The sequence below is a fragment of the Pseudoroseomonas sp. WGS1072 genome (assembly GCF_049340465.1).
Classification (GTDB): domain Bacteria; phylum Pseudomonadota; class Alphaproteobacteria; order Acetobacterales; family Acetobacteraceae; genus Pseudoroseomonas.
This window is the reverse complement of record NZ_JBMPSU010000001.1, coordinates 107,568-163,214: the sequence shown is the minus strand read 5'-3', so window position 1 is coordinate 163,214 and position 55,647 is coordinate 107,568. Positions and strand designations below refer to the sequence as shown.

Annotated in this window: 49 protein-coding genes (2 of these 49 running past the window's edge); 29 read left to right on the top strand and 20 right to left on the bottom strand. The window is 71.5% G+C overall.

What is annotated here, in order from left to right:
* The 6 genes in view from ACF3NH_RS00810 to ACF3NH_RS00785 are tightly spaced (at most 4 nt apart) and all read left to right on the top strand, a layout consistent with a single transcriptional unit that may run on beyond the window.
* On the top strand, nt 1–327 hold the end of the coding sequence (locus ACF3NH_RS00810; RefSeq protein ID WP_422921516.1) for an ABC transporter substrate-binding protein. 1,038 nt of this gene lie to the left of the window's left edge; the window shows 327 of its 1,365 coding nt (coding positions 1,039–1,365); its start codon lies off the left edge, out of view; its stop codon occupies nt 325–327.
* A 4-nt stretch (nt 328–331) separates the two neighbouring features.
* Nucleotides 332–1,264 carry a branched-chain amino acid ABC transporter permease gene (locus ACF3NH_RS00805; RefSeq protein WP_422921515.1) on the top strand — a complete coding sequence of 311 codons (933 nt, stop codon included), beginning with the start codon at nt 332–334 and terminating at the stop codon, nt 1,262–1,264.
* Nucleotides 1,261–2,202, top strand: coding sequence for a branched-chain amino acid ABC transporter permease (locus tag ACF3NH_RS00800; protein WP_422921514.1), 942 nt, complete (start codon nt 1,261–1,263; stop codon nt 2,200–2,202). Before ACF3NH_RS00805 ends, ACF3NH_RS00800 begins: the two co-directional genes overlap by 4 nt.
* A complete protein-coding gene (locus tag ACF3NH_RS00795; RefSeq protein WP_198364400.1) occupies nt 2,199–2,969 on the top strand; it encodes an ABC transporter ATP-binding protein in 771 nt (256 codons plus the stop codon). Before ACF3NH_RS00800 ends, ACF3NH_RS00795 begins: the two co-directional genes overlap by 4 nt.
* Nucleotides 2,956–3,612: an ABC transporter ATP-binding protein gene (locus tag ACF3NH_RS00790; RefSeq protein ID WP_422921513.1), complete on the top strand. Its 657-nt coding sequence runs from the start codon at nt 2,956–2,958 to the stop codon at nt 3,610–3,612. Before ACF3NH_RS00795 ends, ACF3NH_RS00790 begins: the two co-directional genes overlap by 14 nt.
* A 3-nt stretch (nt 3,613–3,615) precedes the next feature.
* The gene (locus tag ACF3NH_RS00785; protein ID WP_422921512.1) at nt 3,616–4,263 is read left to right on the top strand and encodes a GntR family transcriptional regulator; all 648 of its coding nucleotides are present in this window, start codon (nt 3,616–3,618) and stop codon (nt 4,261–4,263) included.
* 34 nt (nt 4,264–4,297) lie between these two features.
* Here the strand turns inward: ACF3NH_RS00785 and ACF3NH_RS00780 are convergent, their stop codons facing one another.
* From ACF3NH_RS00780 to ACF3NH_RS00770, 3 genes are all read right to left on the bottom strand, one after another.
* Nucleotides 4,298–5,896: a M20/M25/M40 family metallo-hydrolase gene (locus tag ACF3NH_RS00780; protein WP_422921511.1), complete on the bottom strand. Its 1,599-nt coding sequence runs from the start codon at nt 5,894–5,896 to the stop codon at nt 4,298–4,300.
* Between the two features lie 29 nt (nt 5,897–5,925).
* Nucleotides 5,926–7,509 (bottom strand): ABC transporter substrate-binding protein, encoded by a 1,584-nt coding sequence (locus ACF3NH_RS00775; protein ID WP_422921510.1) that lies wholly within the window; start codon nt 7,507–7,509, stop codon nt 5,926–5,928.
* 136 nt (nt 7,510–7,645) lie between these two features.
* Nucleotides 7,646–9,034, bottom strand: a complete 1,389-nt coding sequence (locus ACF3NH_RS00770; RefSeq protein WP_422921509.1) for an amidohydrolase family protein — start codon at nt 9,032–9,034, stop codon at nt 7,646–7,648.
* 162 nt (nt 9,035–9,196) lie between these two features.
* Here ACF3NH_RS00770 and ACF3NH_RS00765 point away from each other — a divergent pair, with 162 nt between their 5' ends.
* Nucleotides 9,197–10,015: an IclR family transcriptional regulator gene (locus ACF3NH_RS00765; RefSeq protein ID WP_422921508.1), complete on the top strand. Its 819-nt coding sequence runs from the start codon at nt 9,197–9,199 to the stop codon at nt 10,013–10,015.
* Between the two features lie 14 nt (nt 10,016–10,029).
* Here the strand turns inward: ACF3NH_RS00765 and ACF3NH_RS00760 are convergent, their stop codons facing one another.
* Both ACF3NH_RS00760 and ACF3NH_RS00755 read right to left on the bottom strand, forming a co-directional pair.
* Nucleotides 10,030–11,016, bottom strand: coding sequence for a Bug family tripartite tricarboxylate transporter substrate binding protein (locus ACF3NH_RS00760; RefSeq protein WP_422921507.1), 987 nt, complete (start codon nt 11,014–11,016; stop codon nt 10,030–10,032).
* Nucleotides 11,017–11,111: 95 nt separating this feature from the next.
* Entirely contained in the window at nt 11,112–12,038 is a 927-nt protein-coding gene (locus ACF3NH_RS00755) for an NAD(P)-dependent oxidoreductase (RefSeq protein ID WP_422921506.1), read from the bottom strand.
* Nucleotides 12,039–12,169: 131 nt separating this feature from the next.
* On the opposite strand from ACF3NH_RS00755, the gene ACF3NH_RS00750 reads away from it, so the two are divergent.
* The 8 genes from ACF3NH_RS00750 (at nt 12,170) to ACF3NH_RS00715 (ending at nt 22,229) form a co-directional block, all read left to right on the top strand.
* A complete protein-coding gene (locus tag ACF3NH_RS00750; RefSeq protein WP_422921505.1) occupies nt 12,170–12,844 on the top strand; it encodes a GntR family transcriptional regulator in 675 nt (224 codons plus the stop codon).
* 124 nt (nt 12,845–12,968) lie between these two features.
* Nucleotides 12,969–14,525, top strand: coding sequence for a malonyl-CoA decarboxylase (locus ACF3NH_RS00745; RefSeq protein ID WP_422921504.1), 1,557 nt, complete (start codon nt 12,969–12,971; stop codon nt 14,523–14,525).
* 107 nt (nt 14,526–14,632) lie between these two features.
* On the top strand, nt 14,633–15,955 hold the full coding sequence (locus ACF3NH_RS00740) for an SLC13 family permease (RefSeq protein ID WP_422921503.1): 1,323 nt from the start codon (nt 14,633–14,635) through the stop codon (nt 15,953–15,955).
* 144 nt (nt 15,956–16,099) lie between these two features.
* The gene (locus ACF3NH_RS00735) at nt 16,100–17,302 is read left to right on the top strand and encodes a CaiB/BaiF CoA transferase family protein (RefSeq protein ID WP_422921502.1); all 1,203 of its coding nucleotides are present in this window, start codon (nt 16,100–16,102) and stop codon (nt 17,300–17,302) included.
* 119 nt (nt 17,303–17,421) lie between these two features.
* The gene (gene speB / locus ACF3NH_RS00730; RefSeq protein ID WP_422921501.1) at nt 17,422–18,324 is read left to right on the top strand and encodes an agmatinase; all 903 of its coding nucleotides are present in this window, start codon (nt 17,422–17,424) and stop codon (nt 18,322–18,324) included.
* Nucleotides 18,325–18,699: 375 nt separating this feature from the next.
* The gene (locus tag ACF3NH_RS00725) at nt 18,700–19,950 is read left to right on the top strand and encodes a type III PLP-dependent enzyme (RefSeq protein WP_422921500.1); all 1,251 of its coding nucleotides are present in this window, start codon (nt 18,700–18,702) and stop codon (nt 19,948–19,950) included.
* Between the two features lie 124 nt (nt 19,951–20,074).
* Nucleotides 20,075–21,148, top strand: a complete 1,074-nt coding sequence (locus tag ACF3NH_RS00720) for a tartrate dehydrogenase (protein WP_422924694.1) — start codon at nt 20,075–20,077, stop codon at nt 21,146–21,148.
* A 103-nt stretch (nt 21,149–21,251) separates the two neighbouring features.
* Entirely contained in the window at nt 21,252–22,229 is a 978-nt protein-coding gene (locus ACF3NH_RS00715) for a tripartite tricarboxylate transporter substrate-binding protein (protein WP_198364414.1), read from the top strand.
* Nucleotides 22,230–22,405: 176 nt separating this feature from the next.
* Here the strand turns inward: ACF3NH_RS00715 and ACF3NH_RS00710 are convergent, their stop codons facing one another.
* Nucleotides 22,406–23,206 (bottom strand): glucose 1-dehydrogenase, encoded by an 801-nt coding sequence (locus tag ACF3NH_RS00710; protein WP_422921499.1) that lies wholly within the window; start codon nt 23,204–23,206, stop codon nt 22,406–22,408.
* Between the two features lie 458 nt (nt 23,207–23,664).
* Here ACF3NH_RS00710 and ACF3NH_RS00705 point away from each other — a divergent pair, with 458 nt between their 5' ends.
* From ACF3NH_RS00705 to ACF3NH_RS00695, 3 genes are all read left to right on the top strand, one after another.
* Nucleotides 23,665–24,516: an ABC transporter permease gene (locus ACF3NH_RS00705; protein ID WP_422921498.1), complete on the top strand. Its 852-nt coding sequence runs from the start codon at nt 23,665–23,667 to the stop codon at nt 24,514–24,516.
* A gap of 4 nt (nt 24,517–24,520) precedes the next feature.
* Nucleotides 24,521–25,291, top strand: a complete 771-nt coding sequence (locus ACF3NH_RS00700) for an ABC transporter ATP-binding protein (RefSeq protein WP_422921497.1) — start codon at nt 24,521–24,523, stop codon at nt 25,289–25,291.
* Nucleotides 25,292–25,542: 251 nt separating this feature from the next.
* Nucleotides 25,543–26,502 carry an ABC transporter substrate-binding protein gene (locus ACF3NH_RS00695; protein WP_422921496.1) on the top strand — a complete coding sequence of 320 codons (960 nt, stop codon included), beginning with the start codon at nt 25,543–25,545 and terminating at the stop codon, nt 26,500–26,502.
* A 16-nt stretch (nt 26,503–26,518) separates the two neighbouring features.
* Here ACF3NH_RS00695 and ACF3NH_RS00690 read toward each other — a convergent pair whose 3' ends face one another.
* From ACF3NH_RS00690 to ACF3NH_RS00650, 9 genes are all read right to left on the bottom strand, one after another.
* Nucleotides 26,519–26,968 (bottom strand): MaoC/PaaZ C-terminal domain-containing protein, encoded by a 450-nt coding sequence (locus ACF3NH_RS00690; RefSeq protein ID WP_422921495.1) that lies wholly within the window; start codon nt 26,966–26,968, stop codon nt 26,519–26,521.
* A complete protein-coding gene (locus ACF3NH_RS00685) occupies nt 26,965–28,563 on the bottom strand; it encodes an AMP-binding protein (RefSeq protein WP_422921494.1) in 1,599 nt (532 codons plus the stop codon). Before ACF3NH_RS00685 ends, ACF3NH_RS00690 begins: the two co-directional genes overlap by 4 nt.
* Nucleotides 28,563–29,276, bottom strand: coding sequence for an ABC transporter ATP-binding protein (locus ACF3NH_RS00680; RefSeq protein WP_198364421.1), 714 nt, complete (start codon nt 29,274–29,276; stop codon nt 28,563–28,565). Before ACF3NH_RS00680 ends, ACF3NH_RS00685 begins: the two co-directional genes overlap by 1 nt.
* Nucleotides 29,273–30,034, bottom strand: a complete 762-nt coding sequence (locus ACF3NH_RS00675; protein WP_422921493.1) for an ABC transporter ATP-binding protein — start codon at nt 30,032–30,034, stop codon at nt 29,273–29,275. Before ACF3NH_RS00675 ends, ACF3NH_RS00680 begins: the two co-directional genes overlap by 4 nt.
* Entirely contained in the window at nt 30,034–30,909 is an 876-nt protein-coding gene (locus tag ACF3NH_RS00670) for a branched-chain amino acid ABC transporter permease (protein WP_198364423.1), read from the bottom strand. The genes ACF3NH_RS00675 and ACF3NH_RS00670 overlap by 1 nt, the downstream gene beginning before the upstream one ends.
* The gene (locus ACF3NH_RS00665; protein ID WP_198364424.1) at nt 30,906–31,775 is read right to left on the bottom strand and encodes a branched-chain amino acid ABC transporter permease; all 870 of its coding nucleotides are present in this window, start codon (nt 31,773–31,775) and stop codon (nt 30,906–30,908) included. Before ACF3NH_RS00665 ends, ACF3NH_RS00670 begins: the two co-directional genes overlap by 4 nt.
* Before the next feature lie 4 nt (nt 31,776–31,779).
* Nucleotides 31,780–32,916 carry an ABC transporter substrate-binding protein gene (locus ACF3NH_RS00660; protein ID WP_422921492.1) on the bottom strand — a complete coding sequence of 379 codons (1,137 nt, stop codon included), beginning with the start codon at nt 32,914–32,916 and terminating at the stop codon, nt 31,780–31,782.
* 78 nt (nt 32,917–32,994) lie between these two features.
* Nucleotides 32,995–33,930 (bottom strand): SMP-30/gluconolactonase/LRE family protein, encoded by a 936-nt coding sequence (locus tag ACF3NH_RS00655; protein WP_198364426.1) that lies wholly within the window; start codon nt 33,928–33,930, stop codon nt 32,995–32,997.
* Nucleotides 33,931–33,982: 52 nt separating this feature from the next.
* Nucleotides 33,983–35,107: a CaiB/BaiF CoA transferase family protein gene (locus ACF3NH_RS00650; protein WP_198364427.1), complete on the bottom strand. Its 1,125-nt coding sequence runs from the start codon at nt 35,105–35,107 to the stop codon at nt 33,983–33,985.
* A 69-nt stretch (nt 35,108–35,176) separates the two neighbouring features.
* On the opposite strand from ACF3NH_RS00650, the gene ACF3NH_RS00645 reads away from it, so the two are divergent.
* Nucleotides 35,177–36,157 (top strand): Bug family tripartite tricarboxylate transporter substrate binding protein, encoded by a 981-nt coding sequence (locus ACF3NH_RS00645; protein ID WP_422921491.1) that lies wholly within the window; start codon nt 35,177–35,179, stop codon nt 36,155–36,157.
* Entirely contained in the window at nt 36,154–37,161 is a 1,008-nt protein-coding gene (locus ACF3NH_RS00640; protein ID WP_422921490.1) for an NADPH:quinone oxidoreductase family protein, read from the top strand. The genes ACF3NH_RS00645 and ACF3NH_RS00640 overlap by 4 nt, the downstream gene beginning before the upstream one ends.
* A 110-nt stretch (nt 37,162–37,271) precedes the next feature.
* Here ACF3NH_RS00640 and ACF3NH_RS00635 read toward each other — a convergent pair whose 3' ends face one another.
* The gene (locus ACF3NH_RS00635) at nt 37,272–38,825 is read right to left on the bottom strand and encodes an SH3 domain-containing protein (protein WP_422921489.1); all 1,554 of its coding nucleotides are present in this window, start codon (nt 38,823–38,825) and stop codon (nt 37,272–37,274) included.
* 584 nt (nt 38,826–39,409) lie between these two features.
* Between ACF3NH_RS00635 and ACF3NH_RS00630 the strand changes: the two genes are divergently transcribed.
* The 3 genes from ACF3NH_RS00630 (at nt 39,410) to ACF3NH_RS00620 (ending at nt 44,371) form a co-directional block, all read left to right on the top strand.
* Nucleotides 39,410–40,462, top strand: coding sequence for a hypothetical protein (locus ACF3NH_RS00630; RefSeq protein ID WP_422921488.1), 1,053 nt, complete (start codon nt 39,410–39,412; stop codon nt 40,460–40,462).
* A 4-nt stretch (nt 40,463–40,466) separates the two neighbouring features.
* Nucleotides 40,467–41,993 (top strand): MBOAT family O-acyltransferase, encoded by a 1,527-nt coding sequence (locus ACF3NH_RS00625; RefSeq protein WP_198364432.1) that lies wholly within the window; start codon nt 40,467–40,469, stop codon nt 41,991–41,993.
* A 257-nt stretch (nt 41,994–42,250) separates the two neighbouring features.
* Nucleotides 42,251–44,371, top strand: coding sequence for an HWE histidine kinase domain-containing protein (locus ACF3NH_RS00620; RefSeq protein WP_422921487.1), 2,121 nt, complete (start codon nt 42,251–42,253; stop codon nt 44,369–44,371).
* 22 nt (nt 44,372–44,393) lie between these two features.
* Here the strand turns inward: ACF3NH_RS00620 and ACF3NH_RS00615 are convergent, their stop codons facing one another.
* The 3 genes from ACF3NH_RS00615 to ACF3NH_RS00605 are packed head-to-tail and all read right to left on the bottom strand — an operon-like array spanning nt 44,394 to nt 46,271.
* Nucleotides 44,394–45,089, bottom strand: a complete 696-nt coding sequence (locus ACF3NH_RS00615; protein ID WP_422921486.1) for an urease accessory protein UreF — start codon at nt 45,087–45,089, stop codon at nt 44,394–44,396.
* A gap of 3 nt (nt 45,090–45,092) precedes the next feature.
* Complete coding sequence (ureG, locus tag ACF3NH_RS00610) at nt 45,093–45,740, bottom strand: urease accessory protein UreG (RefSeq protein WP_422921485.1); 648 nt, start codon at nt 45,738–45,740, stop codon at nt 45,093–45,095.
* Between the two features lie 24 nt (nt 45,741–45,764).
* Nucleotides 45,765–46,271, bottom strand: coding sequence for an urease accessory protein UreE (locus tag ACF3NH_RS00605; RefSeq protein WP_422921484.1), 507 nt, complete (start codon nt 46,269–46,271; stop codon nt 45,765–45,767).
* 396 nt (nt 46,272–46,667) lie between these two features.
* Between ACF3NH_RS00605 and ACF3NH_RS00600 the strand changes: the two genes are divergently transcribed.
* The 6 genes from ACF3NH_RS00600 (at nt 46,668) to ACF3NH_RS00575 (ending at nt 52,696) form a co-directional block, all read left to right on the top strand.
* Entirely contained in the window at nt 46,668–47,468 is an 801-nt protein-coding gene (locus ACF3NH_RS00600) for an urease accessory protein UreD (RefSeq protein ID WP_198364437.1), read from the top strand.
* 30 nt (nt 47,469–47,498) lie between these two features.
* Nucleotides 47,499–47,801: an urease subunit gamma gene (gene ureA, locus ACF3NH_RS00595; protein WP_198364438.1), complete on the top strand. Its 303-nt coding sequence runs from the start codon at nt 47,499–47,501 to the stop codon at nt 47,799–47,801.
* 10 nt (nt 47,802–47,811) lie between these two features.
* Complete coding sequence (locus ACF3NH_RS00590) at nt 47,812–48,123, top strand: urease subunit beta (protein ID WP_422921483.1); 312 nt, start codon at nt 47,812–47,814, stop codon at nt 48,121–48,123.
* A gap of 1 nt (nt 48,124) precedes the next feature.
* On the top strand, nt 48,125–49,828 hold the full coding sequence (ureC, locus tag ACF3NH_RS00585) for an urease subunit alpha (protein ID WP_198364440.1): 1,704 nt from the start codon (nt 48,125–48,127) through the stop codon (nt 49,826–49,828).
* Nucleotides 49,829–49,905: 77 nt separating this feature from the next.
* Nucleotides 49,906–51,318 (top strand): MFS transporter, encoded by a 1,413-nt coding sequence (locus ACF3NH_RS00580; RefSeq protein ID WP_422921482.1) that lies wholly within the window; start codon nt 49,906–49,908, stop codon nt 51,316–51,318.
* A 178-nt stretch (nt 51,319–51,496) separates the two neighbouring features.
* Nucleotides 51,497–52,696: an acyltransferase family protein gene (locus tag ACF3NH_RS00575; RefSeq protein ID WP_198364441.1), complete on the top strand. Its 1,200-nt coding sequence runs from the start codon at nt 51,497–51,499 to the stop codon at nt 52,694–52,696.
* 9 nt (nt 52,697–52,705) lie between these two features.
* Here the strand turns inward: ACF3NH_RS00575 and ACF3NH_RS00570 are convergent, their stop codons facing one another.
* Nucleotides 52,706–55,647, bottom strand: the 3' portion of a protein-coding gene (locus ACF3NH_RS00570) for an efflux RND transporter permease subunit (RefSeq protein WP_198364442.1). It continues 148 nt past the right edge of the window; the window shows 2,942 of its 3,090 coding nt (coding positions 149–3,090); its start codon lies beyond the right edge, outside the window; its stop codon occupies nt 52,706–52,708.

Below are 55,647 nucleotides of genomic sequence, written 5' to 3'. Positions count from 1 at the left end.
ATGAAGGCGGGCTACGACAAGGCGATGGCCAGCAAGGGTGGCGCCTGGCCGAACGACGCCGAGCTGGCGGCGGCCTTCAAGGGGCTCGAGTTCCCGTCGCTCACCGGCACCATCCGCATCCGCGAGGACGGGCAGGGGCTGGAGGACCAGCTGATCGGCACCACCGTGCAGACCGAGCAGTATCCCTTCCCGGTGATGACCGACATGATGGTCATGCCGGGCGAAATGGTCACCACCCCGGTCGGCCAGAAGAGCACCGATTGGCTCAAGACGCTGACGCCCGACATCCTCGGCAAGCTGCCGCAGCCCGTCGCCCACAAGCTCTGAACCGATGGGAAACTGGCTGGCCGAGAACGGCCTGCTGCTGGGCCTCGCCGCGCTGGACGGATTGTCCTACGCGGCGGCGGTCTTCATGGTGGCGGTCGGGCTGAACCTCGTCTTCGGCGTGCTGCGCGTGCTCAACATCGCCCATGGCAGCCTCTATGCCATCGGCGGATACTCGGCCGCCGCGCTGGGGCTCTTCCTGATCGGCGCCGGCCTGCCGGAATGGATCTCCTACCCGGCGCTGCTGGTCGCGGCGCTGCTGGTCGGCGCCGTGCTCGGCCCGCCGATCGAGCGGCTGCTGCGGCGCATGCAGGACCACGAGCCGGTGTTGCAGCTGCTGATCACCTTCGCGCTGTTCATGATCCTCGAGGATCTGCAGAAGCTGCTCTTCGGCGTGCAGCCGGTGGTCTCGGACGCGCCGGTGCGGCTGCTCGGCACCGTGGACGTGCCCTTCGGCGCCGACGTCATCCCGTTCAACACCTACCAGCTCTTCGTGCTGCCGGGCATCGCGCTGTTCACCCTGGCGGGCCTCGCCTGGTTCCTGCGGCGGACGCTGTCGGGGCGGATGATCGTGGCCGTCACCACCGACCGCGAGGCGGCCCGCGCCATGGGCATCGACGCGGCGAAGGTGACGATGCTGACCTTCACCGCCGGCGCGGCGCTGGCGGCGCTGGGCGGCGCGCTGGCCTCGCCCACCGTCTCGCTGGTGCCGGGCGTCGGCGCGCAGACCATCGTGCTCTCCTTCGCCGTGGTGGCGACGGCGGGGCTCGGGCAGATCGAGGGGGCGGCCATCGCCGCGCTGCTGATCGGGCTCGGCCGCTCCTTCGCGGTCTATTTCGAGCCGGAGCTGGAGGTCGTCGTGCCCTATCTCATCATGGTCGCGGTGCTGCTGGTGCGGCCGCAGGGGCTGTTCGGCGTGACGGAGACCCGACGCATATGAGCCGGACCGCCGAACTCCTTCTCGCCCTGCTGGCGGCGGCGGCGGTGCTCGCCCTCGCCTGGGCGGTGCCCTGGCTGCGCTTCGTGCTGACCATCGCCATGGCCAAGGGCCTCGCCGTGCTCGGCATCCTGCTGCTGCTGCGCGCCGGACAGGTCAGCTTCGGCCATGCGCTGTTCCTCGCCTTCGCCGCCTATATCGTCGCCTTCCTGGCGCCGCTGCTGCCGGAGGCGACGCTGCTGCTGCCGGTGGCGGCGCTCGGCTCGGCGCTGCTCGGCCTCCTCGTCGGCCTCTTCGTGGTGCGCTACCGCGAGATCTTCTTCGGCATGCTGAACCTCGCGCTCAGCATGGTCTTCTACTCGCTGCTGGAGAAGCTCTACTCCATCACCCACGGGACGGACGGCATCCGCCTGCCGCCGGTGCGCTTCCTGGGCCAGGCGCTGGAGGGCCCGGCCTATGGCTGGGCGGTGCTGATCCTGGCGCTCGTGCTGGCGCTCGGCTTCGGCGCGCTGGTCCGGGTCTACCTGGCCTCGCCGATGGGGCAGGCGCTGGCCGGCATCAAGACGCGCGAGGCGCGGCTGGAGTTCATGGGCGTCTCGGCGCGGCGCGTGCTGCTCTCGGCCTATGTTCTCGCGGCGCTGATGGCCGGCTGCGGCGGCGCCATCCTCTCCATGGCCTCGCGCCACGTCACCCCGGCGCTCGCCTACTGGACCGCCTCGGGCGAGCTGGTCTTCATCGCCATCCTGGGCGGCGCGGGCAGCGTCTTCGGACCCTTCCTCGGCGCCATCGCCTATGAGCTGACGCGGGTCTACGCGGCGGCGACGGTCGCCGACGCCTGGCAGATGATCCTGGGCGCGGTGCTGCTGCTGGTCATCCTCTTCGCGCCCGGCGGGCTGTGGGGGATCGGCCGGTCGCTGCTGGCGAAGCGGGGTGCGGCATGAGCGTGCTGCTCTCGGCCCAGGGGCTGAAGCTCGCCTTCGGCGGGGTGAAGGCCGCCGACGGCATCGATCTCGACGTGATGGAGGGCGAGTTCCTCGCCATCATCGGCCCGAACGGCGCCGGCAAGACCACCTTCATCAACATGACCACCGGCTACCTGAAGCCGCAGGCGGGCCGCATCACCTATCGCGGGCAGAGCCTGCTCGGGCTGTCGCCGCGCCGGATCGTCGATCTCGGGGTGGCGCGCTCCTTCCAGCTTCCGCAGCTCTTCACCGAGCACACGGTGCTCGAGAACGTGGCGCTGGCGATCGCCGCGCGGGAGGGCGTCTGGTCGCCCTTCGCGCCGCTGCTGCGCCCGGCCTTCCGCCGCGAGGCGGAGGAGGTGCTGGCGCGGTTCGGCCTGGAGGCGCTGGCGGAGCGGCGGGGCGACGCGCTGAACGAGGGTGCCCGCAAGCTGGCCGACATCGCCATGGCGGTGGCGCTGCGCCCGCGCCTGCTGCTGATGGACGAGCCGACCAGCGGTGTCGCCGCCGCCGACAAGATGGGCGTGGTGGAGACGCTGGTGCGGGTGCTGCGCGAGGCGAAGGTGACCGCCGTCTTCGTCGAGCACGACATGGAGGTGGTGGCGCGCTTCGCCGACCGCGTGGCGGTCTGGGGGCAGGGGCGCATCATGGCGCTCGGTCCGCCGCAACAGGTGCTGAACGATCCGCAGGTGCTGCGCGACGTCATCGGCATCGCGCCGCAGGAGGCTGGTCATGCTCCGGCTTGAGGGCATTTCCGTGGACATCGCGCAGGCGACGGTGCTGCGCGGCGTCTCGCTGCATGTGCCGGCGGGCGGGCGCGTGGCGCTGATCGGCCGCAACGGTGCCGGCAAGACCACGACGCTGCGGACCCTGATGGGCCTGCTGGAGCCGCGTGGCGGCAGCATCACGCTGGACGGCAGGCCTTGCGACGGCGTGCCGGCGCATCATCGTGCCCGGCTCGGCATCGGCTACGCGCCCGAGGAGCGCAGGCTCTTCGGCAGCTTCACGGTGGAGGAGAACCTGCTGCTGCCCGCGCAGGTGCTCGGCCTGCCCGGGGCGGAGGTGCGGCGGCGGCTGGAGGCGGTCTATGAGCTGCTGCCGGAGCTGCGCGGCTTCGCGCCGCGCAAGGCCGCCGGGCTCTCGGGCGGGCAGGGCAAGATGGTGGCGCTGGGCCGCGCGCTGATGGTCGGCACCCGCGCCGTGCTGCTGGACGAGCCTTTCCAGGGCCTCGCTCCCGCCCTGGCGCTGCGCTACGCCGAGGCGCTGGCGCGGCTGCGCACGGCACTGCCCGACGTCGCCATCCTCATCACCGAGAGCAGCCCGGATCTTCTCCGCGCGCTGGTGGACAGCACCTTCGTGATCGAGCGGGGCGAGATTGCCGCCGCCTGACGCATGACCCAGCCGACCCTGACCGAGACCATCCGCCAGGTGCTGGCCGATGACATCACCGCGGGGCGGCTGGCGCCGGGCGGCGAGATCGACGAGAGCGCCGTGGCCGAGCGCTTCGGCGCCTCCCGCACGCCGGTGCGGGAGGCGCTGCGCGAGCTGGCTTCGGCCGGCCTGGTCGAGATCACGCCCAGGCGGGGGGTGCGCGTCACCGCCGTCAGCATCGAGCAGCTGGGCGAGTGGTTCGAGCTGATGGCCGAGACCGAGGCGATGTGCGCGCGGCTCGCGACCTTCCGCATGACGCCGGCCGAGCGCTTCGCCCTGCAGAGCCTGCACGCCGATTTCGATCCCGCGGCGGCGGGGCTGGATGTCTATGACGACTACAACCGCCGCTTCCACAGCCTGCTCTACCAGGGCACCCACAACGGCGTGCTGGCCACGCACGCGGCGGCGATGCGGCTGCGGCTCGCCCCCTATCGCCGCGCGCAGTTCCGGGAGGAGCAGCGCATCGGCCATTCCCACGAGGAGCATGCGGCGATCCTGGAGCGCCTGCTGCGCGGGGCGGGGGAGGAGGCGGCGCAGCTGATGCGCGGCCACATGCTCTCGGCCAGTGCGGCGCTCGCGCAGTATATGCGCCGCGCCAAGGAGGGCTGAGGGGCGCCGCTCCCCAACCCCGTCTCGCCGCCGCTCAGAGCGGCTCGCCGGCGCCCGTCCCATGATGCGGCGTCGGGATGCACCATTCCTCGCCGCGCGGCGTGGTCACGTATTCCGGCCAGCGCAGATCGACCGGCGGGTCGAAATCCGCGGGCAGCAGCGGCCCCACCCATTTCGAGCCGCCGACGCCGCCGCCGGTGCGCTCGCGGAACTCGGCCTGCGCCGCCTCCAGCGCGCCGGGCTTCGCGGCGAGGTCGAGCAGGGTCAGCGCCATGGTGCGGCCGGCGACGAACATCCCCGGATCCACCGCCTCCGGCAGGCCGCCCAGGGCGTTGTAGGTCCAGGCCGGATAGGCGTAGCCCGGCCCCGGCGGCCGCAGCCGCGGGCGCGCGGCCAGCAGGCGCACCGTGGGGCAGTGCCAGGAATACTCGACATAGTCGTCGGCCGAGAGGTGCATCTGCCAGGGCGGCAGCCCGCCGCGCAGCTTGGCCTCGTTCTCCTCCGGCGACATCAGGCGGGAGACATTGGCGATGAAGGGATCGGCCATCGGCTCCAGGCCGAGGTTCCTCTGGATGGCGCGGCCGAACTCCAGCGCCGCCTCCGGATAGCGTGGCGCGCCCACCTCCTGCAGGTTGGCCCAGGTGAGCTCCGTCATCGCCGTGTTCGGCAGGCCGACGCGGGTCTTCGTCACCCAGCGGACGAAGGCGCGGCAGCCGGTGCTGGCGGCGACATGGCGGGCGTTGTTGGCCAGCACCTTCCAGATCTGCTCCTGGATGGCGAGGGAGGAGGAGCGCCAGGAGTACTGGATCTGGCTGAAGCGTGGCGGCAGGTTGTCCGAGGTCGCACCGCCATCGCCGAGGATGTACTCGTTCAGCGTCCAGGAGCCGGTGTGCGGGAACATCGCCTCCTTGGTGTACTTCGTGGTCGTGTACATCAGGCAGAGCGCATCCACCGCGCCGGGGCAGCGGGCGATGGCGTGCGAGGCGTCGATCGGCATCAGCGAGGGATCGACCCAGGTCTCGGGCGCCTCGGCCTCGAAGCTGATGACGGCGCTCCAATAGGCGCCGAAATGCGTCTCGCCCGTGACGGTATTGGCCGGCCAGGGGTGCCAGACCACGGCGGCGTCAAGGTCGTCGAAATAGCCCTTGGCGGCGTGGATCGGCTTGGAGCCGCAGACCTTCTCGGCCGGCTCGCCGAACAGTTTCAGCCGCCCCTTCACCCCGTGCTGCTGCATCGCCGCCTTGGCGGCCAGGATCGCCGTCAGCGCCGCGGTGCCGAGCACGGAATGCGGATCGGTGTGCCCGGCCGCATAGGGATGCAGGCCCTCGCGCGGCGCCTTGTAGGGCACCACCTGCTGCGAATTGCCGGGCACCGCGTCGTACTCGGAGAAGCTCGCCAGCACCGGGCCGCCATCGCCCCAGCTGGCGGCGAAGGCGGTCGGCATCTGGCCGGAGCCTTCCTCGACCGCGAAGCCCTCGGCGCGCAGGATCTCGACATAGTCGCGCATCGAGCGGTATTCGCGCCAGGCCGGCTCGGCATGGCTCCAGATCCGCGCGTTGAAGGCGGAGAGCCGCGCCTCGTTTCCGCTGATCCAATCCATCGCGGATCGGCGCAGCGCCTGCAGTTGTTCCATCGGAGCAATCTTCCCGTTTGCGGTCCGGCTCAGGCCGGGCGGACGTTCCAGAAGGTGGCGAAGCCGTCGAGCACGCCGGTGATGCCGTTGCGGTAGGCGGTGGGCTGCATGTACTGGCCGAGCGGCACATAGGGCACGCTCCGCATCGCCTGCAGCTGGATGTCGCGGCAGATCGCGGCCTGCGCGGCCTCGTCCGGAGCGTCGAACCAGGCATCGTGCAGACCGTTGATCCGCTCGTCCACGGACCAGCCGGCGTAGCTGCCATCGGCGCGGAGCGCCATGTGCACGGCGGGGTTCAGCCAGTCGGTGCCGGACCAGGTGGTGACGAAGCCGCTCCAGCCGCCGTCCTCCGGCCGGTCGCGGCGGTTGCGCCGCTGCAGCATGGCGTTGAACTCGACGGCGTAGATCTCGACATTCATGCCGACCCGCGTCAGCACATCGACCGCCACCGAGCCGAGCGCCATGCCGGCCGCGGTGTTGTTGCCGGCCATGATGACGACCTTCTCGCCCTTGTAGCCGGCATCCCGGATCGCCTGCCGCGCCTTCTCGATCTCGCGCGGACCCTTCAGCACGTCGAGCCCGGCCTCCGAGCCCATCGGCGTGCCGGGGCAGAAGAAGCCGAGCGGCACGTGGAAGAGGGCGGGATCGTCCACGCCGACGATCGCCTGCATGCAGTCGGACTGGCTGAAGGCGCCCCACAGCGCGCGGCGGATCTCCGGGTTGTCGAAGGGCGGGTGCAGGTGGTTCAGCCGCAGCATGGTGACGAAGCCGGTCGGGTCGAGGACCCGCGTGGTCACGTTGCGCGTGCGCTTCAGCAGCGGCAGCTGGTCGTGATAGGCGTATTCCTGCCAGTCCTGCTCGCCGGAAAGCAGCGCCGCGGTGGCCGTGCCGCTGTCGGGGATCGAGCGCCATTCGACCCGGTCGTAATGCACGACCTTGGGGCCCGAGGTCCAGGACAGCGCGCCGTCCCTGCGCGGCACGTACTTCTCGAACTTCGTGTAGACGTTCAGCGAGCCGGCCACCCGCTCATCCGCCTTGAAGCGGAACGGCCCGCTGCCGATGATCTCCGGCACCGGCTTGAAGGGATCGGTCCTGGCCAGCCGCTCCGGCATCATGGCGCAGACCGGCACCGAGGCCTTGCCCAGCGCGATCGGCAGCAGGGGGAAGGGCTTCTTCAGGCGGAAGCGGATGGTCTTGTCGTCGGGAGCGGAGAGTTCGTCGACCACCGCCATCAATGAGGCGCCGAAGACATCGCGCTTGCCCCAGCGCTGCAGGCTGGCGACGCAGTCGCGCGCCAGGACGGGCTCGCCATCGTGCCAGAACAGGCCGTCGCGCAGCGTCAGGTCCCAGCGCCGGCCGTCCTCCTCGATGCGGTGGCCATCGACCATCTGCGGCGTGGCGCGGTAGTTGCCGTCCATGCCGTAGAGCGTGTCGAAGACCATGTAGGCGTGGTTGCGGGTGATGTAGCCCGTCGTCAGGATCGGATCGAGCGTGACCAGGTCCTGCTGCGGCGTGAAGCGCAGCGTCGTGGCCGAGGCCGCCCGCAGCCGGGCGGGCAGGGCAAGGGCCGTCGCGCCGGCCCCAACCCCCTGCAGCAGACTCCGTCGTTTCATTCCCGATATCCTTCCAGCTTGCTCTGGCGGGCGCATGCTCCGCCGGTTCGCCGTCCTCTGGCCCGCCCTGGCTCCCTGTCACCGGGAGCTTCTTCCGGGCGGCCTTCCTCGTCCCAGTCCTTCGTCGCGACGGCGCTCAGCCCGCCGCCGTTTCGGCCAGCAGCCGGTCGCCGGAGGCCAGCAGCCGCGCCTTCAGCGCCGCCAGGCCCGGATGCAGCAACCGCCCCTCCCGCTTCACCACCCGGCCGCCGATCAGCACGGTGCGGATATCCGCCGCCTGCGCGAAGTGGAGCAGCGCCTGCTCCGGCTCCCGCGCGCCGATCATGTTCAGGCTGTCCCGTCCGACGACAAGAAGATCGGCCTGCTTGCCGGGCGTCAGCGAGCCGATGCGGTGGTCGAGGCGCAGCGCCCTGGCGTTGTTGAGCGTCGCCCAGCGCAGCACGTCGGCATGCCGCGGCGTGACCTCGCGGATGGGCGAGCCGCTGGTCGCGCGCTCCATCGGCGCGCCGCGTCCCGCCGGCAGCGCGGCGACGGTGCGCTGGTTACTGAAAATCCGCTGCGCCTGCAGGGCGAAGCGCATGCAGTCCAGCATGCCGCCGCCATTCAGCACCTCGGTGTCCGGCGCGATGGAGGGCGCGCCGCCCAGCGCCGCGACCCGCCCGCTCAGCGGCTCCCGCGCATTGCCGCGCAGCTCGGCCGCGGCGGTGGCGGTGACCGAGACGCCGCTGTCGACGATGACGCGCAACTCGTCATCCCGGAGGTAGGTGCCATGGACCAGGTTGTGGTCGGGGCCGATCAGCCCTTCCGCCGCCAGCGCCTTGTATCCGTCGGGCTGCAGCCGGTTGTCGTTGCCCCAGACGTGGGCGGATGAGAGCAGGCCGTATTCCCGCGCCAGGGCGAAGTCGGCGCGGCAGACCTCGAGCGTGGAATAGTCCGGCCCCAGGATGCAGGCGGCGAGGGTGACGCGCGCCTCGTCGCTGGCCAGCGGGCCGGTCCGCAGGCGGCGGATCTCGGCGGCGGGATGCGGCACCTCGGAGAAATGCGGCTCGCCGGGGCGGGGCGCCGGCTTCACCGTGCCATGGCCGAAGACGGCGCGGATGCCGCTCTCCAGGAGCCCCTCCAGCGCGGCGTCGGTATGCTCCGGGGTGGCATTGCCATGGCACCAGTCGAACAGGGTGGTGGTGCCGGCATCGATCTGCGCCAGGGCGCCGACCAGCGTGCCGATGCGCAGGTCCTCCGGCGTGAAGCGGGGGCCGAGCTGCGCGTGCAGGATGCGGAAGTAGTCGGCGCTGCTCCAGTCCCCGCCGATGCCGCGCAGGGCCGTCTGCCAGCTGTGCAGGTGCGCGTTGACCAGGCCGGGCAGCACGATGCAGCCCGCGGCGTCGATCACCTCGGCGCCGTTGGCCTCGAGGGAGGGGCCGATGGCCAGGATCCGGTCGCGCTCCAGCAGCACGTCGCCCCGCGGCAATACGCCGATCCGATCGTCCATCGAGAGGATCGTGCCACTCCGGATCAGCTTGCGCACGGCGCATTCTCCTCGCGGTGCGCGGGACGGCGCTACGGCGGTTGAGCAGGCGGCCGATGTTCTCTATATGGAACATCGTTCTGTATGAATGATGGTGGCGCTCGTTTGACGGAGCTGTCAACCGGGCACGGCCACCCTGGGAGCAGGGAAAGCGCGCCGCGCATGGAAGCCAGCCTCGATCTCCCCGGAAGCCGTGCCGCTGCCGGCGCCGTGCCGGCCGTCGGCAAGTGCCTGTCCATCCTGCGCCTGCTGGACGCGGAGCCCGGCGCCGGCCTCGGCCTGGCCGCCATCGCCGCCCGCCTTGGCCTCACCAAGAGCCACTGCCTGATGATCCTGCGCACCCTGGTGGCCGAGGGCTGGGTGGCGCATGACGCCGAGCGGCAGCGCTACGCGGTCTCGCCGGGCCTGCTGCTGGATCTGGCGGCGACGATCCGCCGCCACGATCGCGGCGCGCTGATGCGCGACGTGGTGCAGCGCCTGGCGCGCGCCCTCGGCCTGCCCTGCCTGCTCTGCCGCATCAATCGCGACGGCAGCTTCACCTGCGTCGAGGGCGCGCGGGGGGATCCGGAGCTGATGATCGACGTCCCGATCGGCCACCGCTACCCGGCCGATGCGCCGGCCCAGCTGCGGGCCCGGCTGGCGGCGCTGCCGGCGGAGCGCGCCACGGCGGTGCTGGCCGGCATGTCGCCGCGCGCCCACACCGCCGCCACCCTCACCGACAGGGCGCTGATCGGGCGGGAGGTGGAGGCGGCGCGGCGGCAGGGCTTCGTCATCGGCCGCATGGAATATCTGGACGGCATCATGAGCATCGCCACGGCGGTCTGCGATGCCGGCGGGCAGCCGCGCATGGTGCTGCAATGCACGGGGCCGCAGCGGGCGATGACGCCGCGCGAGGCGGCGCTTGGCCAGGCGGTGCAGGAGGCGGCGGCGCGGCTCGCCCTGGCCTGGGCCATGCCCGTGGAGGCCAGGGCCGCCGGCTGAGCCGGCGCGCCGCCTCAGCCCTTCGCCAGCCCCGCCTCCCGCGCCAGCCGGCCCCAGCGCCCGGTCTCCTCGGCCACGAAGGCGGTGTAGTCCGGGCCCGACATCGGCCGGGTCGTGTAGCCCTGCTCGAACAGGATCCTCTGCATCTCCGGCTGGGCCAGGACATGGTTGAGGGTGCGGTTGAGGTAGGCGGCCCGCTCGGGAGGCAGGGATTTCGGCGCCGAGAGGCCGAACCAGACGGTCAGCGCGAAATCCGGAAGCACGCTGGCCAAGGGCGGCAGGCCGGGGGCGAGGGGGGTCTCCTGCGCCGTCGTCACCGCGAGCGCCCGCATGGCGCCCTGCCGCGCCTGCGCCAGGCCGTTGGTGATATCGGTGAAGGTGCAGTCCACCCGGCCGGCGACGATATCGGTCAGCGCCTCCGCGCCGCCGCGATACGGGATGCCGGTCAACCCGATCCCGATCTGCCGCGCCATGGTCTCGGCCGCGATCTGCGCGCTGGCATTGCCATAGGCATAGGTGAGCTGCCCCGCCTTCTCCCGCGCCAGCTTCACGAAGCCTGGCAGGTCCTTCGCCGGCGAGGCATTGGGCACGGCGAGGACATAGGGTGTCTCGGCGATCAGCCCGAGATGCACGAAGTCGCCCATCGGGTCATAGGGCAGCTTCGGCAGGGTGACCGGGTTGAGCGAGAGCGTGGTGACGCTGGAGGCCACCACCGTGTGCCCGTCCTTCGCCTCGGCCGCGGCCTGCATGGCCATGACGCCGAAGCCGCCGCCGCGGTTGTCGATCACCACGGTCTGCCGCAGCGCGTTGCCGAGCGGCTGCAGCAGGAAGCGCACCAGCGTGTCGGTGACGCTGCCGGCGGGGAAGGGGACGATGATCTTCAGCGGCTGGGTGAGCGCCCCGGCCTCGGCGGCAAGCAGCCGGCGCGCGGGGGTGCCGGCCAGCAGGCCGGAGGCGAGAAGGCCGGAGCCCAGGAGGGCGCGGCGTGGCAATCTCAGCATGATCGATGGATCTCCCTTGGACGTGGTGGGGGCGGCGGGGGGGCGCGCCCTTCTGGGCATCCTTCCTCCCCCCCCTTGCCGCCATCCGCCCGGCGCTACAGCAGCCGGTGCAGCTCGGTGTTGTCGGCGCCGGGGCCGAGCCGCTCCATCGCCTCGGCCCAGACGGCGCGGCAGAGCGCGAGGGAGCGGGCCTCGTAGCCCGTCTCGCCGGCGATGCTGCCGGCGGTCTCCAGGTCCTTGCGCATCAGGCCGAGCTGGAAGCCCCCGGCATAGCCGCCACTCAGCACGTGCTGGCGCAGCTTGGTCTCGGTGGCGACATTGCGGCCGGAGGAGGCGTTCATGACATCGGTCAGCACGCCGAGGTCGAGGCCGAGCCGCTCGCCGAGGCGAAGCGCCTCCAGCGAGGCCAGCAGCCCGGCGGCATAGACGTAGTTGTTCAGCGCCTTCATGGCATGAGCGGAGCCGACCGCGCCGGTCGGGATGATGGTCCGGCCCATGTGGCGGAGCAGCGGCGTGGCCCGCGCCAGGGGCCCGGCGCTGCCGCCGGCCATGATGGTCAGCGTGCCGTCGCTGGCCTTCAGCACGCTGCCGGAGACCGGCGCGTCCATCATCTCCGCGCCATGCGCCGCGACCCGTTCCGCCAGCCGGCGCGTCTCCCCGGGCAGGGAGGACCCCATGTCGATCACCAGCATGCCGGGCCGGAGCGCGTCCAGCAGCCCGCCGGGGCCCTCCAGGACGGCGGCGACGACGGGGCTGCTCGGCAGCATCAGCACGACGATGTCACTGCCGGCCGCCAGCGCGGCGGGGCTGTCGGCACGCTGCGGCGGCGCCGCGCCGGGGGCCGCCGCCAGCCGCTCGAGCGCGTCGGGGGCGGTGTCGTGCACGGTCAGCGCCAAGCCGGCGGCGCGCAGGCAGCACGCCATGGGCAGGCCCATCTGCCCCAGGCCGATGAAGCCGATGCGGTCCGACACCGCGTGGCGGACCGGCAGGCCCTGATCGGGCAAGGCCTTGTCTTCGGACATCGGGGTTCCTCCCAGGGGTTCTTCCGAGACTGGGCCGGGCAGGCGCGCCCGGCGATGGTTTTACCCTCGCATTTATACATGATAAATCCAATTCCGCCGCGCGCCCCGGCGCCGGCCGCAAGGAGCGGGGAATGACGCAGAGGGTGAAGCCACCGACGGCGCAGGAAGCGGTCCTGGCGGAGCTTCGGCGCCGGCTGGGCCTCGGCCTCCTGCGCCCGGGCCAGGCCATTCCGATGGAACAGCTGGCCGAGGAGTTCGGCGTCAGCCGCGTGCCGGTGCGCGAGGCGATGCGGATCCTGGAAGGCGAGGGGCGGGTGCTCTACACGCCGCACCGCGGCTATGCCGTGGCGTGGCTGGATGCCGACGACCTGCGCGAGATCTACCGGCTGCGGGATGTGCTGGAGGCGGAGGCGGTGCGGAGCGCCGCTCCGCTCCTGGCCGAGGCCGACCTCTCGCGGATGGAGGCGGCGACGCGGGAGATCGACGCGGCCTGCGCCGCGGCAGATGTGGCGGGGCTGATCCCGGCCAACCGGCGCTTCCACTTCGCGCTCTTCGAGGCCTGCGGGATGCCCCGCCTGCTGCGCATCCTGGAGCAGATCTGGGATGCCTCGGACCAGTACCGGGCGGTATACTTCAGTGATCCGAAGAACCGGGACCTGATGCGCCGCGAGCACGCCACGATCCTGCGGGCCGCCCGGGCGCGGGATGCCGCGGCGCTGCTCCGGGCGGTGGACGAGCACCGGGCGCATGCCGTGCCGGTGGTCACGCGGCTGCTGCAGGAGACGGTTGCGGCGCCTGCCTCCTGAGCGAATGTGCGTATACAATTTCACGGTCCATGACCGTTCTTGAATAATGGTAAGGGATTCTCCCCTGGTCTCGGGCGCCGCGAAGGGTTCTAATCGAGCCCAAGGCTTGGGGAGTAGAGAGTCCATGGCACCATCCATCACCCTTGGCGCGCGCAACTGGCTGGAACGTCTCTGGTCCGGCATCGCCGATCGCGGGCGCCCCTATGCCGCGGTGCCGGGCGCCGCCACGCCCCCCCTGGAACGGGCCCGCCTGCTGGCGGCCGCATTGCTCTCGGAACGCGGCGAGGCCTCTGGCGCCGCGGTGGCGCGCGAGCTGCTGCAGGTGCTGCGCGATCTCTCGCCCGAGGAGCGCGACGCCTTCCGTCACTTCCTGGCCAATGGCTTCCTGCCCGATCACGCCCAGCTGCGGGCCGCCGCCGAAGCCTATCTGGCCGAGCCCTCGCCGGAACGGGCCATGACCCTCTTCGAGCGCGCCGAGCCGCCGCGCCAGGAGCTGCTGCGCCGGATGAACATGGCGCCCGGCGGCACCGCGGCCCTGGTCGAGATGCGCCGGGAGATGCTGGGCCGGCTGAAGAAGGACAGCTCGCTGCGCCCGCTCGACGTGGACCTGCGGCATCTCTTCGGCTCCTGGTTCAACAAGGGCTTCCTGGAGCTGCGGCGGATCGATTGGGACACGCCCGCCGCCATCCTGGAGAAGATCATCGCCTATGAGGCGGTGCACGAGATCGATGGCTGGGGCGACCTGCGGCGCCGCCTGGCGCCGGACCGCCGCTGCTTCGCCTTCTTCCACCGCGCCCTGCCGGGCGAGCCGCTGATCTTCGTCGAGGTGGCGCTGACCGAGGGGCTGGCCGGCGCCATCCAGCCGCTGCTGACGCGTGACGGCGGCCCCGTCACGGCGCCGCCCCCGGACTTCGACACGGCGATCTTCTACTCGATCTCGAACTGCCAGGAGGGCCTGCGCGGCGTCTCCTTCGGCAACTTCCTGATCAAGCAGGTGGTCGAGGAGTTGAAGGACGAGCTGCCGCAGCTCCGCCGCTTCTCCACCCTCTCGCCGGTGCCGGGCTTCCGGCGCTGGCTGAAGCGCAAGCTGGAGCGCGACGATGCCGCGCTGCGGGCGGATGAGCGGGCGGCGCTGGCCGCGCTGATCGCCGCGCCCCAGCGGCGCGGGGCGCGGGGGGAGGAGGCCCGGGAAGAGGCCGGGCAGGAGACCAGGGAGGAGGCCAGGGAGGGGGAGGTCGCCCCCGGCCCCGGCGTGCTGCTCGAGATGCTGACCGAAGGGGAATGGTGGCGCGACCCGATCCGGGAGGCCGCGCTGCGCGGCCCGCTGCTGCGCCTGGCCGCCGAGTACCTGACCCGCCCAAACACCGGCATGGGCGCCATCGACCCCGTGGCGCGCTTCCACCTGGGCAACGGCGCCAAGCTGGAGCGCATCAACTGGCTGGGCAACACGGCGCCGCGGGGGATGGAGGAATCCTTCGGCGTCATGGTGAACTATCTCTATGACCCGGAGGTGATCGAGGCGAACCACGAGGCCTTCGCCCGCTCGGGCGCCGTGGCGCGCTCGGCCTCGGTGGACGCGCTGCTGTCGCTGCCGGCCATCGCCCTGCCGCGCGGCCGGACCCTGCTGCCCCGCCTGCTGTCCGGCGCGCGGGAGGATGCCGGCAAGGCTGGCGCCACCTGAGGCGATCGCGGGGAGGGGCGGGGAAACCGGCCCTCCCTCTTGCCTTCCGGCCGCGCAGCCCCTTCAAGAGCTGCCTGCCGAGCAAACGTCCGAGCAAAGGAACCCGAATGTCACCTGCCATGGCCTCGATCCTGGGGCTTGTCATCCTGTTCATCCTCGGCACCGCCCTGCCCATCAACATGGGCGCCATCGCCTTCGCGCTGGCCTTCCTGATCGGCACCTTCTCGGTGGGCATGTCGGCCAACGCCATCCTGGGCGGTTTCCCGGGCGACCTCTTCGTCACCCTGGTCGGCATCACCTACCTCTTCGCCATCGCGCAGAAGAACGGCACCATCGACCTGCTGGTGCACTGGGCGGTGCGCGGCGTGCGCGGCCATGTCGCCGCCATTCCCTGGGTCATGTTCGGCGTCGCCGCCGTGCTGACCGCGGTGGGCGCGGTCAGCCCGGCGGCGGTGGCGATCATCGCCCCCATCGCCCTGCGCTTCGCCCGCCACTACGACATCGACCGGCTGATGATGGGCCTGCTGGTGGTGCATGGCGCCCAGGGCGGCGGCTTCTCGCCGATCTCCATCTATGGTGGCATCACCAACCAGATCGTCGAGCGCGCTGGCCTGCCGGGCAACGACACGGCGCTGTTCCTGGCCAGCCTGCTCTTCAACCTCGCGGTGGCCATCGGTGTCTTCTTCGCCTTCGGCGGCGGCAGGCTGATCGGGCGGCGCGACACCGGCACGCACGAGGAGTTCGAGGACGGCGCCCGCGCCTCCCTGCCGGTGACCGGACATGGCGGCACGCCCGCCGCGCCCCGCGAGAGCGGGCATCCCCATCCCACCCAGGCGAGCCGCGACCAGCTCCTCACCCTGGCCGGGCTGGTCATCCTGGGCGTCGGCTCGCTGGCCTTCGGGCTGAACGTCGGCATGGTGGCCATGACCATCGCCGTCGTGCTGGCGCTGCTCTCGCCCAATGCCCAGAAGGGCGCCATCGACAAGGTGAGCTGGTCCACCGTCCTGCTGATCGCCGGCGTCATCACCTATGTCGGCGTGCTGCAGAAGGCGGGCGCCATCGATATGGTCAGCACCAACGTGGCGGCGCTGGGCTCGGCCCTGCTGGCGGCCATGCTGCTCTGCTACATCGGCGGTGTGGTCTCGGCCTTCGCCTCGTCGACCGGCGTGCTCGGCGCCATCATCCCGCTGGCCGTGCCCTTCCTGGCCGGCGGCGAGATCGGCGCGGTGGGCATGATCGCGGCCCTCGCCATCTCCGCCACCATCGTCGATGTCAGCCCCTTCTCGACCAACGGCGCCCTGGTGCTGGCCAATGCGCCGGAAGGCGAGCGCGACCAGCTGTTCCGGCGCTTCCTGATCTACAGCGGGCTGGTCGTGGTGCTCGGCCCGGCGCTGGCCTGGGCGGTGCTGATCCTGCCGGGCTGGCTGTAGGCCGACTCTCCCCGGGGCCAGGCGGCGATCCCCCTCCGGTCATCTTCCTCCGGCGATCCCCGTCCGGCCCCTTTCTCTTTTCGTCTTTCCGGGTGTTACCTGCCGGGGACACCCCCATGAACCAGCCATGAAGGAACGAGAGCCATGACCGAGCCGACGGGGCCGCTGAAGGGCCTTCGCGTGGTGGACCTGACCCGGGTCCTGGCCGGCCCCACCTGCACGCAGATGCTGGCCGATCTGGGCGCCGACGTGGTCAAGATCGAGCGCCCCGAGGCCGGCGACGATACCCGTGGCTTCGCGCCGCCCTACATGCCGAACACGCGGGAGAGCGCCTACTTCGTCGGCGTCAACCGCAACAAAAAGTCGGTGACGCTCGACATCGCCAAGCCCGAGGGCCAGGCGGTGGTGCACAAGCTGCTGGAGACGGCCGATATCCTGGTCGAGAACTTCAAGGTCGGCGCGCTGGCCAAGTACGGCCTGGCCTATGAGCAGCTCCGGGAGACCTATCCCGGCCTGATCTACTGCTCGATCACCGGCTTCGGTCAGACCGGCCCCTATGCGCCGCGCCCGGGCTATGACGCGCTGATCCAGGCCATGGGCGGCGTGATGTCGCTCACCGGCGAGCCCGAGGGCGAGCCGCAGAAGGTCGGCATCCCGGTGGCCGATCTCTTCGCCGGCCTCTACGGCACCATCGGCGTGCTGGCCGCGCTCCGCCACAAGCAGGCGACGGGGCAGGGGCAGCAGATCGACATCGGCATGCTCGACACCCATGTGGCCTGGCTGGCCAATCAGGGCATGAACTACCTCTCGACCGGCGAGAACCCGCCGCGCCTCGGCAACCAGCATCCGAACATCGTGCCCTACCAGGTCTTCCCGACCGCCGACGGCTACATGGTGCTCTCCATCGGCAACGACCCGACCTTCGAGCGCTTCTGCCGCAATTTCGGCCTGGAGCACCTGCTGGCCGACGAGCGCTACGCCACCAATGCCGCCCGTGTCGGCAACCGCGCCCTGGTGACGGAGACGCTGACGGCGGTGACCAAGACCAGGCCGACCCGGGACTGGATCGAGAAGCTGGAGGCGCTCAAGATCGGCTGCGGCCCGATCAACACGCTGAAGGACGTCTTCGCCGATCCGCATGTCGTGGCGCGGAACATGGTGGTGGAGATGGAGCATGCCTCGGGCCAGACGGTGAAGGTGATCGCCAATCCGGTGAAGCTCTCGGCGACCCCGCCGGACTACCGCTCCGCCGCGCCGCTGCTCGGCCAGCACACGGAGGAGGTGCTGCGGGGCCTCGGCTATTCGGAGGAGGACATCGCCCGGCTGAAGGCGGAGGGCATCGCCTGAGACCGGGGCGGGGGTAGGGTCGGGGAGCCGGGGGGGTTAAGCTCCCCCGGCCGAGGTGGCACCGCACGGCGATCCATGCTTGGAGACGGCCTTCCGCCATCCCTCAGGAGGTCTGCGGCATGTCCCTGGTCCCCACCTTCGCCACGCCGCCGGGCTTCCTCGGCGTCACCCGCCACGACACGGCGGCGGATTTCGTCGTCGCCGGCATTCCGCTCGACATCGGCACCACCAACCGCGCCGGCGCCCGCTCGGGCCCCGAGGCCATCCGCCGCGCCAGCCGCATGCTGGTCGATGGCGCGCATCCGGCGAGCTGGGTCGATCCGGCGGCGCTCTCCCTGTCCGATGCCGGGGACTTCGCCATCGCGCTCGGCGACATCCCGGCTAGCCTCGCCGCCATCGAGGCACAGGCCGCCGGCATCGGCCACCTGATCGCCCTCGGCGGCGAGCATGGCGTGACGCTGGCCCTGCTGCGGGCGCTGCGCCGGCGCTTCGGCGTGCCGCTCGGCCTGGCGCATTTCGACGCCCATGTGGACACCTGGCCCGACAATTTCGGCCAGGTCTGGGGCCATGGCTCGGTCTTCTGGCACGCCATCCGCGAGGGGCTGGTCGATCCCGCGCGGATGATCCAGGTCGGCATCCGCTCGCCGGTGCAGCGCGAGGTCTGGGACTGGACGCTGGGGCAGGGGGTCACGGTGCTGGATGCGCAGGCGGTGCACGAGATGGGGCCGGCCGCGGTGGCGGCGCGCATCCGGGCGGTATTGGGCGGCGGCCACGCCTATCTGAGCTTCGACATCGACACGCTCGACCCCGCCTTCGCCCCCGGCACCGGCACGCCCGAGATCGGCGGGCTGGCGAGCTGGCAGGCACAGGCGATCCTGCGCCGCCTGGGCGGGCTCGACTTCCGCGGAATGGACATCGTCGAGGTGGCGCCGGCCTTCGACGTGTCCGAGATCACCGCCCTGGCCGGTGCCACGCTCGCCTGGGAATATCTGGCGCTCATGGCCGGAGGGAAGCCGGAGTAAGGCCCGAAAGGGGCCGCTATTCGCCGGGAGCAGGGCTGAGGCACCGAAAACTTTTCCCTCATTCGGGCGAATTCCTTTAAAACCCTCCTGCCGCCACCCAAATGGTGCGGCCTCTGACGCCATCGCACGTGCCGCGAGCTCCCGGAGGGGGCACAGCAACGACGTAGAAGCGTCCTTTCTCGAAGTGGCCGGTCCTCGCGGGCCGGCGTCCTGAAGGGAGTGTGGATATGTTCGGTGAACGGACGCCTGCGATGCCCACCCATCGCAACATCGCCTGAGGCCATCGCCGGGAGCGCCACGCTTCCGGCCCGCCTCGCATCGCCGCCGGCCGCGCCGGCTCCTCCGCTGTCGCCTGTTGTTGTGGGGATTTCCGCCATGAGCCTCCTCCGCGCCCGCACCGCTGTCTCGCCTGTCCGTCCCGCGACGCGGGTGAGCCTCGCGGCCCTGCCCTCCGTCGATGCCCTGGTCGCCATCGAGCGCCCGGCCGAGCCGATGCTCTGCCTGCGTCCCGCCGCCCTGAGCCGGGGCGCGGCGGAGTTCGTCACCGGCTTTCCGGGCACGGTGCTCTATGCCGTGAAGTGCAACCCCGAGCCGCTGCTGCTCCAGGCGCTCTGGGATGGCGGCGTGCGGCACTTCGACTGCGCCTCGGCGGCCGAGGTGGCGCTGGTGCGCGGGATGTTCCCCGGGGCCGCGATCCACTTCATGCATCCGGTGAAGTCCCGCCCGGCCATCCGCGAGGCCTGGACCCGCCAGGGCGTGCGCGACTTCGTGCTGGACGATGCGAGCGAGCTGGCCAAGATCCTGGAGGAGACCGGCGCCGGCGCGGCGGAGGGCCTCGGCCTCGTGGTGCGCATCGCGCCGCCGCCGGGGGGCGGGGCGCTGTATGATCTGTCGGGCAAGTTCGGCGCGACGCTGGAGGCGGCCGTCGGGCTGCTGCGCGCGGCGCGGCCGCATGCGGCGCGGCTCGGCATCTCCTTCCATGTCGGCTCGCAGTGCATGGACCCGCTGGCCTATCGCCGCGCCCTGGCGCTGGCCGGACAGGCGATCCGCCTGGCTGGCGTCGCCATCGACGTGGTCGATGTCGGCGGCGGCTTTCCGGTGGCCTATCCGGAGATCGAGCCGCTGCCGCTCGGCGCCTATTTCGCCGAGATCGAGGCGGGTTTCGAGGCGCTGGGCCTGCCGGGCGCCGAGCTGTGGTGCGAGCCGGGGCGCGCGCTGGCGGCCGGCGGTGGCTCCGTCGTGGTGCAGGTGCAGATGCGCCGCGGCGACACGCTCTATGTCAACGACGGCGTCTACGGCACCCTCTCCGATGCCGGGGCGCCGGGCTTCCGCTTCCCCTCCCGGCTGATCCGCCCGGAGGGCGGGGCGGCCACGACGGAGCGCGGCTTCTCGCTCTTCGGCCCGACCTGCGACAGCGCCGATTTCATGCGCGGGCCCTTCCTCCTGCCCGAGGATGTCCGCGAGGGCGACTGGATCGAGATCGGCCAGCTCGGGGCCTATGGCGCCTGCCTGCGCACCGGCTTCAACGGCTTCGACCAGACCCGCCTGGCCGAGGTGCGCGACCGCCCGATGCTGGAGGTCGCGGCGGCCGAGCCGGCACCGCCGGAGCTTGCCCTGGCGGCCTGACCGCCGGGGAGGAGAGAGGGCCGGGGAGGGCATCGCCTTCCCCGGCCTTTTCTTTGGCACCCGATGGGCATGGCGGCGAAACGGTCTATCCTGCCGGGAAAACCATCCCGGAGTGACGCCCCCCATGCGCGAGTACCGCATCGCCGCCATCCCCGCCGACGGCATCGGCCCCGAGGTCATCGCCGCCGGCCTGCAGGCGCTGGAGACGCTCAGCCAGCGCACCGGCGAGTTCTGCCTGCATGTCGAGCAGTTCCCCTGGGGCTCCGACTACTACAGGAAGCACGGCGTCATGATGCCGGCGGACGGGCTGGAGCGGCTGAAGGCGTTCGACGCCATCTACTTCGGCGCCGTCGGCGCGCCGGATGTGCCGGACCATATCACCCTCTGGGGCCTGCGCCTGCCGATCTGCCAGGGCTTCGACCAGTACGCCAATGTGCGCCCGACCAAGATCCTGCCCGGCATCACCCCGCCGCTGCGCGACTGCGGGCCCGGCGACCTCGACTGGGTGATCGTGCGCGAGAACTCGGAGGGCGAGTATGCCGGGCATGGTGGCCGCGCGCACAGGGGCCTGCCGGAGGAGGTGGCGACCGAGGTCGCGATCTTCACCCGCGTCGGCGTGACGCGCATCATGCGCTACGCCTTCCGCCTGGCGCAGGCGCGGCCGAGGAAGCTGCTGACCGTCGTTACCAAGTCGAACGCGCAGCGGCACGGCATGGTGATGTGGGACGAGATCGCCGAGGAGGTGTCGCGCGAGTTCCCGGACGTCACCTGGGACAAGATGCTGGTCGATGCCATGACCATGCGCATGGTGCTGAAGCCGCAGAGCCTCGACACCATCGTCGCCACCAATCTGCACGCCGACATCCTCTCCGATCTCGCCGCCGCGCTGGCCGGCAGCCTGGGCGTGGCGCCCACCGGCAACATCGACCCCGAGCGGCGCTTCCCCTCGATGTTCGAACCGATCCATGGCTCGGCCTTCGACATCACCGGAAAGGGCATCGCCAATCCCGTCGCCACCTTCTGGACCGGGGCGCAGATGCTGGAGCATCTGGGCGAGCGCGAGGCGGCGGCGCGGCTGATGAAGGCGGTGGAGCGCGTCACCGCCAGCGGCCTCCTCACCCCCGACCTGGGCGGCAAGGCCACGACCCGGGAGGTGACCGAGGCGGTCTGCGACGCGATCCGCAGCGCCAATGTCTGAGGCGCGGCGGGGCTAGCGGCCTCCGTCTCCCGATTGCGTCTTTGCCGGCTCCGGCCAACGGGCCAGACTGGACGAAAACAGACGCGACGAAAGGGAGACATCCATGATCCACCGCCGAACCCTCCTGACCTCCGGCGCCGCCCTGCTGGCAACCCCCGCCCTGGCCCAGGGCCGCGGCGGCGTGCCGGACCGCGCCATCACCGTGACGGTGCCCTTCGCCGCCGGGGGGCCGACCGATGTCATCAGCCGGCTGGTGGCCGAGGGGATGGCCAAGGATCTCGGACAGTCGGTGGTGGTGGAGAATGTCACCGGCGCCGGCGGCACCATTGCCGCCGGCCGCGTGGCCCAGGCGCGGCCTGACGGCACGGTGCTGCTGATGCATCACATCGGCCATGCCAGCACCGCCACGCTCTACCGCAAGCTGCCCTATGACGTGCAGGAGAGCTTCGCGCCGCTCGGCCTCGTCTCCGACGCCGCGATGACGCTGGTGGCGCGGCCCGACTTTCCGGCCGATGACCTCGCCGGCTTCATGCGCGAGATCCGCGAGAAGGGCGAGGCGCTGACGCTCGCCCATGCCGGGCTCGGCGGCGCCAACCAGCTCTGCGGCGTCCTGCTGCAGAGCGCGGCGGGCCGGAAGCTCACCACCGTCGCCTTCCGCGGCAGCGCGCCGGCGATCACCGACATGATCGCCGGGCGCATCGATGTCTTCTGCGACCAGGCGACCAACACGGCGCCCTTCATCCGCGAGAAGCGCATCAAGGCCTATGCTGTCACCCTGCCGCAGCGGGTGCCGGGCCTCGACCTGCCCACCACGGCCGAGGCGGGCGAGCCGGACATCCTGATGAGCACCTGGCATGGCCTCTACGCCCCCGCCGGCACGCCGCCCGAGGTGCAGGAGCGGCTCTCGGCCGCCATCCGCGCCGCCTTGCGCGAGGAGCGGCTGCTGACCCGCTTCGGCGAACTGGTCACCCAGCCGGCCGGCGCCGAGCGCGCGACGCCGGCCTATCACCGCCGCTACCTGGCGGAGGAGGTGGCGCGCTGGCGGCCGATCATCCAGGCGGCGGGACAGTACGCCGACTAGAGCAGATCCCGATCGGTTGGAATCAACTGATCGGGTGAAGATGCTCGCAAAAACAAAAGGCTAGAGCGTGACCGCCTGAAGTGGAATCACCGAAAGGCGTGAATCACGCGATCGAACAAGGATGGAAAGCGTGTTCTGTGAACGAATGTGAACAGATCACGCGCCAAGGGCGCGCCTCACCCGTTGTCGCGGAAGGCGGGGTAGAGCGTCATGCCGCCATCGACGAAGAGCGTGGCGCCGACCACGTAGTCGGCCATGTCGGAGGCCAGGAAGAGCGCGGCGCGCGCCACGTCCTCCGGAGTGCCGATGCGGCCATAGGGGATCAGCGACAACAGCTTCTCCCCGGCCTCGCCCTCGGTGTTCTCCGCGTTGATCGGCGTGCGGATGGCGCCGGGGGCGATGGCGTTCACCCGGATGCCCTCCGCCGCCACCTCCTGCGCCAGGCTGCGCATCAGCAGCGCCACCCCGCCCTTGGAGGCGGCGTAGTTCACCCGCCCCGCCCAGGGGATGACCTCGTGCACCGAACTCATGCAGAGGATCTTACCGAGGCTGGGGGCGGCGCCGGGCCGCCTGCCCTGGGCGCGGAAGCGGCGGATCGCGGCGCGCGCGCAGAGGAACTGACCCGTCAGGTTGACGTCGATGACCCGCCGCCACTGCTCCAGGGTCATCTTCGCGACCGGCGCGTCCTGCTGCAGGCCGGAATTGGCGACCAGGATGTCGATGCCGCCGAAATGGCGGGCGGCGGCGTCGAACAAGGCCTCGACCGCCGCCTCCTCGGCCACGTCGGCCTGCACGGCGAGCGCCCGTCCGCCGGCCTGCCCGATCTGCCGCACCACCTCGGCCGCGCCCTCGGCATCGCGGTGATAGTTCACCACCACCGCGGCACCGGATTGGCCGTAGAGCAGGGCGACCGCGCGGCCGAGGCCGGAACTCGCGCCGGTCACCACCGCCACCTGCCCGTCGAGTCTGCATTCCATGCGCCTGTCTCCCCTCCGCTGCTGAGCAACACCCGGGAGGCGAGGCGGTTGGACCGGAGAGCGAGGTTGAATTTCGTAAAGTTGAGCGCTCCGGTGGAACGCCATGCTGCGGGCCGGGCGGCCCGGAGACGGACATTCTCCCGTACCGCCCGCCGGACCCCGTGGCTCCCGGCATTCTCAGGGGAATACTGTTTCCTTACAGAGCATTAAAGGAATTCCCGAAATGTGGAGGGGGAGGCGAGGGAGCCTGGAAGTGCGAGGGTGGAATTTCTTTACACGCATGGCTTTGCGTGGAATCTCCTGACCATGTCCGTTTTCCCTGTCCTGAACCGGCCCGGGCCCCGCCGGGGCCGCTGTCGCCCGATGCTCCGCCTCGCCCGCCGGCGCTGACGCGCCCGCGACCGCCCGCGATTCCGGCCGACCGCCGGGCCCTGCCGTCCGCACCGGGAGTGATCCTCATGCCAGCCTCCGCCACCACCGCCCTTGAGGGCAGGCCGCCCGTCCGGGCCGCCGCGCGCCCCTCTTTCCGCCGGGCCTTCCGCTGGCCGGGTCTCGGCCGGGCGCGCCGCTTCGTCGTGCCCGTGCTGCTGATCCTGCTCTGGCAGGCGGCGGCGGAGGCCGGCCTGATCTCCACCCGCATGCTGGCGCCGCCCAGCGCCATCGCGACCGCCGCCTGGGAGCTGATCGTCTCCGGCGAGCTGGGCCATCACCTGCTGGTCTCGCTGCAGCGCGTGGCCATCGGCCTGGCCATCGCCATCGGCGCCGGCGTCTCGCTGGGCCTGGTCGCCGGCCTGTCGAAGCTCGGCGAGGACGCCATCGACGCCACCCTGCAGATGCTGCGCGCGCTGCCCTTCCTGGCGCTGGTGCCGCTGCTGATCCTCTGGCTCGGCATCGGCGAGGCGACCAAGATCGCCCTGGTCGCGCTCGGCGCCACCTTCCCGATCTACCTGACGCTGTTCGGCGGCATCCGCAGCACCGACCCGAAGCTGCTGGAGGCGGGGCAGGTGCTGGGCCTGAGCCACGCGCAGAAGATCGTCCATATCGTCCTGCCGGCGGCACTGCCGCAGGCGCTGGTCGGGCTGCGCTACGCGCTCGGCACCGCCTGGCTCAGCCTGGTCGTCGGCGAGCAGATCAACGCCACCGCCGGCATCGGCTTCCTGGTGATGGATGCGCGCGAGTTCCTGCGCACCGACATCATCGTCGTCGGCCTGCTGGTCTATGCCCTGCTCGGCCTCTCCGCCGACCAGCTGGTGCGCGCCCTGGAGCGCCGCGCCCTGGCCTGGCGCCCGAGCCTGGTGCGGGAGGGCTGACGCCATGACCCGTCCCGTCGTCGAGGTGCACGGCCTGACCCGCCGCTTCCACGGCCCCGAGCGGCCGCCGGTGCTGGACCGCATCGACCTGACCATCCACCGTGGCGAGTTCGTCGCCCTGCTCGGCCGCAGCGGCTCGGGCAAGACGACGCTGCTGCGGACCCTCGCCGGGCTCGATCCCGTGACCGAGGGGCGCGCCACGGTGCCGGAGCGGCGTGCCGTGGTCTTCCAGGAGCCGCGCCTGCTGCCCTGGAAGAAGGTCTGGAAGAATGTCGCGCTCGGCCTGCCGGGCAGTGCCGCCGAGGCGCGGCGGAAGGCGGAGGCGGCGCTGGCCGAGGTCGAGCTGACGCATCGCGCCGAGGCCTGGCCACTCACCCTCTCGGGTGGCGAGGCGCAGCGCACCGGCCTGGCCCGTGCCCTGGTGCGCGAGCCCGAGCTGCTGCTGCTGGACGAGCCCTTCGCCGCGCTCGACGCGCTGACCCGCCTGCGGATGCAGTCCCTGGTGGGCGAGTTGGTCCAGGCGCACCGCCCCGCCGTGCTGCTGGTGACGCATGACGTGGAGGAGGCGCTGCTGCTGGCCGACCGCGCCCTGGTGCTGGCCGGCGGGCATCTGGTGGAGGACATCCCGATCGGCCTGCCGCGCCCGCGCCGCCGCGCCGATCCGGCCTTCGAGGCGCTGCGCCTGCGGCTGCTCGGCGCGCTGGGCGTGGACGAGGATGGCCACGACGCCGCGGCGCGGCCTGCCTTCGGCGCCGATTCGCGGCAGGCAGCCTGAGAGCCCGTTCGGGAATGGTCGCGGGTCGGTCTGCCGGGTCCTTTCCGCGCCGGGGGCGGCAGGCCCTTGCCCCGATGCCCCGCATCGGAGCGGCGGACCGTCCTGCCCGGCACGAAAAATCCCTCGCCAGCCCGCCGCCGCCTCATTCTCGAACGGGCTCCGAGGCGATGCGGCGCCCTCGGCGGGAACGATGTCGGGGCGGCTGAGCCGCCTTTCCCCTCCCTCAGCCTCTCCTTCAAGGACGCCAACCGATGACCCAGCTTCCCCTGGCGCCGCGCCGCCGCGCCCTGCTCGCCGCCCTGGCGGCCGCGCCCCTCGCCACTCCCGCCCTCCTGCGCGCGCAGGGCCTGCCGGTGCTGCGCGTCGGCAATCAGAAGGGCGGGCTGCGCTCGCTGCTCGACGTGTCGGGCCAGGCGCGCGACCTACCCTACCGCATCGAATGGAGCGAGTTCCCCGCCGCGGCGCCGCTGCTGGAGGCGCTGAACGCCCATGCGATCGACGCCGGCAGCCAGGGCGACCTCGCCTTCCTCAGCGTCTTCGCCAATGGCGCGCCGATCAAGGCGGTCGGCGCCACGCGGCACGACCCGAAGTCCCAGGCCATCCTGGTGCGGGGCGACAGCAAGGCCGGGAGCCTGGCGGATCTGCGCGGCAAGCGCATCGCTGGCAACCGGGGCGGCTGGGGGCAGTACCTGGTGCGGGGGGCGCTGAAGCGGGAGGGCATCGCGCCGGAGGAGATCACCCTGGTGCCGCTCGGCCCGGTGGATGCGGCGCTGGCCTTCCGCTCCGGCGCCGTGGATGCCTGGGCGATCTGGGAGCCCTATATCTCCATCGAGCTGGCCGGTTTCGGGGCCCGCGTGCTGGTCGATGGCACCGGCCTGACGCCCACGGTGAACTTCATCTCCGTGCATGACGCCGTGCTGCGCGACAAGCGGGCGCTGGTGCAGGACCTGCTGCTGCGGCAGCAGCGCGGCTTCGCCTGGGCGCTGGACCACATTCCCGAATTCGCCCGCAGCACCTCGGAGCTGACGCGAATCCCGGAGCCGATGCTGCGGCGCGCCTATGAGGTGCAGCGCACCCGTTCCGTGCCGATCGATGCCCCGCTGGTGGCGGAGCTGCAGGCGGCGAGCGACCTGGCGGTGGAGTTCGGCGTGTTCTCGCGGCCGGTCCGCGTCCAGGACGCGCTGGATACCAGCTTCGGCCTCACGGGGTAGGGCAGGGGCGGGGCGCTCAGCCCCGCTTCGCCACCAGCACCGCCGAGCGCATCTCCTGCACCGTCACGCCCTCGGAATCGACCAGGCGGAACAGCCGGTCGACCACGCCGCGCTGCCCGTCGCTGGTCTCGCGGACGGAGAGGATCTCGAGTTCCAGATGCACCGTCTGCCCGATCAGCAGCGGCTTCAGGAAGCGCAGCTCCTTCACGTCCAGCATGGCGATGGCGCTGCCGTCGAAGATGCCGAGCGTGTGCATCATGCCGGTCATCACCGCCGGGCCGAGCAGCCCGTGCAGGATGCGCTGGCCGTAGCGGCTCTCCTTCATGAAGGCGGCATCGACATGCACGGGGTTCCAGTCCCCCGAGAGCATGGCGAACATCGTCAGGTCGCTCTCGGTCAGCGTGCGGCCGCGGCTCTCGAAGCGCTGGCCGGGCTGGAGATCCTCCAGGTAGAGGGCGTGGCTCATGGGGTGGCTCCTTCGGTGTCGGCCATCAGCGCCTCGGCCATCTCGCGCAGGCGCACGCGCTGGATCTTCACGCCGTTCGGGCTTTCCGTGACCGGAAAGGCGTCGAGCGGCAGGATGCGGGCCGGCTGCTTGTAGCGGGCCAGGCGGGCGCGGCAGGCGGCGGCGAGATCGGCCTCGCGCAGCGTCGCGCCGGGGCGGGGGGTGACGAAGGCGACGGCCATGCTGGCCTCGCGCAGCCCCACCACCTGGGCATTGTCCACGCCGGGCAGCGCCTTGAGGAAAGCCTCGATCTCCTCGGGGCTGACCAGGAAGCCGCCGAGCCGCAGGGCGTCGCCCAGCCGGCTCTCGTAGTCGAAGCCGCCCTCGGCGCGCAGCCGGCAGAGATCGCCGGTGCGATAGAAGCCGTCCGGCGTCAGCGCCTTCGCCGTCGCGCCGGGATCGTCCAGATAGCCCGCGAACATCGAGGGCGCGCGGCATTCCAGCTCGCCGCGCTCGCCGCCCTCCCGGATGCGGCATTCGGCGCGCGGCGACAGGGGCAGGCCGCCGCCGAGGCCGCGCCGCTCCGCATCCGTCTCCTCCTGGATCGCGAAGAGGGCGAGCAGCTCGGAACTGCCGTAGAGACCGCGCGCATGCAGGTTGAGGGCATCGCTCAGGGCGAGCACGCGCGCGGCGCCGGGGCTGAAGCTGGCGAAGCCGGTGAAGCGCAGAGCGGGATAGGGCCGGCCGGCGGCGACCTCGGCCAGGCGGTAGATCATGTCGTCGGCGCCGATCGTGTGCGTCACGCGGCGCGCGCGCAGCAGCCGGTCGGTCACGGCGGGATCGAAGCGGTCCTGGCAGACGATCTCCGCGCCGCCGGCGACGGCGCCCAGCGCGGCCATCAGCCCGAAGGTGCCGCAGAGCGGGACCACGGCGAGCAGCGTCGCCCGCCCACCCCGGCGCGGCGCATCGAGGCCGAGGCGCCGCGCCACGTCGCCCGCGTGATGCGCGATGCTGCGCTGGCGGTGCAGCACCAGCTTCGGCCCGCTGGTGGTGCCGCTGGTGGTGAAGGTGAGGCAGTCGCTCTCCGGGGAGGCCCCTGAGGAAGCGCCATCTTCCGCCTGCCCGGATGTGGCGTCGAGCGCCGCCCAGGGCAGCACCGGCAGCGCGCCCAGCCGTGTCTCCGCCGTGTCCAGCCCGATCACGCAGCGCGGCGGCGCCGCGAGGTCCGGCAGGACCGCGCCGAGCAGGGCCGGGAAATCGCCCGCGGCGAAGCCCCATTGCGTGGCGATCGCCACGGGGCGGGCGCGGTCCAGCAGATAGGCCACCTCCTGCGCGCGGAAGCGGGTGTTGACATGGATCGCCGTGGCGCCGAGCCGCGCCAGTGCGAAGTGCAGGATCAGGTATTCCGGCCGGTTGGGCAGCCAGATCGCCACCCGGTCCCCGGCGCCGATGCCCTGCCGCGCCAGCCCGCCCGCCACGCGGCGCACCGCCGCGGCGAAACCGGCATAGGAGAGGGCCGGGCCATCGAGGAAGGCCAGTGCCGGCGCCTCGGGCACCGCCGCCGCCGTCTCCTCCAGCAGCGCCGTCAGCGTCTGGTGCATGCGCGTCTGGCGCATCAGAACAGCTCCATCAGCCGCGCGTGGTCCGAGAGGTCCGAGGGCTGCCCCTCGAAGATCATCCGCCCCGACTTCATCACCACCACCCGGTCGGAGATGGCGAAGGCCTCGTGGACATTCTGCTCGACCAGCAGGATCGCCATGCCGCGCGACTGCCGCAGCGCCGCGATCGGCGCCAGCAGGTCCTGGAACAGCTTCGGCGCCAGGCCGATCGAGGGCTCGTCGAGCAGCAGCACCTGAGGCCGCGTCAGCAGGGCGCGGGCGATGGAGACCATCTGCTGCTGCCCGCCCGACAGGGTGCCGGCACGGCGGGTGCGGAAGTCGCGGATGCGCGGCAGGATCTCCAGAACCTCCTCGATCCGCTCGGCATAGCCCGCGCGCGGCACGCCGGCGGACCAGAGGGCAAGGCCGAAGATCTCCTCCACCGTCAGGTCCATGAAGACGCCGCGCCCCTCGGGCACGAAGGCGATGCCGGCGGCGGCCAGGGCCGAGGGGAGATGGCGCGGCAGCGCCTCGCCCCGCACCCGGATGCGCCCGCCGGACGGGCGGTGCAGCCCGTAGAGGCAGCGCATCAGCGTGGACTTGCCGGCGCCGTTGTGGCCGATCAGGCACAGCGTCTCCCCCTGCCGCAGGCCGAGCGAGACATCCTCCAGCACCGCGTGCCCGCCATAGCCGGCGGTGAGGCCCTCGGCCTCCAGCACCATCGCGCTCATGGGGTGGCCTCCACGGCTTGCGGCCGGTCGCCGAAATAGATCGCGGCCAGCTCGGGATTGCGCAGGATGGCCTGCGGCTCGCCCTCGGCCAGGACACGGCCCTGGTCGAGGAAGGCGATGCGGTCGGCGAGTTCGACGACGACATCGAGGTTGTGCTCGATCAGGCAGATCGCCTTTCCCTGCTGCGCCGCCTCGCGCAGGATGCCCGAGAAATGCCGGCGCGATGCGAGGTCGAGGCCGGAGGTCGGCTCGTCGAGCAGCCAGACCTCGGCCTCGGCCGCCAGGATGCGCGCGACGGAGAGGAACTTGCGCTCGGCATAGGCGAGGTCGATGGCGCGCTCCTCCGCCAGCCTCGCCAGGCCCGTGCGCTCCAGTGCCTTCTCCACCCGCGCCTCGCGCGTCGCCCGCGCGGCGCGGCCGCCGGGCTGCCAGAACCAGGAGCCGGTCTCGGTCGCCGCCAGCACGTTCTCCCGCACCGTCATATGGGTGAAGAGGCGCAGGTCCTGGAAGGAGCGGGCCACGCCGCGCCGCGCGATCTGCCACGGGCGCAGGCCGAGGATCGGCGCGCCGTCGAGGCGGATGTCGCCGGAATCGGCGCGGAGGTTTCCGGTGATCAGGTTGAACAGCGTGGTCTTGCCGGCGCCGTTCGGCCCGACCAGCGCGGTGACGGCGCCGGCCGGCAGGGTGATCGACACGCCCGCCACGGCCTGGACGCCGCCGAAGGAGCGGGAGGCGTTCTCGACGATGATCGCGGCCATCAGTGCGCCACCTTGCCGCGGCCGAGGTCGCCCACCAGTCCGGCGGGGCGGAAGATCATCAGCAATGTCATGGCCAGACCGTAGAGGATCTGCTGCACCGCGCCGACCTCGGTCGGCGGGATGAAGGGGAGGAAGGAGAGGCCGGCCGGCAGGGCCAGCAGCAGCGCGGCGCCGAGCAGCGGCCCCCAGAGCGTTCCGGTGCCGCCGACGATGACCATCGCCATCACCAGCACCGACTGGTCGAGGGTGAAGCTCTCGACATTGACGAAGGCCATGTGGAAGGCGAAGAGCGCGCCGGCCATGCCCGCCCCGGCGCAGGCGAAGGCGACGGCGAGCGTCTTGGCGACCGCGACATGCTTGCCCAGCGCCTCGGCGGCGCTCTCGGCGTCGCGGATGGCGCGCAGCGTGCGGCCGAAGGAGCCCCGCGCCAGCAGGTGCGTGGCCAGCAGGATCAGCGCCAGGGTGGCCAGCGCCAGCGGCAGCGCGGTGATGGTGACGCCGAAAAGCTCGGGCCGCGGGATGCCGACCAGCCCGCCAATGCCGCCGGTCAGCGGCTTCAGCTCGCTGAACAGCGTCGTCGCCACCATCTGCAGGCCGAGGCTGGCGGCGACGAAATACTCGCCGCGCACGCGCAGCGCCGGCAGGGCGAGGCAGAGCGAGAGGCCGCCGGCGATCAACGCCGCGACCAGCAGGGCCAGCAGCGGGTCGGGCACCAGGAGCATCGCCGTCTGCGCCCCGGCATAGGCGCCGAGGCCGAAGAACACGGCATGCGCCACGCTGAAGATGCCGGCATGGCCGATGGCGACGTTCAGCGTCGAGGCCAGGATGCCGAAGATGGCGACGATGGTCGCGAGATTGGCGAGATAGGCGATCATCGGGCCACCGCCACGCCGAACAGGCCGGAGGGCCGGAAGAGGATGAAGCCGAAGAGCACGACGAAGCTGACCGCCTCGGCCCATTGCGGCTCGACGAAGGCCAGCGCCACGCTCTCGGCGATGCCGAGCAGCAGGCCGGCCAGCGCCGCGCCCTTGAGATTGCCGACGCCGCCGACGATGGTGGCCGCCATCGAGATCAGCATGACGTGGTGCCCCATGGCCTCGTTCAGCCCGACGGTCATGCCGGTCAGGATCGCCGCCGGGGCGGCCAGCGCCGAGCCGAGCGCGAAGGCCAGGATGGAGAGCCGGGTCGAGGACAGGCCGTAGGTGCGGATCAGGTCCGGGTTCTGCGCCAGGGCGCGCAACGCGACGCCGGCATGGCTGCGCGTCAGGAACAGCGACAGCGCCAGGAAGAGCAGCGCCGAGACGCCGATGGCGACATAGAAGACCGGTGCGATCCAGAGGTCCGGCAGCACCTCCGTGGCGCGGGACAGCGGCGTGTCGATCACCGCGAAGCCGCGCCCGGCGATCATGCCGACCAGGTTCTGCACCACGATCGACACGCCGAAGGCGGCGACGAAGACGGTGAAGAAGCCGCCCTCGTGCCGGCCGATCGGACGGTAGACCAGCTGCTCGATGGCGACGCCGAAGAGCACGGCGACGGCAATGGCAGCGAGAGCGCCCAGCGGCCAGGGCCAGCCGGCGTTCCAGGCCATCAGGAAGGCGTAGCCGGCCAGGGTGAAGGCGGCGCCATGGGCGAAGTGGAAGATGCGCGTGGCGCCGAAGATCAGCGCGAAGCCCGCAGCCGTCAGCGCGTAGAGGGCGCCCGTCTGGACGCCCCCCTGCAGAAGCTGGAGGAAGAGCATGGGCTCAGCCGGCGATGCGCGTCAGCGCGCCGCCGCGCAGCTCGTTGACCTGGATGGCGGCGGTCAGGTTGCCCTTGTCGTCGAAGCGGCCCTTGCCGCCCACCAGGTCGAACTCCCGCTTCTCCAGCAGCGCGGCGCGCAGCGTCTCGCCATCGACCGGCCTGCCCGCGGCCTCGTTCATCGCCGCGAGCTGGCCGAAGAGCCAGACGGCGTTGTAGTAGTTGACGTGGTAGGTGCCGGGGTCGCTGTTGAAGCGGGCCTTGAAGTCGGCGGCGAAGCGCTTCGTCATGGCGTCGCCGCCGGCGAAGTCGGTCTTCTGCGTGGTGAAGATCAGCCCCTCCGCCTCGGCCGTGTTCTTCACGCTGTCGAGGTTCATGGCCGAGTAGGACAGCAGCGGCTGCGAGATGCCGTTGTCGCGCAGCTGCTTGATGATCTGGCTCTGCTGGGCGCCGAAGCTCGCGATATAGACGGCATCGGGGCGCGTCTGCCGGATGCGCGCGGCGACGGGGGCGAATTGCTGCGCCGTGCGCGGCACGCTGAAGCTGCCGGCCAGGGTGCCGCCGGCCTTGGGCAGGCCGTCGCGCAGCGCGCCGAGGATGGCGTCGCCCAGCGGGTCGTCGACATAGACGAGGGCGATGCGCTTCAGCTTCCGTTCGCCGACGATGTAGGGCAGCAGCGCCTCGGTCTCGAGATGCGCCAGCGGGATGGTGTTCCAGAAATACGGCGAGAGGCCGGACAGGTCGGGCCCGACGGCGCCGCCATTGACCATGACGATCTTCGCCCGGTCGCCCACCGGCGCCACCGCCTTGGAGACCGCGGTGAAGCCGACCAGCACGAAGCTGGCCTTGTCCACATTGGCGAGCTTGGTCATGCCGACCACCGCCTGCTGCGGCAGCGCCTGGGTGTCCTCGGCCTGCAGGCGGATGGGGCGCTTCAGCACCTTGTCCGCCTCGATATGCTGCAGGGCGAGCTGCGCGCCGGCGGTGAAGACCGTGCCGTACTCGGCATTCGGGCCCGACATCGGGAAGAGCGTGCCGAGCACATAGGGCTCGCCACCTTGCGCCAGGGCGCCGCGGCCGAGGAAGGGGAGGGCGAGCGTGGCACCCAGCAGGGCGCGACGGCCCGGTTGCGGACGGTTCATGGACTTATGGCTCCCTGGCCGCGCCCTGCCGGCGCGGCCCGTTCTTGAGCGACAAAGTCCCGCCCGCTCTCGCGGATGTCAACCGTAGGCGAGCGCCAGTCCCGGCTCGTCCCAGGCCGCCTCGACCAGCTTTCCGGTGCTGGAGAGGGTGATGTAGGCGGTGCGCCGGTCCGCGCCGCCGAAGGCGATGTTCGTCACCATCGGGTCCGGGTACTTCACCCGGCCGAGGATGCGGCCGTCCGGCGCGATGGTGGTGATCTCGCCGGTGACCAGCGTGGCGACGCAGATGTTCCCCGCCTCGGTCACCGCCAGGCTGTCGAGCCGGGTGAAGCCGGGCAGGTCGCAGAGCATCCGGCCGCCATGCGGGCTCGGCCACGGATCCTTGCGCAACTCGCCCGGCCCGGTGATCTCCCAGGACCAGAGCCGGCCGCTCTCGGTCTCGGCCACATAGAGCGTGCGCCCGTCCGGCGAGAGGCCGATGCCGTTGGCGCCGCCCGCGATCGGCAGCGCCGCCTCGATGATCGCGCTGCCATCCGCCGCCGCCCAGTAGACCGCGCCGTGGTCGCGGTCGCGCGCGCGCACCTTGCCGAGATCGCTGAACCAGAAGCCGGGCACGGGAAAGCGGCCGGGATTGTCGAAGACGATGTCGTTCGGGCCGCGCAGCCGGTGCTCGCCGCAGCCCTCGTAGAGGCGGCGCACGGTGCCGTCGCGCGGGTCCACCGTCTCGATCCGGCCACCCTTGTAGTCGGACGCCTGACCGCTGGGGCGAAGGCAGCCCGGCGCGTCATGCCAGGTGAAGCCGCCGTTGTTGCAGAGGAAGAGCTGCCCGCCCGGGCCGCGCGCCAGGCCGTTCGGCCCGCCCCCCGGCTCGGCCAGGATGCTGCGGGCGCCGTCCGGGGCGATGCGGGAGATCACGCCCGCCTCGATCTCGACCAGCGCCACCGCGCCGTCCTCCATCACCACCGGGCCTTCCGGGAAGCGCAGCCCCTCGGCCATCACGCGATCATCCGTCATTCCGTTTCCTCCCTTGCCGTTCCTGGCTTTGCCGCTTCTTCGCGCCGCGACGTCAGGCTTCCGCCCGCAACGCCGCCAGGATCTCGTCGCTGTGCTGGCCGAGCGCGGGGGCCGGCCGGGTCCAGGCGCCGAAGCCGGGCAGGACGGGGAAGGGGATCTCCCCCAGCTCCGGCTGCGCCACGGGCGCGTGGCCGCCGATCGCCCGCACATGCGGATGCGACAGCCAGTCGAGCGGCGTGTTCACGCGATCCGCCATCAGCCGCGCGCCATGCAGCGCCGCGAGCCAGTGCGCCGCGTCCCGCGTGGCGAAGACGGCGCGGATCTCGGCCAGCATGGCGTCGCGGTTCTCGGCGCGGGCGCCGAAGCTGGCGAAGCGCGGGTCCGTCGTCCAGTCGGGCCGGCCGAGCACGCCGGCCAGCGCGACGAACTCCGCCTCGCGCACCAGGGCGATCATCACCCAGGCGCCGCAGGCGGTCTGGTAGGAGCCGGAGGGGATGTTCAGCGCGCCCGGCGCGCGGCCGAGCAGCCCGGCCTCGCCGATCGGGAAGCCGATCAGCGCCGCCGTGCCGGCGAGCAGCGAGATGTCCAGCACCCGGCGGCGCGGCGCCGTGTCCTGGGCCCGCTCGGCCAGCGCGGCCTGCACGGCGGCGAAGGCGTAGAGGCCGGTGACGACATCGGAGACATAGGTGCCGACCTTGTGCGGCGTGCCGTCCACGCCCTGGTTCAGCGCGACCAGGCCGGAGAAGGCCTGGGCGACGGAATCGGTGCAGGGCCGCTCGGCGTTCGGCCCCTTCTGGCCGAAGCCGGAGATGGAGAGGCAGACCGCGTCCTCCCGCGTCGCCTCGGGGCCGAGGCCGAGGCGGGCGGCGACGCCGGGCCGGAAGGCCTCGATCAGCACGTCGCACCGCGCGGCCAGGGCCTGGGCGGCGGCGCGGCCCGAGTCGCTCTTCAGGTCCAGCGCCAGGCTGCGCTTGCCGCGATTGAAGGCGGCATGCATGACCGACTGGCCCTCGGCGCGGGTGGACAGGCCGCGCGACCAGTCGCCCTCCGGCGGCTCGAGCTTGATGACATCGGCGCCGGCGGCGGCCAGCAGCATGCCGCAGTAAGGCGCGGCGATGCCCTGTCCGGCATCCAGAACGCGCAGCCCGCGATAGGGGCGAGGCGGTTCACCGTTCATTGCATTTCCTCCCCGGATGTGCCGCCATCTGACGACGAGATGACGAACAAGGGAAGGGAGGGAGAGCCGATGCCGCTGACAAGACGCGCGGTTCTGGCAGGTTTGGCGGCGGGCGTGCCGCTCGTCGGCGGGCCTGCGCGCGCGGCGACCGGCGGCTGGCCGGCCCGGCCGATCCGCTGCGTCGTGCCCTATCCGCCTGGTGGCCCGACCGACATCCTGGCGCGGGTGGTGATGCAGCGGGTCGGGCAGCGGCTCGGCCAGCCCATCGTGATCGAGAATCGCGCCGGCGCCTCGGGCGTCATCGGCAGCGCCGAGGTGGCGCGCGCGCCGGCCGATGGGCAGACCTTCCTGGCCAATGCCTCGATCCAGGTGATCATCCCGCATCTCAACCGCCAGATGCCCTTCGACACGCTGGCCGCCTTCGCGCCGGTGACGAACTTCGCCCGCGTGCCGCTGATGCTGGTGGTCACCCCCGACCTGCCGGTGCGGGACGTGGCCGGGCTCATCGCCCTGCTGCGCGAGGGCGCGCGGCCGATCTCCTACGGCTCCTCCGGCATCGGCGCCGCGCCGCATCTGGCGGGGGAGCTGTTCAAGCAGATGACCGGGACGGAGATGACCCACGTGCCCTATCGCGGCTCCGGCCCGGCGATCCAGGACCTGATGGCCGGGAACATCCAGCTCATGTTCGATTCCATGCCGAGCAGCGCGGCGGCGGTGCGCGAGGGCCAGATCCGCGCCCTGGCCGTCACCACCGCGGAGCGCATCCCGGCCTTCCCCGATCTGCCGACCATCGCCGAGGCCGGTGTGCCGGGCTACGAGATCGCCACCTGGTACGGCCTCTGGGCGCCGGCGGGCACGCCGGCCGCCATTCTCGGGCGCATGCAGCAAAGCGTGGCGGAGGCCATGGCCCTGCCGGCGCTGCAGGCGACGCTGGAGACGCTGGGCGCCGTGCCCGTCGCCGACGCGCCCGAGGATTTCGCCCGCTTCGCGCGCTCGGAATACGACCGCTGGGGCCGGCTGGTGCGGGATGCGGGGATCGAGGCGCAGTGAGCGGCGCGACGATGCGGGCGCTGGTCTGCGAGAGCTGGCGCGACTTCGACGATCTCGTGCTGAAGGAGGTACCGGTGCCACCGCTGCGGCCGCGCGGCGTGCGCATCCGCGTCGAGGCGGTGGGGGTGTCCTTCGCGGTGCAGCTCGTGGTGGCGGGGAAGTATCAGCGCCGGCCGCCGCTGCCCTTCTCGCCGGGCACCGAGATCGTCGGCACGGTGCTGGAGGCGGCGCCGGATGCCGAGGCGCCGCCTCCCGGCAGCCGTGTCTTCGCCGTGCTGGACTGGGGCGGCATGGCCGAGCAGGCGGTGGCGGACGACATCCATGTCGTGCCGATCCCCGACGGCCTGCCGGCCGCGCCCGCCGTGGCCTTCCCGATCAGCTACCCGACCGCCGCCTCGGCGCTGCTCTGGCGCGGCCGGCTGGAGGCGGGGCAGTGGGTTCTGGTGCAGGGCGCGGGCGGCGGCGTCGGCCTGGCCGGGCTGGAGGTGGCGAAGGCGGTGGGGGCGAGGGTGATCGCCCGTGCCGGCGCGGCCAAGCACGCCATGCTGCTGGCGCGCGGCGCCGATGCCGTGCTGGACAGCGCGCAGCCCTTCCGCGCCCCTGTGGCGGAGATCACCGGCGGAGATGGCGTCGCGGCCGTGCTGGACACGCTGGGCGGCGAGGCCTTCGACGAGGGGCTGCGCTGCCTGGGCGACGGCGGCACGCTGCTGACCCTGGGCTATGCCTCGGGCAGCATCCCGCAGCTCGGCGTCAACCTGCTGCTGCTGAAGAACATCGCGGTCGCCGGGCTGAACTGGGGCACCTATATCGGCTGGTCCCCGGGCGACCGGCGGCGCGACCACGCGCCGCGCGTCCGCGCCCTGTGGGCGCAGCTGATGGGCTGGTGGCAGGCCGGGCTGCTGCGGCCGGAGGTGCACGCGGAATATCCGCTGGAAGGCTTCCGCGAGGCCATGGCCGAGGTGCGGAGCCGCCGCGCGGTGGGCCGCGTGGTGCTGCGGCCCTAGAGCGTTTTCCCTTCGCATCGGCTCAGGACAAACACTCTAGGCGCTTGTTTTTGCGAGTCTCTTCGCCCGATCAGGTGATACCGCCTGATCGGGATCCGTTCCAGGCCAGGTCACTCCAGCAGGGCGCCGTAGATCCAGCCCAGCACCGTGCCGTCGGCCAGGGCGATCCGCATCCAGCCCTGATGGGTCTCGATGATGCGGACCGGCGTGCCGGTGGGCAGCGCCCGCACGATCGGCGAGCCGCCCAGCGGCTGGCTGCGCACATTGGCATCCTGCCGCACCCGTGCCTCCTGCCAGAGACCGCCGAGCTGGCCGCTGTCCGGCTCGACAGGCTGGATCGTCGCCTGCGGCTCCGGGCGCGGCGGCGCCGGTGGCGCCACGGGCGGCGGCGGCGGCAGGTCGGTGCCCTCGGCGGTGCCGTCGGGCAGGTCCACCGTGCCGGCCAGCGGCGGCAGGCCCGGCGCGGTCGTGGACGGCTGCGCCGCGAGGGGCGCGGGCGGCGCGGCGGTGGGCGGCGGGTCCGACAGCCGCGGCGCGCGGTCAGCCTCCCGCGGGGCGGGCGAGGGGGCCTCCGGCGCGCCGCCGCCGAGCATGGCGCCGAGGCCATAGGCGGCCAGGATCACGGGCAGCAGGGCCAGCCAGGCCCAGTGCCGGGATCTCCAGGATCGCGCGCCGTCCCGCCGGGCCCTCGCCGGCCGCGGCTGGCCCAGGCGCGCGGCCCCGGCGGCGGCCAGGGGCGCCGCCAGGCCGGCCGGCGGCATCGCGCGGGGCGCCGCCGGCAGGGCCGCCGCCTGCGGCGCCACCTCCGCCGGTGTCGCGCGCTGCAGGCCGGGCTCCGGCTGCAACGCCGGCGCGGCGAGCTGGCGGTAGGGGTGCAGGCTGCGGTAGGGGCAGCCCGCCAGCACCTCGACATAGTTGCGGTAGGCCGCGACAAAGGCGCCGCCGAGGGCCATGTTGCTGATGGCGATGGATTTCGAGAGGCCGTCCCCCTGGATGTCCACCCGCAGGTACTGGGCCAGCGGGCGGCCCTCCGAATGGCCGACGATCTCCGCATCGCCCGAGGCCGTGTTCTCGAAGAAGCGGTAGGTCCCGGTGTCCATGGCCAGCCGCGTGCCGTCGAGCACCCGCTCGCTGCCGTAGAAGCGGCCGGGCAGGAACTCCCAGAAACCCACCCCCATCAGCACCACGATGCGGAAGCCCGGCTCGATGGCCGGTTCCGGCACCACGGCGATCGACAGGGCGCGCGGCTCGCGCAGGGCCGGGGGCGGTTCGCCAGGCCGGCCGCGACGCTCCACCATCTCGAAGATCAGGCCCGCCTCCGCGACGTCACTCGCCGCCTTGACGAAAGCCTCGTAGGCGGCGCGCAGCGCCGGATCGGCCAGGGCGGCCCGGACGTCGCGCAGCATGGCGCGGCGCTTGTCGCTGGCCGAGGGCGGCGGCACCGGGCCGCCCGTCAGGGCGGGATCGACGAAGCCGGGCGCCACATCGGGCGGCACGGGCTGCACCGGCGGTGGCGCTGGCGGCCGCTCGCCGGCGGGCTGGCGGAGCAGCGGCGGCGGCGCGTCCGCGGGCCGCCCTTCCTCCAGGGCAGCGTTTCCGCGCGCGGTGTTTCCGCGCGCCGGGGCGGCCTCGGTGGGAAGGGACGGAAACGGAGGCGATGACATGGCCGGAACCTCGCACAGGAAGGCAGCGCGTCAAGTCATGGATGCCCCGGACAGGGTGATCCGGCGAACCGGGGCGGAACGGTCCCTGTCCACGGCCGGGGCGGGAGCCTGGCGGAAAGACTTCCGGAAGCAGAAATTCAGAACGAGACGGGCCGGGTCCGGCAAGTTATTCTTGCTCCATCGTCATGTATTCACGCCCCGCGAGGGATGACCTCACTTCTTCGTTATGGGCCGGCAAGAATTCTTCACAGTCCTATCTACCTGAAGTTGTCGTGCTGGCCGTGCTGCGCGCGTCGTGCACGGGCCGGATCGTATCTTTTTTGATATTCACGAAAGTGTTTTGGCGCCTTCTTCCGTTGTGGCGACTCTGTGGGCCTGTTAAGTTTCGGTCATGAACGGTCCATGCAAGATGCGTGGTGTGACCATGATGCTCACGCCGCCATAGCCCTCCGGCCTGCCCTGTCCGGCGCGGGCTCGCCCTGACACCGGGACGGGATTCAGCCTGAGGCGCGGACCTTGTTCGGCGCCCACCCTTCCGCACGTTCTCCGCGTCCCTCCCCCTGATGGCGCGACAAGGGTTGCCCATGTCCGACCTTCCCCCTGGTCCTCCCCCTGGCAAGCCCCCCGGCAAGCCCCCCGGCAAGCCCCCCGGCAAGCCCCCCGGCAAGCCCCCCGGCAAGCCCCGGCCCGATGCCGCCGCCCGCCGCTTCCTGCTCAGCTTCCTGGCCCTGTTCCTGGGGGGCATGGGGCTGGTCGCCGGGCTGCACATGGCGCTGGCCTCGCAAGGGCTGCTGGCACCGCCGCCCCTGGCGGCCACCAATTGCATCGACGACAAGTTCGTCCTGCTGCGCGAGGCCCCGCTCGAGGACCGCACGCTGGTCGCCATCGGCTCCTCCGTGACCTGGCGCAACCTCGACATGGCGGTGCTGGAGCGGCGCTTTCCCGGCCACCGCGCCTACAACGCCGCGCCCTGCTACCTCCATATCGACCAGACCGGCTTCATGACCGGCTTCCTGCTGGAGCGGATGCCCGAGGTCGAGACGGTCCTGGTGGTCGTGGCGCCGCGCGATTTCGAGGCCTGTCCGGTGGCGGAGCGCGCCTTCTTCGACACCGCCCTGGCCGATGCCTATCTGGACGGGCTGGTGCCGCGCTGGCTGCCCTACCTCACCGGCTTCCGCCCGATCTACCTGGCGCGCGAGGCGCTGGAGCGGCGCGATCCGCCGCTGCGGCCGGAGGATACCGTGGAGGATGACTTCGGCTCCAGCATCCTGCGCCGGCCGCATGACTGGCGGCCACCGCCCTATTTCGACGAGGCCTGCTTCCCGGCCCTGACGGGGCTGGAGGAGACCGTGGCCGCGCGTGGCGCCCGCCTGGTGCTGGCGGTGGCGCCCATCATGCCGGAATGGGCGGGGCGCTTCGACCCCGAGGGCCGGCTGGTGGAGGGCTGGGTGCGGCGCGTGGCCGGAGCGCTGCACCGGCCGGACAGCCTGCTGATCGACGGCCGCGCGCTGGACTGGGAGGATGCCCGCTTCGCCGACCCGGTCCACCTGCTCTACCCGAACCACACCGCCTTCACCGAGTTCGTGGCCGAGGCCATGGCCGCCGGGCCGCGCACCGCCCTGGCAGGCGGGGAGTAGGGCCATGCTGTTCAACTCCCACATCTTCATCCTGGCCTTCCTGCCCATCACCCTGCTCGGCTTCTTCCTGCTGGGCAGGCTGTCCTCCACCCGCCCGGCGCGGCTCTGGCTGCTGGCGGCCTCGCTGGTCTTCTATGGCTGGTGGAGCATTCCCTATCTCGGCCTCCTGCTGCTCTCGATGCTGCTCAACTACGCGCTGGGCCTGGCCATCATCGACCGCCGGGAGCGGGCGCCGCGCGCCGCCTGGTGGCTCACCGCGGCGGGCGTCACCGGCAATGTCGCGCTGCTGGCCTGGTACAAGTACGCGGCTTTCGTGCTGGACAATGTCGGCGCCCTGACGGGTCTCGACTTCGCCTTCGGCGCCGTCATCCTGCCGCTGGCGATCTCCTTCTACACCTTCCTGCAGATCGCCTATGTGGTGGACGCGCGGCGCGGGCGGGCGGAGCGCTACGGCTTCCTCGACTACTGCCTGTTCGTCACCTTCTTCCCGCACCTGATCGCGGGGCCCATCGTCCACCACTACGAGCTGATCCCGCAGTTCCACCGGCCGGCCATCTACCGGCCGCGCGCCGCCGACATCGCCGCCGGCGTCGCGTTCTTCGCCATGGGGCTGCTCAAGAAGCTGCTGATCGCCGATCCGGTCGGAGGCCTCGCCACGCCGGTCTTCAACGGCGCCGGAGCGCCGGGACTGGCCGAGGCCTGGATCGGTGCCGTCGCCTTCTCCGTCGGCCTGTACTACGACTTCTCCGCCTATTCCGACATGGCCATCGGCCTGGCGCGGATGTTCGGCATCGTCTTTCCCTACAACTTCAACTCGCCCTACAGGTCGGCCTCGATCATCGACTTCTGGCGGCGCTGGCACATGACCCTGTCGCGCTTCCTGCGCGACTATCTCTACATCCCGCTCGGTGGCAATCGCCATGGCGGCGGCCGGCGCAGCATGAACCTGATGGCGACCATGCTGCTGGGCGGGCTCTGGCACGGCGCGGGCTGGGCCTTCGTGGTCTGGGGCGGGCTGCACGGCCTTTATCTGCTGATCAACCATGCCTGGGCGGGCGCCGTGAAGGCGGGCCGGGCGCGCGCCCTGCCGCCGGCCGCGGCCCGGCTGCTGACGCTCGGCGCCGTGCTGCTGGCCTGGGTCTTCTTCGCCGCTCCGGACATGAGCCGCGCCTTCGCCGTCCTGGGAGGCATGGCCGGAGTGAACGGTCTCGCGATGCCGGAGACGGCGGCGCTGATCCAGACCCTGTTCAGTGAGGGGCCGCGCGCCGTGGCGGCGCAGATCGGCGGCATGGCGTTGCTCAATCAGGCGGTGGCGCTGTCTACCCTGGTCGCGGCGCTGCTGATCATCGCCCTGCTGCCGAACTCGCAGCAGATGATCGACGGCCGTGCCGCCGATCCGGCGGAAGCCCCACGCTGGCCATGGCTGAGGTTCCGGCCCCGCTTCGCCACGGCCTTCGCCACGGCGGCCGCCTTCCTCCTGGCCCTGGCGCTGATGGCCGAGGTGAAGGAATTCGTTTATTTCCAGTTCTGAACCAGGATAAGTTCATGACGGAACGATCGGCAATACAATCCACGATTGTATTGCTCACTTTCGGAAAGCTTTGCCGCAGAAACAGGCTTGCCCATCTCACGAAATTGAGTAGGTGGCACTTGCCCTTCTAAGTAGAGTCTCTGGAGGATATCGCAATCTAAGGGGGAGAATTCCCCGAGGAAGCACGCCTGCCAGAGCAACCGCCCCGTGCCGCACCGGTCCTGCCTCCCCGGCCTTCAGGGCGGCCGCGCTTCCGCATGAGCCTCCGGTCCCTGCTGACCGGAGGCTTCGGCCTCGTCGGACTGACCGTCGCCCTGCTGATCGGCCTGGCCCTCGGCCGATCGGCGGAGTGGCGATTGCGGGAGAGCATCCTGGCGGAGTTCGCCGGGGCCGCCGGGCGCATCGCGGAACTGCTGGACCAGGGCCTCTACGAGCGCCGCCGCGACATGGTCTTCCTGGCCTCGCTGGGCCTGATGCGCGACCCCAGCGCGCCGCTCGCCGCCCGGCGGCAGGTGCTGCGCGACATGCAGGCCGCCTGGCCCGACTACGCCATCCTGATGCTCATCTCGACCGAGGGGCAGGTCCTGGCGACCGGCAGCGGCCTGCTCGAGGGCGTGGATGTCTCCCGGCGCGCCTATTTCCGCCAGGGCCGCGAGGGGCCCTTCGTGGGCGATGTGCACGACGCCCGGCTGATGTCGCCGCTGCTGGGCCGGCCGGCCGACGATCCCGCCCGCTTCATCGACCTCGCCGCGCCGGTGCACGGCCCCGATGGGCGCCTGATCGGTGTCGTCGCCGGGCATCTCTATTCCGAATGGGCGATGGAGGTGCAGCGGAACGTCCTGACGCCGCTGTCCGGGGAGCACCCCGGCATTCACGCCCTGATCACCGATGAATCCGGCAGGGTGGTGATCGGTCCGCCGGAGGCGCGCCGGCGCGGCCTGGGCGAGGTCGAGCCGGAAGCCCCGTCGCGGCTGCTCTCGGCCCGGGCCGACGCCTGGCTGTCCCTGGACGGAAGCCGCCTCATCGGTGTCGCTCCGACCCAGGGCCATCGTGACTTCCTGGGGCTTGGCTGGCGCGTCGTGGTGATGCGCGACGCGGCCCTGCCTCTCTCCCCGGTGACGGCACTGCGGCATGACGCGCTGCTCTGGGCCCTGCTCGCGGCCGTCGGCGCGGCGCTGCTGGGCTGGCTGCTGTCGGCGCTGATCACCGCGCCGCTGAGGGCCCTGTCGCGGGCGGCGCGGCGCCTGCGTGACGATCCCGCCACGCCCCTGCCGGCGGGGGGCATGATCCATGAGGCCGACGCGCTGTCGGAGGCCCTGCGCGATCTCCTGGCGAGCCTCCGCCGCCGCGAGCAGGAGCTGACCGAGAGCCAGGCTCGCCTGAGCGCCGTGCTGGAACAGATGCCGGTGGGCGTGATGCTGGCCCAGATGCCGGAAGGGCCCATCATCTTCCAGAACGCCCGCGCGACGGCCATCCTGCAGCGCGAGTTGACGAGCATCCAAGACCTGCAGCGCTACGGCGCCATCGGCGGCCTGCACGAGGATGGCTCCTCCTACGAGGCGGAGGACTATCCCCTGGCCCGCGCCGTGCGGCTGGGCGAGAGCGTGGTGCGCGAGACCATGTACTACCGCCATGCCGACGGGCGGCTGCTCACCCTGGAGATGAGCGCGGCGCCGGTTCGCGCCGGCAGCGGCCGCGACATGCTCGCCGCCTGCACCTTCGACGACGTGACCGAAGCCCGCGCCGCGTCCGAACGGCAGCGCCTGCTGGCCGCCGAGGTGGATCACCGTGCCAAGAACGTGCTGGCCGTGGTGCAGGCGACGCTGCGCCTGACCCAGGCGGAGAACACCGACGCCTTCGTCCGGGCGGTGGAGGGCCGGGTCGCCGCCATGGCCAGGGCGCAGACCCGGCTGGCCGACGCCAACTGGAACGGCGCCGACCTGCGCGCCCTGGTCGAAGGGGAGGTCAAGCCCTTCCTCCTGACGCGCCTGGGAGACGGTGTCCCGGCCTTCTCGGTCGAGCTGGTCGGGCCGCGGGTCATGCTGACGCCCGAGGCGACACAGCCGATGTCGATGGTGATCCATGAGCTGGCGGCCAATGCGGCGCGCTATGGCGCGCTCTCCGTCGCCGGCGGCGCCCTGTCCCTGTGCTGGGAAGTGGACGAGGCCGCCGGGCTGCTGCGCCTGCGCTGGAGCGAGAGCAACGGCCCCGCGGTGCCCGGCCCGCCGGCCCGGCGCGGCTTCGGCGCCCGGCTGATCACGGCCACGCTGCGGGACCAGCTGACGGGCGCGGTGCGCTGGCAATGGCACGCCTCCGGCCTCGTCTGCGAGCTGCAGGCACCCTTGCGCCGTGTCGCCGTGCTGGCGCAGGTGGCTTAGCGCGGCGCCGGGCCTGGTCGGGTCAGGACTGGAACAGGCGGCTGTACTGCGTTTCGTGCCACGCGCTCGCCATCGCCAGGGCCGGCGACAGGGTGCCGATCTCGTCGTCGCTGACGGACTGGGCTCTCCCCGCCGCCTGCTCGATCGCCTCGACGGCCCCGATCAGGATGCGCTGGCCCGCCGTATGGCCGAGCGGAACCAGCCGGATGGCGGCCATGACCTGGCCCTCGGCGTAGACCCAGAGAAGGCCCCGGAGGGCCGAGGCCGGGGCGATGCGCCAGTGGTGGGCGGCCAGGGCGAAGGCGGCCGGATAGGTCAGCGCCTGGTCCCGGTACCGCTGTGCGGCGGGAACCTCGAGATCGTCCAGGAGGCGGAGCAGCGCCTCGCCCAGCCGCCGGTCCTCGAGCCGGAACTCGCGGCTCTCGCGCGCGGCCATGAGCCAGGCATTCGCCGATCCGAAGCCCGCCTGGTCGTCCGCCTCCAGGGCCGTGGCCATGCGCCAGAACAGCGCGCCATCGAGCTGCGCGACATTGGCCCGGAGCGTTCCGAGGATCCAGTCACGCGCCGCCTGCTCATCGGACACCCAGCCGGCGGAGACCGCCGCCTCGAGGCCGCGGGAGTAGGAGAAGCCGCCGATGGGCAGGCCCTGGCTGACCAGGCGCAGCAGATGCAAGGGCACGGTTCCGGGAGGACCGGGCAGGGCGGCACCGTCCGCCATGGCTCAGACCCTCGCCGGGTCCGCCTTCCGCCGGTATGCCGTCAGTCCCCCGAACTCGGTGATGAAGCCGATGACCTCCTCGAGCCCCTGGCCCCGGGAAAGGTCCGTGAAGCCGAAGGGCCGTGAGCCCCGCATCCGCCCGGCATCGGCACGCATCACCGAGAGATCGACGTTCACATAGGGCGCGAGATCGCTCTTGTTGATGACGAGGAAGTCGGAGCGGGTGATGCCGGGGCCGCCCTTCCGGGGAATCTCCTCCCCCTGGCAGACGGAAATGACGTAGAGCGTCAGGTCGGCGAGATCGGGCGAGAACGTCGCCGCCAGATTGTCTCCGCCGGATTCGATGAAGATGATGTCGAGATCCGGGATCTTCCGCCGCATCTCGGCGATGGCCTGCAGGTTGATCGAGGCATCCTCGCGGATCGCGGTGTGCGGACAGCCGCCGGTCTCGACGCCCATGATGCGCTCCTCGGGCAGCGCCTGCAGGCGGGCCAGGATCAGCGCATCCTCCTTGGTGTAGATGTCGTTGGTGACGACGGCGATGGAATAGGTCTCGCGCATCGCCTTGCACAGCTTCTCCGTCAGCGTGGTCTTTCCCGAGCCCACGGGGCCGCCGATGCCGACGCGGAGGGGACCGTTTCTGGACGTCATGAGCACGAAAATCCCTGGATTGCGTTATCCGCCGGCGGCCTCATGGCCCTGTGCGGAATGACCGGCATCGCCATGCGAGTGGCCGTGGCTGTGGCCCGAATAGGCACCGCGCAGCGGATCGAATTCGCCCAGGATCTCCTCGATCTGCGCGCCGAGCCCCTCGAGCATTCCCCGGATGACGGCATCGCGCAGGATCACGATCCGGTCCGGCCCGATCGCCGCGGCCAGATGGCGGTTGCCGATATGCCAGGCGAGTTCCGTCAGATGCACGGGATCCCGGCCGCGGATCACATAGAGCGGTTCGACCGCGGCGGCGATCTCGACGATGCCGCCGCCCTCGATTGGCAGCACGTCGCCGGCGGCCAGCACGACGGTTTCGGGGAAGTCGACAAACACCTTCCGGCCATCGGTCAGCTCGATCACGCGGCGGCGCAGATGACGTTCGTCATGCTCGAGGACGGCCCGGCCAAGCGTCGGCCCGAGGCCCTCAGTGGCCTTCGGCGCCCGCACAAGGGCAAGGGCTTTCAGCATTCCGTCTCTCCGTCATGGGCGGCTCCGCTGCGTCAGGATTCCGTGGCGAAGGCCGTGCGAACGCTATCGGAAAGACCCAGGCCGCACCAGGGGGCCGCACCAGGGGGCCGCACCAGGGGGGCCACACGGGGGGGCCACACGGGGGCGCACACCAGGGACCGGCCGGCCGCCAGGGCAGGGTGCGCGCCGATGACTTCGCCATTGAAAGCATCCGGGAGGACCTTCAGACTGCCGCCAGGATCAGATTGATTCGATTGGGAATCCCTGCGTTCAATGGCCGAGACTCCGCCCCCGGTCGCGGTGGGACCACGCCGATCCCCGGCCACACCCCTGCCGCCCGCCGCTCCGGCCGGCCATGCCCGCCCTGTCGCCCCGCCGGACACCTGGCCGGCGGAGATGGATCTGTGGTTCGCGCGGATCGCGGACAGGACCCGGCTGGCGCGCCGGCGCCATGTCGGACCCCTGGCCGTGCAACGCCCGTTCCATCCGGAGCGTGACGGCACCTGCCATGTCTATCTCCTGCATCCGCCGGGCGGCGTGGCGGGCGGTGACAGGCTGAGCCTGCGCTGCCGCCTTGATGCCGGCGCCCGCGTGGTGTTGACTACGCCCGCCGCCACCAAATTCTACCGCAGTGAGCACAATGTCTCCATGCAGTCAGCGTGCTTCGAGATCGGGGCCGATGCGGTGTGCGAGTATCTGCCGCAGGAGACGATCCTCTTCGACGGCGCCGATGCGCGGCTCGACACCCGGATATCGCTTGCCGCCGGCGCCACCTATGTCGGGTGGGACTTCCTGTGCCTCGGCAGGCCCGCCGCGGGCGAGGGCTTCGGCAGGGGGCGGTTCACCCAACGCATCGAGATCACGCGGGATGGCCGACCCATCTGGTTCGAGCGCGTCGCCCTCTCGGGCGGGTCGCCGCTTCTCGGCGCGGCCTTCGCGCTGGCCGGAAAGCCGAGCTGGGGCACGATGGTCTATGCCGGCGCCACCGTCGACGATGCCGCGGAGCGCGTGCGGGCGGCCATCGGCGGGGATGGCGACGGGATCTTCTCCGCCAGCCAGGTCGATCAGGTCGTGGTCTGCCGCTATCTCGGGACCAGGGTCGCGGACGGCAAGGCACTCTTCGCCCGCGCCTGGGACGTCCTGCGGGCGGCGTGCCAGGGCAAGGCGGCCCATCAGCCACGGATCTGGTCGACCTGAGGCCGGGTCGCCCAGCAGAGGACAAAGGCAATGGAACTTCTTCCGCGCGAGAAAGACAAACTCCTGCTTTTCACGGCGGCCCTGCTGGCGGAGAGACGGAAGGCACGCGGCATCAAGCTGAACTATCCCGAGGCGGTCGCCTATATCTCGGCGGCGGTCCTGGAGGGCGCGCGGGAAGGCCGCACGGTGGCCGATCTCATGTCCTTCGGCGCGACCCTGCTGACGCGCGAGGATGTCATGCCCGGCGTCCCCGAGATGATCGGCAGCGTCCAGGTCGAGGCGACCTTTCCCGACGGAACCAAGCTGGTGACCGTCCACAGCCCCATTCCATGAGGTCCAGGCCATGATCCCGGGTGAGTTCTTCATCGAGGACGGCGAGATCGAGATCAACGCCGGCCGTGAGACGCGTTCGATCGACGTGGCGAATTCGGGCGATCGGCCGATCCAGGTCGGCTCGCATTACCATTTCCACGAGACCAACCCGGCGCTCCACTTCGACCGCGACCAGGCGCGCGGCTTCCGCCTGAACATCCCGGCGGGAACGGCCGTCCGCTTCGAGCCCGGCCAGTCCCGCAGGGTCGAGCTGGTGGCGCTGGCCGGCGAGCGCGCCGTCTACGGCTTCAATGCCAGGATCATGGGAAAGCTGGAGAGCTGAGATGCGGCGTATCACCCGGGAGACCTATGCCTCGCTCTACGGCCCGACGAAGGGGGACCGGATCCGGCTCGCCGACACCGAGCTGGTGATCGAGATTGAGCGGGACCACACCGTCTATGGCGACGAGGTCACCTTCGGCGGCGGGAAGGTGATCCGCGACGGCATGGGGCAGAGCCAGCGCAATGCCGCCGAGGTCGCCGACCTCGTCATCACCAATGTGGTCATCCTCGACCATTGGGGCATCGTGAAGGCCGATGTCGGCATTAAGGGCGGCCGCATCTCGGGCATCGGCAAGGCGGGCAATCCGGACATCCAGCCCGGCGTCACCATCGTCATCGGGCCGGGCACGGATGTCGTCGGCGGCGAGGGCCAGATCCTCACCGCCGGCGGCATCGACACGCATATCCACTTCATCGCGCCGCAGCAGGCGGACGAGGCCCTGGCCAGCGGCACCACCACGCTGGTGGGCGGCGGCACCGGCCCCTCCGTCGGCACGCTGGCGACGACCGTGACCCCCGGCCCCTGGTACATCCACCGCATGCTCGAGGCGGTCGAGGATCTGCCGGTCAATGTCGGCCTGCTCGGCAAGGGCAATGCCAGCCTGCCGGAACCGCTGCGCGAACAGGTCCGCGCCGGGGTCATCGGCCTCAAGCTGCACGAGGACTGGGGCACGACTCCCGCCGCGATCGACAACTGCCTGAGCGTTGCCGAGGAGATGGATGTCCAGGTCGCGCTGCACACCGACACGCTGAACGAGAGCGGCTTCGTCGCCAACACCTTCGCGGCGATGAAGGGCCGCTCCATCCATTCCTTCCACACCGAAGGCGCGGGCGGCGGCCATGCGCCGGACATCATCACCGCCGCGGGCCAGGAGAACATCCTGCCCTCCTCGACCAATCCGACGCGGCCCTACACGATCAATACCATCGACGAACATCTCGACATGCTGATGGTCTGTCATCACCTCAATCCGGAAGTCCCGGAGGATGTCGCCTTCGCGGAATCGCGCATCCGCAAGGAGACGATCGCGGCGGAGGACATCCTGCACGATCTCGGCGCCTTCTCGATGATGTCGTCGGATTCGCAGGCCATGGGGCGCATCGGCGAGACGACGCTGCGCTGCTGGCAGACGGCGCACAAGATGAAGGTCCAGCGCGGACCCCTGCCCGAGGACAGCGCGCGCAACGACAATTTCCGCTGCAAGCGCTACGTCGCCAAGTACACCATCAACCCCGCCATCACCCATGGCTTCGCCCATGAGATCGGCTCGGTCGAGGTCGGCAAGCGCGCCGATCTCGTGCTGTGGAAGTCGGCCTTCTTCGGCGTCAAGCCCTCGCTGGTCATCCTGGGCGGCATGATCGCCATGGCGCCGATGGGCGACCCGAACGCCTCGATCTCGACGCCGCAGCCCGTCCATTACCGGCCGATGTACGGGATGCTGGGCCGCGCGCGGGCGAGCACGGGAGTGACTTTCGTCTCCCAGGCGGCGCTCGAGGGCGACATCGGCGGCCTGCTGAAGCTTCGGAAGCAGCTGGTGGCCGTGAAGGGTATCCGTGGCATCCGCAAGAAGGACATGATCCACAACAACCTCACGCCCCGGATCGAGGTCGATCCGCAGACCTACCAGGTGCGCGTGGACGGGGCGCCGATCACCTGCGAGCCGGCCGATGTGCTGCCCATGGCGCAACGCTACTTCCTGTTCTGAGGGATGGCGCCGGCGGGCCTCTCCTGCGGCCCGCCCCGCCTCCTTCCAGGACGGGATGAAACGGCTAGCCTGTCCGCGTGCCCGTTCCCGACGACTCCAAGACCCCCGATCCCCGGCTGATGGCGGCCATCGTCGCCAGCGCCCTGTTCATGCAGAACCTCGACAGCACCGTGGTGGCCACGGCGCTGCCGGCCATGGCCCGCTCCATGGGGGAGGACCCCCTGGTGATGGGCGTCGCCATCACCTCCTATCTGGTGGCGCTGACCGTCTTCATCCCGCTGAGTGGCTGGGTGGCCGACCGTTTCGGCGCCAAGCAGGTCTTCATGACCGCCATCGCCACCTTCACCCTGGCCTCGGCCTTCTGCGGCCTGTCGGGCGGGCTGGCGGAGCTGGTGGCGGCGCGCGTGCTGCAGGGCCTGGGCGGGGCGATGATGGTGCCGGTCGGGCGCCTGCTGCTGCTGCGCCGGGTCCGCAAGGAGGAGCTGCTCTCGGTCACCACCTGGCTGACCATGCCCGGCCTGCTCGGCCCGCTGCTGGGCCCGCCCGTCGGCGGCCTGCTGACCGACCTGATCTCCTGGCGCGCCGTCTTCTGGATCAACGTGCCGGTCGGGCTGCTGGGCCTGCTGCTGGTCTGGCGCGTCATCCCCGCCCTGCCGGCCAGTCTGCCGCCGCCGCCCGATCTGCGGGGCCTGACCCTGGTGGGCCTCGCCCTGGCGCTGCTGATGTTCGCCTTCGAGACGTTGGGCCGCGGCCTGGTGCCGCCGCTGCTGGCCGAGGCGATGCTGGGCCTCGGCCTGCTGGTGAGCCTGCTGGCGGTGCGCCACTGCCTGCGCGCGCCCCATCCGGCACTCGATTTCAGCCTGTTGTCGATCCCGAGCTTCCGGGTGCCGAACCTGGCCGGCACGGTGTTCCGCATCGGGGCCGGGGCGGTGCCCTTCCTGGTGCCGCTGGCGCTGCAACTCGGCTTCGGCGCCAGCGCGGCGCAGAGCGGCATGGTGAGCTTCGCCACCGCGCTCGGCGCCTTCGCCATGAAGCCCATGGCCCGGTTCGCGCTGCGCGCCTTCGGCTTCCGCGGCGTGCTGGTCTGGAACGCCGTGCTGACGGCGCTCAGCATCGCCGCCTGCGCGGCCTTCCGCCCCGGCTGGCCCATGGCGGCGGTCTTCGCGGTACTGCTGCTGGGCGGGCTGTTCCGCAGCCTGCATTTCACCACGCTGAACACTTTGGCCTATGCCGAGGTGCCGCAGGAGAAGCTCTCGGCGGCGACCAGCCTCTACAGCACCGCCCAGCAGCTGCCGCTGGCACTGGGCGTGGCGCTCGCCTCCGCGGTGCTGCAGGCCAGCGTGGCCCTGAGCGGCCGGAGCGCGGTGGCGATGCCCGATTTCACGGCGGGGTTCCTGACCGCGGCCCTGCTGACCCTGCTGGCAGCGCCCCTGGCGACCGGCCTGCCGCGCGATGTGGGGGAGGGCATCGTCGAGGGCCGCCGGCGCTGAGCCGGGCCGCCATGACGGGGAGATGAAGCGGCGTCCAGACCGTTTCATGCCTTTGTCACGCCAATTGTGACAATAAACGCAAACTGCGACGTCTCCGGCCTTGCTAAGGTGCCGTCGATCTCCGCGTCACGCGGGACCGGGGGCATAGTCCGGAAGGCATCGTAGGATGGATGGCAGCATGAACCAGAGGCCAGAGACCGCTGCGGGAAGCGTCGTCCGACAGCGCTGGCATGACCTCGACCAGCTGCGGGCCATCCTCATGCTGGCCGGCATTCCCTACCATGTCGGCCTGGTCTACGCGGCGCATGCCACCTGGATCGTCGCCTCGCCGGATCGGTCCCAGGTCATGACCTGGTGGCTCCAGTTCAGCCATACCTTCCGCATGCCCGCCTTCTTCCTGATCGCCGGCCTCTTCGCCATGCTGCTGATCCGGCGGCGGGGCAGCGGCCCCTGGCTCGCGGGTCGGCTGCGGCGCATCGGCATCCCGCTCGCCACCTCCCTGGTGCTGATCAGCCCGCTGATGGTCATGGCCAGCGCCGCCTCGCTGGGCGGCATGGAGAACATCGCTCCCGGCCTGCTGGCGGAGCTGCGCCAGATCTCCTCCACCTGGACGGTGCATCTCTGGTTCCTGATCTACCTGCTGCTCTATTGCGGCCTCTTCGCCGGGCTTTGCGGCCTGATCGGGGTCGAGCGGATGGAGCGGGGCGCGGCCTTGCTGGGCGAGGGGCTGGCTCGCCGCCCGGCCCTGGCCTGGATCGCCCTGGCGGCGGCGGGGCTGACGACGCTCGCCGTCGCCACGGCGGCCAGCCTGGTGGAGGCGAGCTACCTGATCGGCGGCATCTTCGTTCCCGCCGACTTCGTGGCCAACGGGCTGATGTTCCTGACCGGCGCCCTGCTGGTTCTGCGGCCGGCCTGGCTCGAGGGCTTCCGCCGGCCGAAGCCGGCCGTCTGGGTGCTGGCCTTCCTCGCGGCCATCGCCATGGCGGCGGTGCAGAGCGAGGAGGGCACCCTGAACAAGGCCCTGACCTATCTCCTGATGCCGGTGGTCGGCATCCTCTTCTCGCATGTCCTGCTCTCGGCGGCCCGGCGCTGGCTCGACCGGCCGACCGGCTTCACGCGGCTCATGGTGGATGCCGCCATGACCATGTACCTGGTCCATGTCGTCTTCGTGCTCTGGCTGTCCGTGCTCTTTCTCGCCGTGCCGCTGCCGGCGGAGCTGGAGATCCTGATCATCGTCCTGCTCACGGGCCTGGGCTCCTATCTGGTCTATCGCCTGGTCGCCCTGAGCCCGCTGCTGACCTTCCTGTTCAACGGCACGCCGCTCCGGCCATCCCCGGCCTCTGCCGTTCTGGCCGGGAGCGGCGCTGGCCGCGCCTGAGGCGGCGCTCTATTCGGCCGGCGCGGCGCTGGGGGCGGTGCCCGGGCCGCGCGAGAAGCGCCGCGCCACGCCCTCGAAGGCCAGGAAGAGCACCGGCGTCACGAACAGGGTGAGCGCCTGTGAGACGGCGAGCCCGCCCACCACAGCGAGGCCCAGCGGCTGGCGCAGCTCGGCCGCGGCGCCCCAGCCGGCGGCGATCGGCACCGCGCCGGCGGCGGCGGCGAGGGTGGTCATCATGATCGGGCGGAAGCGGATGATGCTGGCCTCGCGCACGGCGGTCAGCGGGTCGTCCCCCGCCTTCAGGCGGGCGAGCGCCACATCGACCACCATGATGGCGTTCTTCTTCACCAGCCCGATCAGCAGCAGCACGCCGATGACGGCGATGACCGAGAGGTCGAGCCCGAAGAGCCAGAGCGTGGCCAGCGCGCCCAGCGCCGCCGGCGGCAGGCCGGAGAGGATGGTCAGCGGGTGGACCAGGCTCTCATAGAGCACGCCCAGCACCACATACATGATCAGCACCGCGGCCAGCAGCAGCATTCCCTGGCCGGCCAGGGCCTGCTGGAAGATCTGCGCCGTGCCGGCATAGCCGGTGACGATGGTGGGCGGCAGGCCCGCCTGCCGCTCCAGCGCGGCGATGGCATCCGTGGCCTGGCCCAGCGCCACGCCCGGCGCCGTGTTGAAGCCGATGGTCACCGCCGGAAGCTGACCCTGATGCGCGACGGTGAGGGGGCCGACGCGCCGCTCCAGCCGGGCGATGCCATCCAGCGGCACCAGCCGGCCCGAGCTGCTGCGCAGATAGATCTTGGACAGGCCGCTCTCGTCCCGCTGGTCGCGCGGCAGGGCCTCGAGGATCACCGCATAGCTGTCCGAGGCGCCGAAGATGGTGCTGATCTGCCGCGCGCCATAGGCCGAGTAGAGCGCCTGCCGCACCTGATCGACGGTGACGCCGACCGAGGCGGCGCGGTCGCGGTCCACATTGACGGACAGGATGGGCGCGGCGAGCTGCAGGTCGGTGTTCACGTCCTGCAGCTCCGGCAGGCCCTGCATGGCCGCCTGCAGCCGCTCGGACCAGTCGTAGAGCTCATCGGCCCGCAGGCCCTGGAGCGTGTACTGGTAGAGGGTGCGGGAGGCGCGGGCGCCGAAGTTGATGTTCTGGATCGGGTTGATGAAGGCCTTGGTGCCCGGCACGGCGGTGGTCTGGCGCCGCAGCTCCTGGATGATCCGGCCGATCGGCGCCCGCTCCGCGCGCGGCTTGAGCTGGACGAACATGCGGCCCTGGTTCAGCGAATAGGCGGTGCCGCCGATACCGACCACGGAATTGACCCGCTCCACCGCCGGATGGGCGCGGACGATCTCCACCAGCCGCTGCTGCCGCGCGGCCATGTCGTCGAAGGAGACATCCTGCGGACCCTCGGTGTTGACGCTGAGCAGCCCCGTATCCTCGATCGGGAAGAAGCCCTTCGGGATGGCCACGGCGAGCCAGACCGAGGCGCCGATGGAGGCCAGGAAGACCAGCCAGACGGCCGGGCGGAAGCGCAGCGAGCGGTCCAGCAGCCAGGCATAGCCGCGCTCCACCCCCTGGAACCCGCGCTCCAGCACCGCCTCGAAGCGTGAGGGCCGGCCATGCGCCGGCAGGCGGCTGGCCATCAGCGGCGTCAGGGTCAGGGAGACGATGCAGGAGACGATGACGGCGAGCGAGACGGTGGCGGCGAAGGCGTTGAACACCCGCCCGACCACGCCGCCCATCAGCAGGATCGGGATGAAGACGGCGATCAGCGAGAGGGTGATCGAGATGATGGTGAAGCCGATCTCGCGCGCGCCGCGGATGGCGGCGGCCAGCGGATGCATCCCCTCCTCGATATGGCGGACGATGGCCTCGAGCATGACGATGGCGTCGTCCACCACCAGGCCGACGGCGAGCGTCAGGCCGAGCAGGGTGATGTTGTCGATGCCATAGCCCAGCGCGTGCATCAGCCCGAAGGTGCCGGCCAGCGAGATCGGCACGGCGATGCCCGGGATCAGCGTGGCCGAGACCCGGCGCAGGAAGAGGAAGATGACCATCACGACGAGGCCGACGGCGATCATCAGGTGGTGCTGCACGTCATGCACCGCCTCGCGGATCGAGACCGAGCGGTCGAGCATGACGGAAAGCTCGGCGCCGGGCGGCAGCGCGGCCTGCAGGCCGGGCAGGGCGGCCTTCACCCCGTCCACCACATCGACCGTGTTGGCGTCCGGCTGGCGCTGCACGGCGAGCGTCAGGCCGCGCGCGCCGTTGATCCAGGAGGCGACCCGGTTGTTCTCGACGCCATCCTCGACGCGCGCGACATCCTGCACCCGGATCGGCGCATTGGGCCGGCCGCCGATGACGAGGCGGCCGAACTCCTCGGCATTCTGCAACTGGTCGTTGGCGCGCAGGGTGAGCTGCTGGCGCGGGCCGTTCAGCGCGCCGACCGGCGTGTTGGTGTTGGCGGCGGCGATGGCCCGCTGCGCCTCGTCGAAGCCCAGGCCGAGCGCCGCCAGCCGATCCGGATCGAGCTGCACGCGCACGGCATATTTCTGCTCGCCATAGGTCAGCACCTGCGCCACGCCGGGGATGCGCGAGAGGGCGGGGGAGATCAGCACCGCCGCCACCTCGTTCAGCCGGTAGAGCGGCACATCACCGCCGCGCAGGTTCAGCAGCACCACCGGCGCATCCGCCGGGTTGGATTTGCGGAAGCTGGGCGGGTTGGTCATCTCCTGCGGCAGGCGACGCTGGGCCCGGGAGATGGCCGACTGCACATCGAGCGCCGCGGCGTCGATGTCCCGCCCGAGCACGAATTGCAGGGTGATCGAAGTGGTGCCCTGGCCGCTGGTCGAGGACATCTGGTCGATGCCCGCGATGGTCGAGAACTCCCGCTCCAGCGGCAGCGCGACGGAATTCGCCATGGTCTCCGGGCTGGCGCCGGGAAGCT

Bases quoted from the DNA above. Each gene is read 5' to 3' on its own strand.
- ACF3NH_RS00755 (WP_422921506.1), bottom strand. From the start codon at position 12,038: ATGTCCGAAGACAAGGCCTTGCCCGATCAGGGCCTGCCGGTCCGCCAC.
- ACF3NH_RS00725 (WP_422921500.1), top strand. From the start codon at position 18,700: ATGAGCCTCCTCCGCGCCCGCACCGCTGTCTCGCCTGTCCGTCCCGCG.
- ACF3NH_RS00760 (WP_422921507.1), bottom strand. From the start codon at position 11,016: ATGCTGAGATTGCCACGCCGCGCCCTCCTGGGCTCCGGCCTTCTCGCC.
- ACF3NH_RS00780 (WP_422921511.1), bottom strand. From the start codon at position 5,896: ATGGAACAACTGCAGGCGCTGCGCCGATCCGCGATGGATTGGATCAGC.
- ACF3NH_RS00695 (WP_422921496.1), top strand. From the start codon at position 25,543: ATGACCCAGCTTCCCCTGGCGCCGCGCCGCCGCGCCCTGCTCGCCGCC.
- ACF3NH_RS00805 (WP_422921515.1), top strand. From the start codon at position 332: ATGGGAAACTGGCTGGCCGAGAACGGCCTGCTGCTGGGCCTCGCCGCG.
- ACF3NH_RS00590 (WP_422921483.1), top strand. From the start codon at position 47,812: ATGATCCCGGGTGAGTTCTTCATCGAGGACGGCGAGATCGAGATCAAC.
- ACF3NH_RS00745 (WP_422921504.1), top strand. From the start codon at position 12,969: ATGGCACCATCCATCACCCTTGGCGCGCGCAACTGGCTGGAACGTCTC.
- ACF3NH_RS00625 (WP_198364432.1), top strand. From the start codon at position 40,467: ATGCTGTTCAACTCCCACATCTTCATCCTGGCCTTCCTGCCCATCACC.
- ACF3NH_RS00795 (WP_198364400.1), top strand. From the start codon at position 2,199: ATGAGCGTGCTGCTCTCGGCCCAGGGGCTGAAGCTCGCCTTCGGCGGG.
- ureC (WP_198364440.1), top strand. From the start codon at position 48,125: ATGCGGCGTATCACCCGGGAGACCTATGCCTCGCTCTACGGCCCGACG.
- ACF3NH_RS00735 (WP_422921502.1), top strand. From the start codon at position 16,100: ATGACCGAGCCGACGGGGCCGCTGAAGGGCCTTCGCGTGGTGGACCTG.
- ACF3NH_RS00600 (WP_198364437.1), top strand. From the start codon at position 46,668: ATGGATCTGTGGTTCGCGCGGATCGCGGACAGGACCCGGCTGGCGCGC.
- ACF3NH_RS00765 (WP_422921508.1), top strand. From the start codon at position 9,197: ATGGAAGCCAGCCTCGATCTCCCCGGAAGCCGTGCCGCTGCCGGCGCC.
- ACF3NH_RS00675 (WP_422921493.1), bottom strand. From the start codon at position 30,034: ATGGCCGCGATCATCGTCGAGAACGCCTCCCGCTCCTTCGGCGGCGTC.
- ACF3NH_RS00670 (WP_198364423.1), bottom strand. From the start codon at position 30,909: ATGATCGCCTATCTCGCCAATCTCGCGACCATCGTCGCCATCTTCGGC.
- speB (WP_422921501.1), top strand. From the start codon at position 17,422: ATGTCCCTGGTCCCCACCTTCGCCACGCCGCCGGGCTTCCTCGGCGTC.
- ACF3NH_RS00775 (WP_422921510.1), bottom strand. From the start codon at position 7,509: ATGAAACGACGGAGTCTGCTGCAGGGGGTTGGGGCCGGCGCGACGGCC.
- ACF3NH_RS00700 (WP_422921497.1), top strand. From the start codon at position 24,521: ATGACCCGTCCCGTCGTCGAGGTGCACGGCCTGACCCGCCGCTTCCAC.
- ACF3NH_RS00710 (WP_422921499.1), bottom strand. From the start codon at position 23,206: ATGGAATGCAGACTCGACGGGCAGGTGGCGGTGGTGACCGGCGCGAGT.
- ACF3NH_RS00690 (WP_422921495.1), bottom strand. From the start codon at position 26,968: ATGAGCCACGCCCTCTACCTGGAGGATCTCCAGCCCGGCCAGCGCTTC.
- ACF3NH_RS00650 (WP_198364427.1), bottom strand. From the start codon at position 35,107: ATGAACGGTGAACCGCCTCGCCCCTATCGCGGGCTGCGCGTTCTGGAT.
- ACF3NH_RS00740 (WP_422921503.1), top strand. From the start codon at position 14,633: ATGTCACCTGCCATGGCCTCGATCCTGGGGCTTGTCATCCTGTTCATC.
- ACF3NH_RS00645 (WP_422921491.1), top strand. From the start codon at position 35,177: ATGCCGCTGACAAGACGCGCGGTTCTGGCAGGTTTGGCGGCGGGCGTG.
- ACF3NH_RS00655 (WP_198364426.1), bottom strand. From the start codon at position 33,930: ATGACGGATGATCGCGTGATGGCCGAGGGGCTGCGCTTCCCGGAAGGC.
- ACF3NH_RS00660 (WP_422921492.1), bottom strand. From the start codon at position 32,916: ATGAACCGTCCGCAACCGGGCCGTCGCGCCCTGCTGGGTGCCACGCTC.
- ACF3NH_RS00705 (WP_422921498.1), top strand. From the start codon at position 23,665: ATGCCAGCCTCCGCCACCACCGCCCTTGAGGGCAGGCCGCCCGTCCGG.
- ACF3NH_RS00665 (WP_198364424.1), bottom strand. From the start codon at position 31,775: ATGCTCTTCCTCCAGCTTCTGCAGGGGGGCGTCCAGACGGGCGCCCTC.
- ACF3NH_RS00720 (WP_422924694.1), top strand. From the start codon at position 20,075: ATGCGCGAGTACCGCATCGCCGCCATCCCCGCCGACGGCATCGGCCCC.
- ACF3NH_RS00785 (WP_422921512.1), top strand. From the start codon at position 3,616: ATGACCCAGCCGACCCTGACCGAGACCATCCGCCAGGTGCTGGCCGAT.
- ACF3NH_RS00575 (WP_198364441.1), top strand. From the start codon at position 51,497: ATGAACCAGAGGCCAGAGACCGCTGCGGGAAGCGTCGTCCGACAGCGC.
- ACF3NH_RS00790 (WP_422921513.1), top strand. From the start codon at position 2,956: ATGCTCCGGCTTGAGGGCATTTCCGTGGACATCGCGCAGGCGACGGTG.
- ACF3NH_RS00630 (WP_422921488.1), top strand. From the start codon at position 39,410: ATGTCCGACCTTCCCCCTGGTCCTCCCCCTGGCAAGCCCCCCGGCAAG.
- ACF3NH_RS00605 (WP_422921484.1), bottom strand. From the start codon at position 46,271: ATGCTGAAAGCCCTTGCCCTTGTGCGGGCGCCGAAGGCCACTGAGGGC.
- ACF3NH_RS00635 (WP_422921489.1), bottom strand. From the start codon at position 38,825: ATGTCATCGCCTCCGTTTCCGTCCCTTCCCACCGAGGCCGCCCCGGCG.
- ACF3NH_RS00620 (WP_422921487.1), top strand. From the start codon at position 42,251: ATGAGCCTCCGGTCCCTGCTGACCGGAGGCTTCGGCCTCGTCGGACTG.
- ACF3NH_RS00685 (WP_422921494.1), bottom strand. From the start codon at position 28,563: ATGCGCCAGACGCGCATGCACCAGACGCTGACGGCGCTGCTGGAGGAG.
- ACF3NH_RS00715 (WP_198364414.1), top strand. From the start codon at position 21,252: ATGATCCACCGCCGAACCCTCCTGACCTCCGGCGCCGCCCTGCTGGCA.
- ACF3NH_RS00750 (WP_422921505.1), top strand. From the start codon at position 12,170: ATGACGCAGAGGGTGAAGCCACCGACGGCGCAGGAAGCGGTCCTGGCG.
- ACF3NH_RS00680 (WP_198364421.1), bottom strand. From the start codon at position 29,276: ATGAGCGCGATGGTGCTGGAGGCCGAGGGCCTCACCGCCGGCTATGGC.
- ureA (WP_198364438.1), top strand. From the start codon at position 47,499: ATGGAACTTCTTCCGCGCGAGAAAGACAAACTCCTGCTTTTCACGGCG.
- ACF3NH_RS00800 (WP_422921514.1), top strand. From the start codon at position 1,261: ATGAGCCGGACCGCCGAACTCCTTCTCGCCCTGCTGGCGGCGGCGGCG.
- ureG (WP_422921485.1), bottom strand. From the start codon at position 45,740: ATGACGTCCAGAAACGGTCCCCTCCGCGTCGGCATCGGCGGCCCCGTG.
- ACF3NH_RS00615 (WP_422921486.1), bottom strand. From the start codon at position 45,089: ATGGCGGACGGTGCCGCCCTGCCCGGTCCTCCCGGAACCGTGCCCTTG.